Origin of the sequence: Nodosilinea sp. FACHB-141 (assembly GCF_014696135.1) — a bacterium.
GTDB lineage: Bacteria > Cyanobacteriota > Cyanobacteriia > Phormidesmidales > Phormidesmidaceae > Nodosilinea.
The window spans coordinates 1-41,279 of record NZ_JACJPP010000024.1 but is presented as its reverse complement, the minus strand read 5'-3'; the positions used below and the strand labels follow the sequence as shown (position 1 = coordinate 41,279).

At 55.7% G+C, this 41,279-nt stretch carries 35 protein-coding genes and 1 pseudogene; 11 read left to right on the top strand and 25 right to left on the bottom strand.

Annotated features, from left to right (window positions below; translation table 11 throughout):
- The 6 genes from H6F59_RS24260 to H6F59_RS24235 all read left to right on the top strand — a co-directional run.
- Window positions 1-180: hypothetical protein (locus tag H6F59_RS24260; RefSeq protein WP_190706986.1), on the top strand; the 180-nt coding region annotated here is incomplete at its 5' end.
- 131 nt (window positions 181-311) lie between these two features.
- On the top strand, window positions 312-782 hold the full coding sequence (locus tag H6F59_RS24255) for a hypothetical protein (protein ID WP_190706982.1): 471 nt from the start codon (window positions 312-314) through the stop codon (window positions 780-782).
- Between the two features lie 29 nt (window positions 783-811).
- A complete protein-coding gene (locus H6F59_RS24250) occupies window positions 812-1,510 on the top strand; it encodes a hypothetical protein (protein WP_190706979.1) in 699 nt (232 codons plus the stop codon).
- Between the two features lie 53 nt (window positions 1,511-1,563).
- A complete protein-coding gene (locus H6F59_RS24245; protein WP_190706976.1) occupies window positions 1,564-2,997 on the top strand; it encodes a hypothetical protein in 1,434 nt (477 codons plus the stop codon).
- Window positions 2,998-3,160: 163 nt separating this feature from the next.
- Window positions 3,161-3,391 (top strand): hypothetical protein, encoded by a 231-nt coding sequence (locus H6F59_RS24240; protein WP_190706972.1) that lies wholly within the window; start codon window positions 3,161-3,163, stop codon window positions 3,389-3,391.
- 313 nt (window positions 3,392-3,704) lie between these two features.
- Complete coding sequence (locus tag H6F59_RS24235) at window positions 3,705-6,431, top strand: TIR domain-containing protein (RefSeq protein ID WP_190706970.1); 2,727 nt, start codon at window positions 3,705-3,707, stop codon at window positions 6,429-6,431.
- Window positions 6,432-7,028: 597 nt separating this feature from the next.
- Here the strand turns inward: H6F59_RS24235 and H6F59_RS24230 are convergent.
- The 3 genes from H6F59_RS24230 to H6F59_RS24220 form a co-directional block, all read right to left on the bottom strand.
- Window positions 7,029-7,523, bottom strand: a complete 495-nt coding sequence (locus tag H6F59_RS24230; RefSeq protein ID WP_190706967.1) for a DMT family transporter — start codon at window positions 7,521-7,523, stop codon at window positions 7,029-7,031.
- 6 nt (window positions 7,524-7,529) lie between these two features.
- On the bottom strand, window positions 7,530-8,024 hold the full coding sequence (locus H6F59_RS24225) for a DMT family transporter (RefSeq protein ID WP_190706964.1): 495 nt from the start codon (window positions 8,022-8,024) through the stop codon (window positions 7,530-7,532).
- A gap of 73 nt (window positions 8,025-8,097) precedes the next feature.
- The gene (locus tag H6F59_RS24220; protein WP_190706961.1) at window positions 8,098-9,000 is read right to left on the bottom strand and encodes an NAD-dependent epimerase/dehydratase family protein; all 903 of its coding nucleotides are present in this window, start codon (window positions 8,998-9,000) and stop codon (window positions 8,098-8,100) included.
- A gap of 104 nt (window positions 9,001-9,104) precedes the next feature.
- Here H6F59_RS24220 and H6F59_RS24215 point away from each other — a divergent pair, with 104 nt between their 5' ends.
- A complete protein-coding gene (locus tag H6F59_RS24215) occupies window positions 9,105-9,605 on the top strand; it encodes a MarR family winged helix-turn-helix transcriptional regulator (protein ID WP_190706958.1) in 501 nt (166 codons plus the stop codon).
- Window positions 9,606-9,661: 56 nt separating this feature from the next.
- Window positions 9,662-10,207, top strand: a complete 546-nt coding sequence (locus H6F59_RS24210; RefSeq protein WP_190706955.1) for a DUF1349 domain-containing protein — start codon at window positions 9,662-9,664, stop codon at window positions 10,205-10,207.
- A 260-nt stretch (window positions 10,208-10,467) separates the two neighbouring features.
- Here the strand turns inward: H6F59_RS24210 and H6F59_RS27745 are convergent.
- From H6F59_RS27745 to H6F59_RS24180, 6 genes and pseudogenes are all read right to left on the bottom strand, one after another.
- A pseudogene (locus H6F59_RS27745) lies at window positions 10,468-10,718 on the bottom strand (precorrin-8X methylmutase); the annotation flags it as partial.
- Window positions 10,719-10,891: 173 nt separating this feature from the next.
- A complete protein-coding gene (locus H6F59_RS24200; protein WP_190706951.1) occupies window positions 10,892-11,521 on the bottom strand; it encodes an ABC transporter ATP-binding protein in 630 nt (209 codons plus the stop codon).
- Entirely contained in the window at window positions 11,508-12,437 is a 930-nt protein-coding gene (locus H6F59_RS24195) for an ABC transporter ATP-binding protein (protein ID WP_190706947.1), read from the bottom strand. Before H6F59_RS24195 ends, H6F59_RS24200 begins: the two co-directional genes overlap by 14 nt.
- Before the next feature lie 2 nt (window positions 12,438-12,439).
- Window positions 12,440-13,300: an ABC transporter permease gene (locus tag H6F59_RS24190; RefSeq protein ID WP_190706944.1), complete on the bottom strand. Its 861-nt coding sequence runs from the start codon at window positions 13,298-13,300 to the stop codon at window positions 12,440-12,442.
- Window positions 13,297-14,295, bottom strand: a complete 999-nt coding sequence (locus H6F59_RS24185) for an ABC transporter permease (protein ID WP_190706939.1) — start codon at window positions 14,293-14,295, stop codon at window positions 13,297-13,299. The genes H6F59_RS24190 and H6F59_RS24185 overlap by 4 nt, the downstream gene beginning before the upstream one ends.
- The gene (locus H6F59_RS24180; protein WP_190706936.1) at window positions 14,286-15,911 is read right to left on the bottom strand and encodes an ABC transporter substrate-binding protein; all 1,626 of its coding nucleotides are present in this window, start codon (window positions 15,909-15,911) and stop codon (window positions 14,286-14,288) included. The genes H6F59_RS24185 and H6F59_RS24180 overlap by 10 nt, the downstream gene beginning before the upstream one ends.
- 1,871 nt (window positions 15,912-17,782) lie before the next feature.
- Between H6F59_RS24180 and H6F59_RS24175 the strand changes: the two genes are divergently transcribed.
- The 3 genes from H6F59_RS24175 (at window position 17,783) to H6F59_RS24165 (ending at window position 21,673) form a co-directional block, all read left to right on the top strand.
- Window positions 17,783-20,413 (top strand): hypothetical protein, encoded by a 2,631-nt coding sequence (locus H6F59_RS24175; RefSeq protein WP_190706932.1) that lies wholly within the window; start codon window positions 17,783-17,785, stop codon window positions 20,411-20,413.
- A gap of 242 nt (window positions 20,414-20,655) precedes the next feature.
- Window positions 20,656-21,195 (top strand): tyrosine-type recombinase/integrase, encoded by a 540-nt coding sequence (locus tag H6F59_RS24170; RefSeq protein WP_190706929.1) that lies wholly within the window; start codon window positions 20,656-20,658, stop codon window positions 21,193-21,195.
- A 49-nt stretch (window positions 21,196-21,244) separates the two neighbouring features.
- Entirely contained in the window at window positions 21,245-21,673 is a 429-nt protein-coding gene (locus H6F59_RS24165; protein WP_190706926.1) for an EVE domain-containing protein, read from the top strand.
- 115 nt (window positions 21,674-21,788) lie between these two features.
- Here the strand turns inward: H6F59_RS24165 and H6F59_RS24160 are convergent, their stop codons facing one another.
- From H6F59_RS24160 to H6F59_RS24085, 16 genes are all read right to left on the bottom strand, one after another.
- Window positions 21,789-22,226, bottom strand: coding sequence for an EVE domain-containing protein (locus H6F59_RS24160; RefSeq protein ID WP_190706923.1), 438 nt, complete (start codon window positions 22,224-22,226; stop codon window positions 21,789-21,791).
- 149 nt (window positions 22,227-22,375) lie between these two features.
- Window positions 22,376-24,940, bottom strand: coding sequence for a DEAD/DEAH box helicase family protein (locus tag H6F59_RS24155; RefSeq protein WP_190706907.1), 2,565 nt, complete (start codon window positions 24,938-24,940; stop codon window positions 22,376-22,378).
- Window positions 24,933-27,434, bottom strand: coding sequence for a restriction endonuclease (locus tag H6F59_RS24150; RefSeq protein ID WP_190706904.1), 2,502 nt, complete (start codon window positions 27,432-27,434; stop codon window positions 24,933-24,935). Before H6F59_RS24150 ends, H6F59_RS24155 begins: the two co-directional genes overlap by 8 nt.
- 331 nt (window positions 27,435-27,765) lie before the next feature.
- A complete protein-coding gene (locus tag H6F59_RS24145; RefSeq protein WP_190706900.1) occupies window positions 27,766-29,358 on the bottom strand; it encodes an Eco57I restriction-modification methylase domain-containing protein in 1,593 nt (530 codons plus the stop codon).
- On the bottom strand, window positions 29,355-30,014 hold the full coding sequence (locus H6F59_RS24140) for an N-6 DNA methylase (RefSeq protein ID WP_190706992.1): 660 nt from the start codon (window positions 30,012-30,014) through the stop codon (window positions 29,355-29,357). The genes H6F59_RS24145 and H6F59_RS24140 overlap by 4 nt, the downstream gene beginning before the upstream one ends.
- Window positions 30,015-30,231: 217 nt before the next feature.
- Window positions 30,232-30,441: a 3'-5' exonuclease gene (locus H6F59_RS27430; RefSeq protein WP_190706896.1), complete on the bottom strand. Its 210-nt coding sequence runs from the start codon at window positions 30,439-30,441 to the stop codon at window positions 30,232-30,234.
- Window positions 30,441-32,087: a DEAD/DEAH box helicase gene (locus tag H6F59_RS24130; RefSeq protein WP_190706892.1), complete on the bottom strand. Its 1,647-nt coding sequence runs from the start codon at window positions 32,085-32,087 to the stop codon at window positions 30,441-30,443. The genes H6F59_RS27430 and H6F59_RS24130 overlap by 1 nt, the downstream gene beginning before the upstream one ends.
- Window positions 32,088-32,733: 646 nt before the next feature.
- Entirely contained in the window at window positions 32,734-33,042 is a 309-nt protein-coding gene (locus H6F59_RS24125; RefSeq protein WP_190706888.1) for a hypothetical protein, read from the bottom strand.
- Window positions 33,035-33,634, bottom strand: a complete 600-nt coding sequence (locus H6F59_RS24120; RefSeq protein ID WP_190706885.1) for a ParA family protein — start codon at window positions 33,632-33,634, stop codon at window positions 33,035-33,037. Before H6F59_RS24120 ends, H6F59_RS24125 begins: the two co-directional genes overlap by 8 nt.
- A 237-nt stretch (window positions 33,635-33,871) precedes the next feature.
- Entirely contained in the window at window positions 33,872-36,373 is a 2,502-nt protein-coding gene (locus H6F59_RS24115) for a tetratricopeptide repeat protein (RefSeq protein ID WP_242021658.1), read from the bottom strand.
- Window positions 36,301-37,038, bottom strand: a complete 738-nt coding sequence (locus H6F59_RS24110; protein WP_190706882.1) for a toll/interleukin-1 receptor domain-containing protein — start codon at window positions 37,036-37,038, stop codon at window positions 36,301-36,303. The genes H6F59_RS24115 and H6F59_RS24110 overlap by 73 nt, the downstream gene beginning before the upstream one ends.
- A 96-nt stretch (window positions 37,039-37,134) precedes the next feature.
- Window positions 37,135-37,929 carry a hypothetical protein gene (locus tag H6F59_RS24105; RefSeq protein WP_190706879.1) on the bottom strand — a complete coding sequence of 265 codons (795 nt, stop codon included), beginning with the start codon at window positions 37,927-37,929 and terminating at the stop codon, window positions 37,135-37,137.
- Window positions 37,930-37,951: 22 nt separating this feature from the next.
- Complete coding sequence (locus H6F59_RS24100; protein ID WP_190706874.1) at window positions 37,952-39,655, bottom strand: hypothetical protein; 1,704 nt, start codon at window positions 39,653-39,655, stop codon at window positions 37,952-37,954.
- Window positions 39,656-40,005: 350 nt separating this feature from the next.
- Window positions 40,006-40,314 (bottom strand): hypothetical protein, encoded by a 309-nt coding sequence (locus H6F59_RS24095; RefSeq protein ID WP_190706870.1) that lies wholly within the window; start codon window positions 40,312-40,314, stop codon window positions 40,006-40,008.
- Window positions 40,311-40,802 (bottom strand): hypothetical protein, encoded by a 492-nt coding sequence (locus tag H6F59_RS24090; RefSeq protein WP_190706867.1) that lies wholly within the window; start codon window positions 40,800-40,802, stop codon window positions 40,311-40,313. The genes H6F59_RS24095 and H6F59_RS24090 overlap by 4 nt, the downstream gene beginning before the upstream one ends.
- Window positions 40,799-40,966: a ribbon-helix-helix domain-containing protein gene (locus H6F59_RS24085; protein ID WP_190748030.1), complete on the bottom strand. Its 168-nt coding sequence runs from the start codon at window positions 40,964-40,966 to the stop codon at window positions 40,799-40,801. The genes H6F59_RS24090 and H6F59_RS24085 overlap by 4 nt, the downstream gene beginning before the upstream one ends.
- Window positions 40,967-41,279 lie beyond the last annotated feature (313 nt).

The window sequence follows — 41,279 nt, the reverse complement described above, 5'->3', positions numbered from 1 at the left end:
AAGCAGGCCCAAGGTGCGATTGCAGCCAAGGCGCAGGAGTTAGCTCTAGAGCAGCGCCTCTATCGCTTACAAACAGCGCAGATTGACCAGGCACAGACCGACGAAACGACTGCCTTAGCCGATGCCCTGGCGCAGCTACAAAGCCTGGGAAAGCCCACCGAGGCCGATACCGCTGCCTAATTCTGTTTGCCCTAGCTCTCGCTGGGGCTGCGATCGCGCTTTTCGTTGCCCACTAAGAACCCCCAGCCGGTTGGCAGACCAGGGCTGGGGGCTGGCCCGAAAACCATTACGTAAACGGACATACCGACATTATGAAACCGATCCACGGTGTATTCGCCCTGGCCATCATTGGCACCGCGATACCCAGCGTTAGCAACCTTGGCAACTTCGCCTCGAAAGTCACCACCGCCCGTGCCGAGGCCAGTCGTATCGGCGATGACATGACTGAGCTCACCCTGAGCCAGCAGGAGCAGGCACAAAAAAACGAGGTGGCGATCGCCCGCTATCAAGACGGCTGCATCCCAGTGGTGAGTGTCGACCAGCAGCGCTATGTCTCCCTCGTGCTCAACCTTCCAGTCATAGACAGCGCTTCCAATCAACCCATTCCAGTAGGCTCGATTGTCTGCGATGCCCACGGCAACACCGGCGTCATTACCGACGACGACAGCGACACCAGCACTCCAGGCGTCACTCAAAAGATGGCCTTTACCGGCGATAAGTCCCTAGTCGATTGGCGCATGAACCAGTACCAGGGGGCCGCCTACTACATGCCCTCAAACTAAGCCCAGCACACCTTTGGAGGATCGAACCCATGACGACCTATTACGGAAAAAACTGGTCAGCCCGTTCCCAAGATTCAGAGACCAAATCCTCAAAACGCAGTCAAAACTCAGGGGCCAAGACAGCACGACAGCTGCTTTACTGGCTGGCGATCTGCGTGGCCTGCATCGTGGCCGCCGCCAATATGCTGCCCTACTGCAAAGCGGTATCCCTGGCCCTGGTCAACATCTTCGACCTGCAAGGCCTGGTAGGCTTCTTTGGCAACCGCGCCCTGGCCCTCATCTCAATCCCCACTGGGGCCATGCTGTGGGCCTTCATCCAGACGGCAGAAACTTACCCCATTCTGCTGAAGCACGACCGCAAGCTGATGCGTCTGATTGCCCTCGAGGCCGATACCGCGGACCAGCTCCAGGTAAATGAAGACGACGATCCCGCCCTCGTGCGCCTCAAGGAGTGGTACAACCGCTTCCCTCTGCTCAGCATCCGCACCGCCAACCGGGCTAGCCTGGCAGCTTATATCGTCGATACCTGCATTTGCTTAACCGTCTTCCCTCCCGTTGATGGCGGGTTTGGGCAGCTGGTGTTTGTCATCTTCACCGGCCAATGGGGGCTGATCAACTGGGGCTCTGTCGGTCTGATCGTCACCATGCTGTTCTGCTTTGAGCTGATGGTGCGCTTCATCTTGTTTCTGGGTCTGCAATGGCACTACCTGAAACGGGCCCACGGTTAGAACACACGGCAACCGGGGGCAACGATGCCCCCTTACTTTTTGGTGAAACCATCATGAGCAATTTAGTCAAAACCCACCCCCTCTGGATTGATACCGCCGAAGATGCCGCTGAAGGGATGCACAACCCCAAACTCTATATCGGGGGTGGCTTAGCCGGTGGTCTTGTGCTCGGTAGCCTGCTGAATCCCCTCACGGGCCTAGCGGCGCTGGCCTATGGTCTCTACCTGGCCTGGGACGCTAATGAGCGCAACAGCGACCAAATCGAGGCCGTCAGCGATGGGCTAATTGCCCACCTGCTGGATAAAAAGCAGCTGCGAGCGTACCAGGGCGAGGTCGGTGCCGACCAGGTCCAGGCAGAACTAGCCCAGGCGATCGCTCGTGAGCTCAGGCTCTCAGACGAGGCTGAAACATTGGCCAAGTCGCTAGGGTTGCTGGGTAAACCAAAGGCACGGCCACAACTGCCCCCAAAGCCCCTGGAGGCAGCCTCACCTAGCCCCTCATTGGCTAATGCTGCCCCGGTGCCGTTTGTCCCGATCCAACTTGACCCCGACTGCCCTCACTTCCTGCTGCTGGCGGGTAGCCGGGAGGGCAAAAGCAACGCCCTCCGCTGCTTGCTCGACGGCCACGCTCGCGTCAACTACGTGAGCACCAAGGCCACCGACCAGGTGCCGGCCCACTGGGAGGGCTACGTGCTCTGGGGCACGCCTGATGAGAAGGGTAAGCAGCTGCAATGGTTGCTCGCCCAATGGGGGGCGAAGCTGGCTGCCCATGCTGAGGGCACCGATACCGAGCCGGAGTGGTTCGTCTTCGATGAGGCGATTCAAATTCGGACCTATGCCAAGCGCAGCAAGGTGAAAGGCCTAGCTGATGCTCTCGCTGGGCTACAGATTGAGATTGCCACCCAGGGGGCGGCGATCGCGGCCTATGGGGTGCTGCTGGCTCAGACCAAAAACGCAGGGCCGTTGGGTATCGACCTTGACCTGTTGCAGCAAAACTTCAGGATGGTGCTGCCCCTGAAAAGTAGGCGGCGGTTGGCCCTCTCGGTGATTGAAAAGATGGGCGGGCTACGGCTCACCACTGAGCAACGCGAGGAAATTCTCAGCAACCCTAACCGCTACTTGCAGCTGTGGCTGGGTGAGGATGAGGACATCTACCACGATGTCTTACCCGAGTTTCAAGGGAAGTTGAAGCCCCTAATTAAATGCCCCCTTGGGGATGGCACCAGCGCACCGCAGCAGCCTCAGCGGCAACCCCAGGAAACGACCGAACCCAAACCCCTAGGCTTGAGGATTTTGGATTACCTGAAGGGGCACGGCGAGGCCAAGACGGCGAGGGAAATTAGAGGCGCTTGCACTCGCTCAACTGATAGCCCCAGGGCATCGGTTGATGAGGTACGAGACATCTTAGTCCTGATGATTTCCGAGGGCCAAATTACGCGGTATGAGGATGGGAGCACTGAGCGCTACCAGGTAACTGGCACAATCTAGGTGTGGGCGTGGGTGAGCCAAAAATAAGGGTGTGGGTGCCCTCGCCCACGGCTGCCCACACCCACCCACACCGCCCTCGCCCACGCTTGAGCGCCCACGCCGCCCACACCTAACTGTCACACGCTCAGCAGAGCTATTTAGGAATAGCAAATATGTCCTGGCAATGCCCTTACACCCCTCTCGAATTGCACCAGCTCAACCCCACGGTTTTGCCTACGGCGATCGCGTTGTCTTGCCCGATGGCCGGTTAGGCACTGTGTCTAAGGTGGGCTATAAATACGGTCACGTCGATGCTGATACCGGGGCTGATTGGAAAGGCTACCTCACCGAGCTAAGGCCAGCGATACCCGATGAAGTAGGACAGCCCAGGATGCAGCAATTGAGTTTGCTGTAGCGCGATCTTGCAGAGACTCAACAAAAACCCCCACAGGCCAGCGGTGCCGGTGGGGGTTAGTTATTAGGGTGCATCTACGATTCAGGATTCCTGCCCGCTGCTTACCCATGGTGCCCTCGTCAGTGGGGGCGGTAGCAGGGGTAAGCTATTTGGCGTAAATGGAATTTCACATCTGCCCCTGGCGATCGCTGGGGGCTTTGTTTTAATTGCCCTCGGTCGGAAGTCAAGGGATGGGCAACCGGATAGCTGCGCCGGGAGGCAACTACTCAACCTTACGTATATAAAAGGGGTATCTGCCTAATTTTGGTCGCCTATGGCCGCCCTGCCCCGCATCTTCATCTGCTACGCCCGCAGCGACAATGCCAGCGACGACCCTAGCCAACGCTGGCTTGATCGCCTGCTGCAAATGCTAGGGTCGCTGGAGCTCCAAGGGCTGGCTAAAGCTTGGGCTGACAACGACGTAGAACCGGGAGAAGACTGGCACTGCACCATTCAGGCTAGCCTGGAGCAGGCGGTGGCGGCGGTGCTGCTGGTCAGCCCAGCGTTTTTGGCCTCGGAGTACATCCACAATAACGAGCTGCCGGTGCTGCTAAAAAACGCCCAGCAGCGGGGCGTCGTCATTTTGCCGCTGATTGTGCGCCACAGCCTCTACGACGAGATCACTTTTAAGTATCCCGACCCGGTGCAGGGGCCAGAGGAAATCGCCCTGGCCTCGATTCAGGCGGTAAACTCGGTGAGCCGTCCTCTCACAGCCATGCCCCAGACCGAGCAAGATGAAACTTTGCTGAAGCTGGCCCGCCGCCTCAAAGCAATTGTTGAAAACCAACTCGCCCCGCTGCCGCCCCCGCCCGAGCCTCACCAGGGCCTGGGAGCCTTTACTGCCGACACGCAGGAGTTTTTCTTTGGTCGTCAGGCGGAGGTACAGGAGCTGGTAGACAGGCTGGCCGAGGCCGAGCTGCGAGCGGAATGCAGCCGCATTGCCAACCTGCCCGGAGCGAATGCTGTAGACAAAACCCTGCTGACTATCAAGGCGTTGAGCACTAGCCTCAATGCTCTGCAAGGCGAGGTGATCGCCCCAGTGCAAGACGCCCTGCACCGCGCTTTTACCCACCCTTGCGAACGGCTACGGCTGGAGGGTCATTCGCTCTTGGTTCATACGGTGGCCTTTAACCCTACTGGGGACCGTATCGTCTCCGGCGGCGACGACGGCACCCTACGCCTTTGGAACCTCGACGGGCAGCAGATCGGCGGTGCCTTTGAGGGCCATACCAGAGACGTTTTGTCGGTGGCTTTTAGCCCTACTGGAGATCGCATTGTCTCCGCTGGCAGCGACGGCACCCTGCGCCTGTGGGACCTCGACGGACGGCAGATCGGCGGTCCCTTTGAGGGCCACTCTGGCCCAGTTGTGTCGGTGGCCTTTAGCCCTACTGGAAATTGCATTGTCTCCGCCAGTGACGACCGCACCCTGCGCCTTTGGAACCTCGACGGGCAGCAGATCGGCGGTGCCTTTGAGGGCCATACCAGAAACGTTTTGTCGGTGGCCTTTAGCCCCACCGGGAACTACATTGTCTCCGCCAGCCGGGACGGCACCCTGCGCCTGTGGGATCTCGACGGGCGGCAGATCGGCGGCGCCTTTGAGGGCCACTCTGGCCCGGTTTTCTCGGTGGCCTTTAGCCCCACTGGAAATTGCATTATCTCCGCTGGCAGCGACCGCACCCTACGCCTATGGGACCTCGACGGGCGGCAGATCGGCAGTCCCTTTGAAGGCCACTCTGGCCCGGTTTTCTCGGTGGCCTTTAGCCCCACCGGAGATCGCATTGTCTCCGCTAGCCGGGACGGCACCCTGCGCCTATGGGACCTCGACGGGCGGCAGATCGGTGGTCCCTTTGAAGGCCACTCCGACGCGGTTTGGGCAGTGGCCTTTAGCCCCACTAGGGATCGCATTGTCTCCGCTGGTAGCGATGGCACCCTACGCCTGTGGGACCTCGACGGGCGGCAGATCGGCAGTCCCTTTGAAGGTCACTCTGACGCGGTTTTGTCCGTGGCCTTTAGCCCCACTGGGGATCGCATTGTCTCTGCCGGCGGCGATGGCACCCTACGCCTATGGGACCTCGACGGGCGGCAGATCGGTGGTCCCTTTGAAGGCCACTCCGACGCGGTTTGGGCAGTGGCCTTTAGCCCCACTGGAAATTGCATTATCTCCGCTGGCGTCGACCGCACCCTGCGCCTGTGGGACCTCGACGGGCGGCAGATCGGTGGTCCCTTTGAAGGCCACTCCAACATTGTTTTGTCGGTGGCCTTTAGCCCCACTGGGGATCGCATTGTCTCCGCTGGTAGCGATGGTACCCTACGCCTGTGGGACCTTGACGGGCAGCAGATCGGCGGTCCCTTTGAAGGCCACTCCAACTCGGTTTGGGCAGTGGCCTTTAGCCCCACTGGAAACTGCATTGTCTCCGCTGGCACCGACCGCACCCTGCGCCTGTGGGACCTCGACGGACGGCAGATCGGCGGTCCCTTCGAAGGCCACTCCGACGCGGTTTGGGCAGTGGCCTTTAGCCCCACTAGGGATCGCATTGTCTCCGCTGGCACCGACCGCACCCTGCGCCTGTGGGACCTCGACGGGCGGCAGATCGGCGGTCCCTTTGAGGGCCACTCCGACGCGGTTTTCTCGGTGGCCTTTAGCCCCACTGGAGATCGCATTGTCTCCGCCAGCCGCGACCGCACCCTGCACCTGTGGGACCTCGACGGGCAGCAGATCGGCGGCGCCTTTGAAGGCCACTCCGACGCGGTTTTCTCGGTGGCCTTTAGCCCCACTGGAGATCGCATTGTCTCCGCCAGCCGCGACCGCACCCTGCGCCTGTGGCCAGGGGGCAGTTGGACAGACTGGCTGCACACCTGCTGTAGCCGTCTTATACACCATCCCCGCTTTACCCGGTCCACTAGCGACAGCGATCGCCAAGCCTGCCAGGTCTGCCAAGACTACGTGTGGACCAAGGCAGAGCTAGCGGAGTTTCGTCAGGCCCAGGCCCTTGCCCAGTGAGGTCATTCGTAGACCCGCGACCGTTCCCTGTAGCCCAAGGCCAAGTTTGCTTTGGTGAGCCACTACCCCTGGTAAATCTCTCGCTTGAACCGGTTGGGGTGGTTAAGAGTCGTTGCGCTAGGTCATGCTTCAGGTCGTGCAGGCGGTAGGCGCGTTGATTGCCAGTTTGTTTTGCCCTTGGCCCTTGATGTAAATGACACGTTATCTACATCAAGGTGGCTGACAACGTAGACAATATTCCTGCAGACACCTCTAGTCCCCTGGAGAAACAACCTGCACTGCCAAAGGGGCTAGTGAAGAAGTCGTAAGGCTAGATGTGAGGTAAGCCAGAATGGCTAGTTGCGCGCGCAGGCAACTACTCTGCTAATCTGCGACCTAAGCTTGCAAAACTTACTCAATTTCACCACGCGAGCTCGGTGAGCTGGTGAGGCTAGGAGGAGGCTCTATCGGCGATCGCCCCCATCAGCCTAGCTCTACAAGTGCTCCCAAAACTCTCAGCGTTGTTTTCTGCACCCTGATACCGAGAAGTATTCATCCGGTGAAAGGTCGACCGCGTCAGCACCAACCCATGCAAAGGCGCAGAGATAACACTCCCGACTAGCGATCGCACGACGAAACTGAACGGGCATCGGGGGCAGGGCTATTACGGTCGAGCTGGGTCAGAGTGACTGCCCCCAGCAGCAACCCAATCGCCACCACGCGGGCCGCGCTGATAGGGTGGGGTGCCAGGCCAAACCAACCCCACTGATCAATCACCAGCGATAGCACCATTTGGCTGCACACCACCGCCAGGGTAGTGGTCGTCAGCCCCAGTTGCGACACCACCAGCGTATTCACTGTCACATAGATAGCCCCCAGACCGCCCCCACCAAAGGCCCACCACGGCACCTGCCCCAGTCGATCTAACTGTTGCGGGCCAAATACCCACAGCACCAGCAGCAGCGTTAGCGTACTCGATCCCACCATAAAATTGATAGCCGCAGCGGCAATAGGAGAATGCAGGGTTTGCCGCAGTTGGGCATTGGCCGCCGCGCCCACTGACAAAAATCCACCTCCCGACGCTGCACCCAACAGCGCAATTAACATATCCATCGATCATTACCTCGGTTGAGTGAGCAAAAAGAGCGAAACAGTTAACAGCCCTAGGGCAACGCGACGATGGGGCGTCAGACGATGCCGGGGCACACCCAACCAACCATGGTGGTCGGTGATGACGCCCACGATCGCCTGCCCGCCCACCACTAAACCCAAGGTGAGCGTCGTCCCCAGCACCGAAACAAAGTAGGTGCTAGAGGTGATGTACCAGGCCCCCAACACGCCCCCCACCCAGCTCCAGCGGGGAGTTTGGCCCAGGGCTGACCAATCCGGCGGATCAAACCGACCGCTCAACAGCAGGGCCATGAGCACAACGGTGCCCGTCAGGTAGGAGATATCTGCCGCCAGGGGTACTGAGTCGAGCGATCGCGCTAATTGGGCATTCAAGCTAGCTTGAATGGGCAACAGCGCCCCACTCCCCAGGGCTAGCCCCAAAAAGAGACAAATTTGGCAGCGAGAAGCCACCTTTTGCAAATCAGACAAGCGCAGGGAAACCATTGAGAAATTGCCTCGAAAAAACTTCAGTTTGGGTCAAGCCTGAAAGGCATTGTGTCTAGCGTCGGTTTCAGACTTAAGCCGCGATCGCTCCTAATCGATAGGATCCCTGGGTCAATTCAGTCAGTACCGAAGGGGCCACTGGCACCCAATTAAGCAAATGCCTAGCGCGATCGCCTGATACCCGTTGATCGAGCGCTAGGGCATCCGCCAGGTCGCCCCAAGTTTGGTGGGCCTCGTCTAGTGAAAGCCTTTGCAATCGCTCTCCAATGCCAACGGCCTCAGCAGTGGCCAAGGCCACCCGGCCCATGGCTACCGACTCCCCGCTGGCACCAATCAGCACCGTACCCGCTGGAGCCTGCTCCAGCGCGGCAACATACAGCATTGCCAGGTCATCCACATGCACGAACGACCAGGCATTCTGCCCAGCGCCAATCACGGGCACGGCACCCTGGCTTTGTCCAGTCCGGGTGAGCATAGCCAGCAGCCCGCCGCCATGGCCATAGACCAGGGCCGGACGAATCACCAGCGATCGCACTCCCTGTTCCGCCGCAGCTAGCACGAGGTCTTCTACCCCAGGTCGCCAGGCTACCAGCGGGGGCGGATTGAGGGGAAACGTTTCATCGGCAACGGTTGCCCCGGTATTGCCCATCACCCAGATGCCGCTGGTGTAAATGAAAGGCTTTTGGGTACCAGCCAGAGCTGCTAGCAGGGTTTCGACGGCCTGCCGGTCAACTGCGGCCATGGCGGCATCATTAGTGGCAGCGGTGTGAATGACGGCATCCACCTGGGTCGCCGCCTGCCGCAGACTTTCCCCATCGGTCAAGTCGCCCCAATGGGGTCGAATTTCTGATGACTCAAGCCGCTGGACGGTTGCCGCCGACCGAGCCAGAGCAACAACTCGGTGCCCCTTGGCCTGCAAGGCACGGGCAACGGCACTGCCAATGTAGCCGGTGGCGCTGGTGAGTAATACGTTCATGGCTAATCCTTCGGGCATTTGCTTGCTTAAAAACTATCTCGATATCAAGATAGTGAGCATAAAGATGAATGTCAAGAGTCTCGATATCAAGATATAATCACTCCATGAACTTAGACAGAATCGACCACATTCTTGAGCAGTGGCAGCACGAGCTACCCCAGGTAGATGTCTCACCTCTAAGCGTGATTGGCCGGGTGCTGCGCATTGCCCGTCTACTCGAAAAACATCGCGAAGCCCTGCTGGCCGAGTTTGGGCTGAGCGTTTGGTCCTTTGATCTGCTGGCTACCCTACGCCGCCAGGGGCCGCCCTATCAGCTCAAGCCCACGGATTTGTATAGCCTGCTGATGCTATCGTCTGGGGCAATGACCAACCGCATCGACCGCCTAGAGCAGGACGGCCTTGTAGAGCGCCTCAGGGATGCGGGCGATCGCCGCAGCGTGATTGTGCAGCTCACTTCTAAAGGTATTGAGCTAGCCAATGCGGTGATGCCAGTCTTGTTTGCCAAAGAACACGAACTGCTGGCACAATTTGCTACTCCCAACGAGCTAGACCTACTCGTGCCGCTCCTCAGGCAGTTCCTGCTGTCTCTAGAAGAGACGGTCTAGGCTCGCTGCATAACCCCGTCTCTCTTTTTGTCGTTTGAACGCTGTGAGAAAACCCCATGCAATGGCTCAATGAACCGCCCCAGTGGGCACAAACCGACCAGCAAATTACCCTCACTACCGCCCCCAACACTGACTTTTGGCGGATTACCCACTATGGCTTTATTCGCCACAGCGGTCACTTTTTCTACGAAACTATCACCGGAGACTTCGTAGCCGAGGTCACGATTGTGGGACAGTATCGCGACCTCTACGACCAAGCGGGGCTGATGGTGCACATTGACAACAACCACTGGCTGAAAGCGGGTATTGAGTACGTGAACGGAGTGCAAAACCTGAGCGCCGTCGTCACCCATGACTACTCTGACTGGTCGATGGTGGCGCTAACCAAGGCCCCTGAAACGCTGCGGCTGCGGCTAGAACGGCGGGGCGAGGCGATTGAGCTACTCTACAGGGATGAAAACGGTGACTTCAGGCCCTTTCGGTTGACCTACTTCCAAGACGCGCCCGCCCTTCAGATAGGCATCATGGCTGCTTCCCCCGAAGGAGATGGCTTTGAGGTGACCTTTGCCGGTTACGCTATACAGCCGTCTATCGAGGCATAGTGCTAGTCCGTTTTGGCTAATACTAAGGAGGCCGGTTAGTCTAGCCCTTGCATAGCTGTAGTGATGACAGATTGAATAGCTGCCCCGCGCCGTAGAGCAGCATCACAATCTCTCTTGGCAGCTCTTTTGTGAGTAAGGGCGTGGGGCAAGTCAGATTGGCTAATTGCGCGCAGGCAACTACTCAACGTGGAATGTATAGCTTCGGGCTTAGGCGGAAACGAGAGAATGCGGATTTTGCGCGACTGGGACAGGGATTGAAGCTAAGAACGGGTCAGGTAACAGTGACAATCCGGCTTTTCAATGAGCATTTCTACTAGAGAATTTAACGCCACTGATGCTAAAAGCCCACCGCCGAGGCTGCCTTAATTGTGATGTGAGCAACTTTTGTCGCCGCCAGTCGCCGCTTTGCCGCTGAGGCATAGCTAAACCCAATCGGCATGCCAATGACGAGGGCGGGCTCGATTTGCTGCTGCTCAATCAGCTAGCAGGCTGTAAGCCACACTAAGGGGGCGCACACGATGCCTGGGCCGTCGGGCTCAGAGCGTGGTCAAACAAAACATAGTGTTTGCCCTTGGGTTTATCGTGATTCTGCTGATTTCGAATTTTCCAAGCAATTTGACGTTGCCCTTGGGCGTGCTAGGGCACGAAGGCTCGACGGTAATCGTGACGCTGAGCGGGCTGCGGCTACTGAGAAATTAGAGTGCGGTGGTCTTGTGTGGCGGCCAAATCGAGGATGCGGTCGCACAGCCGCCTCATCAGAGGCCAATCGTGGCTGACCACCAAAACCCCGATCTGATGGGAGCGGGTGTAGGCCAGAACGGCCTGCCAGATCAGCGCCTGGGTGTTGGCGTCGAGCATGGCCGTCATTTCGTCGGCGATCAGGTAGCGGGTCTGGGGGTTGAGGGTGCGGGCGATCGCAATTCGCTGCAGCTCACCGCCGCTCAGCTCGTGGGGGTAGCGGCTGAGCCAGCCAGGGTGAATGCCCAGAGCATCGAGCTGATGCATCTGGGGGGGATGGCCTTCGCGCAAAATCTGGTCGATGCGCCAGCGCGGGTTGACCGCCAGCTCCGGATTTTGAAAAACGAGCTGCACTGGGCAGTACCGCCGGGCAGGAAGCGGCTGCTCGTCTACGCTCACCCCGCCTTGGGTGGGCATCAAATAGCCTGCCAACAGCTTAGCTAGGGTTGTTTTGCCAAAGCCAGAAGGGGCCATCAGTCCGACGACTTCGCCCGGTTTCACGGTCAGAGACTGGGACTGCACCACCCAGGGCAGCTGGGGCGCATAGCGAAACCAAAGTCCTTCACCGGTCAGCATGAATGCACCTCACTAAACCACCTCGCACTGCCCGCAGCGCCGGTCGCTCGGGCAGACAGGCCTCTGTCATCCAGGGGCAGCGATCGCTAAACAGGCAGCCCACCGGCAGCGCCTCAGGGCTGGGCTGGTTACCGGGTACCGGCGCAAAATCATTTTGGGGCAGCGATCGCCAGAGCGCCTGGGTGTAGGGGTGACGCAGGTTCCTGGTAGCAAAGTCCTGAGCCGAGGCGATCTCTGCGGTCGTGCCGGCGTAAAACACCGCTACCCGGTCAGCCACCATCAGCGCCGCTTGAATGTCGTGGGTAATGAGAATTACCCCGCGCCCTTCCTGGGCCAACTCCCGCAGGTGATTCAGGGTTTCGACCACCACATCGGGGTGCAGGCCAGGAGTGGGTTCGTCGGCAATCACCAGGTCGGCCTGGCTGACCACCGCCGTAGACACCAGCACCCGCCGCGCCATTCCCCCCGACACCTGAAACGGGTAGCAGCGACCGGTCTGGGGCGGCAAGTCGTAGCGATGAAAGGTTTGCTTCACCGTCGTTCGGGCCGCAGGCTTAGATAGGCCGTTGAGCTGGGCCACCCGCTGCACCTGCTGCCCCACCCGCATCAGCGGATCGAGGTAGCCCACCGACTGAGGAATCAGAGCAATGGCCTTGCCGCGCAGCTGCTGCCACCGTTGGGGCGTCAGCGGCTGACCCTGAAACAGCATTGTGCCGCCGACGGTCGCGTTCTCCGGCAAAATTCCCAAAATGGCGTGGGCCAGCAGGCTCTTACCCGACCCGCTAGCGCCCACCACCGCCACCACTTCCCCGGCTTTGACCTCCAAATCCAGGTCAGTGATCACCGTGAGCTGCTTGCGGCGCAGCCCCTGCTCGTACTGGGTAAACGTAACGCTGAGATTTGAAACTGACAGCATAGCTACCCCTGACTCGTCTTTGGATCGAGCAACGCCCGCAGATTTTCGCCCAGCCAGTCAAAAGCTTTGACCGACAGCAGCAGCAGCAAACCGGGCATCACCCCCAACCACCAGTAGCCGGTAGATAGGTGCCGCATCGACTCCGCCAAAATAATGCCGATGGCAGGCAGGTGCGGCGAAATGCCAATGCCGATAAACGACAGCGCTGCCTCGTGCAAAATGGCGTGGGGAAACAGCAGAATCAACCCCACCAGCAGCTGAGGAATGACGTGGGGCACCATGTGGTGGCGGGCAATCCAGGCGGGAGAGCGACCCAGCCGATGGGAGAGCTGCACATAGTCGGAGCTGTTGACCTGCAACACCTCTGCTCGAATGACGCGGGCCAGACTAGGCCAGTGGGTCAGCGCTACGGCGATGATTACCCCCCGGGTGCCGCCCCCGACCGCAAAGGCAACTAAAATCAGCAGCACCAGGTGGGGCAGGCTAAAGCACACGTCGATAATCCAGCAGATAACGGCATCAACCCAGCCGCCCAACGTGCCTGCCGCTAACCCCAGCAGAGTGGCAATCAGCGCGCTGGCGGTGGCGGCCAGCAGACCCACCCGCAGGCTGAGGGACATGCCGTGGAGCGATCGCGTCAGCATGTCTCGCCCCAACCAGTCGGTGCCAAAGGGATGGGCTAGGGAGGGGGGCTGGTTGCGCTGGGTCAATACCGGGCTAAGTCCAGCATCGCCAATCACCCAGGTGCTGAAGATGATGGCCGCTAAAAAGAAGGCACATAGCCCAATGGTCCAAAGGGTCTGCTGCCGTCGACTGCTCCGCTGTTTGGCAGCGCGAATTTGGGGAGGTGCAAGGGTGGTCATGCGGTCGTCCTGCCGCCAATGCGGATGCGTGGGTCAATCACCTGGTAAGACAGATCGGCCAAGGTATTGCCGGTGTAAACAAACAGGGCGCTAAAGAAAACGATGCCCACCAGCAGCGGCACATCGCTGCGCAACGCTGCCTGCACGGTCGCCTGCCCTAGCCCCGGATAGGCAAACACCTGCTCCACCAGCACCGAGCCGCCAAATAGCTCACTGAGGGAGGCAAATTGCAGGGTTAACGCGGGCAGCAGGATGTTCCTCAGTCCGTGGTGCCGCAAGATACCCCAGAGGCTCTCGCCCTGAGCGCGAGCAAACAGCACATAGTCGCTGTGCAGCACATCGATCAGCTTCTGGCGGGTGTGGAGGGCAATGCTGGCAATGCCAATGATGCTCAGGGCGAGGGCGGGCAGCAGCAGATGGTGCAGATGCTGCCAGAAAGTAACGTTTTGGGCCAGCACCCCCGGCGGAGCTGCACAGCAAATCGGGGTCAGCCGCAGTGACACCGAAAAGAGAATCAGCAGCAGCAGCGCCACCCAAAACGTCGGCGACGACGCCAGAGTGTAAGCATAGAGACGAATGCCCCGGTCAATCCAGGTGCCCTCAAAAGCCCCGGCCAGCACGCCCAGCACTAGCCCCAGCAGACCAGACAGGAGCCATGCGATTGCAAGCAGTTGTAGCGACACCTGAAACCGCTGGCCGATCACCTGCAAAACCGGCTGGTTAAACACCATTGAGGTGCCCCAGTTGCCCTGAATGATTTGCCCAAACCAGTCCCAAAAGCGCACAATCATCGGCTGATCCAGGCCCCAGCGCTGAGCGATCAGCTCTCGCTGGGCGGCACTGACCTGCAGCACGTCGGCCCCAACGTAGGCTTGCACCGGGTCAATGGGTGACAGGCTCATCAGGCCAAAGGTTAGCACCGCTACGGCGACCAGGAGCAGCGCCAGCCGCACTAGCTTGTAGCCGAAAAACAGCAGAATTGGCTTTAGTTGCATGTCCAGGTCCAGCTAGCAATGTTGGCAGTAACGGGCCAGCCGTGGCCGTGGGGCTCAACCTGGGGTTGGCCGATGTCCAGGCACTCGTGGACAAAGTAGGTGTGGTTGAGGTTGACCAGCCAGGCCCAGGCGGCATCGCCCTTGGCCGTGAACCCCTCCTGGCCGTCCCACTGGGCCGCTTGCCAGAATGCGATCGCTTCTGCCTCTGAAGGGGCCCCCATCGCCAGGTCTAGCCTTTGGTCAATGGCCCGGTTGGCGTAGTAGCCCGCGTTGTAAAAATCGCCCTGGGCCGCTTTGCTGTGGTAGAGGTTGTACATCTCCGTCTGGTCGTGGCTGCCCCAACCAAACAGCACCGCGTTGCTGTGCGCTAGGGGAGTAATCTCATCCCAGCTCTTGCCCTCAACATTGACCTGAATACCCACAGGCTTGAGCATTTCCGCAACCGACAACGCCAAAGCCTGGCGAGTACTGTCGCTAGCTGGGTAGAGTAGGGTGAATTCGGCCTTTAAGCCATCTTTCTCAACGACACCATCGCTATTGCTGTCGCTCCAGCCCCCATCTGCCAAAATCTGCTTAGCGCGCTCCGGGTCAGCATCTTTAATATTGGCACTCGGTTCTTCCCAAGCCAGGCCGCTTACTGGGCCGTAGGCAGGCGATCCGTAGCCCTCCAACACCCCGTCTACCAACGCCTGCCGATCCACGGCGTAGTTCACCGCCTGCCGAATTGCCCGATCTGAGGTGACGGCGTTGCCCACGGGTTTACCGTCTGGCGTAGTCTTACTCCCCCCGTCAGGAAAGGGAAACATCAGCCCCCGGTTATCCACGCTGGCAACGTCGTAGAGCTTCATGCCCTCAATGCTCTGCACCGCCAGCGACTGAGGTACGCTGACCACCTGGGCCTGTCCAGCTTGGGCCGCCGCAAAGGCAGCGTCTTCTTCGGTAAATAGAAAAACGAGTCGCCCAATTCCAGGGGCTTCGTCGTAATAGTTGGGGTTAGCTTCGACAATCAGCTGCTGCCCCTCGTCCCACTGGACAAGTTGATAGGGGCCAGAGCCAATGGGGTTGCGAGCATAGTCAGGACCATGGGCGTGCTCCGGCACAATGCCCACGGTGATCAGGCGGTTGACGAAGGTGCTTTGGGGCTGCTTCAGCCGCAGCTCCACCGTGTAGTCGTCAGTGGCGACAGCTTCTTCTAGTACCGTTACATCGGTCAGGCCGCCGCTCTCTGCTGCCTTGTTGAAGGTATAGGCAACATCGGCTGCTGTCAGCGGCTCCCCATCAGAAAACTGAGCGTCTTGGCGAATCGTCACCGTCCAGGTTCTGCCGTCTTCGCTAACGGTGTAGTCGGTCGCCAGGTCATTGACGATTTCAAGGTTTTCATCGCGCTGCAGCAATGTGCTCTGAAACAGGGGTGAACCGTAGCGGCCCCAGCCTAGGGTAGGGTCATACCCTTCCTCGCTCTCTCCTCCAATCGCCAGGACTATCTGCTCTGCAGAAGCATTGGAGGCTGGCGTAGAAGCACTTGACCCAGTTGAGCTTGAGGCACATCCGGTCAGAATTGGCCCCAGTAGGAGCACCCCTATAGACCAGGCGGGCAGTTTGAGACGTAATGCCATAGCTGCACCTATCAGTTAATTGCAAAATGAGTTGTCCCCTATGGCTTAATCAAGCATCCTGAGCAGCAAGAGGGGTTTCACGACTTTTGAGGCTACCACCGCCTGCTCTAATCAACAATCCGGGGGTGAGGGATATAAAGCAGGAGAAAACTTAAGTTTGCAATCTCATTTGCACAAATCTATGTCAAGCATTGACTAAATCGACACATTTGACCAACGCACAGCTTTTCTGAGGACTCGTGAACTATTGAGCAAAAGCTAATAAGGTTTTTGGCGACGGAAACGTCGCCCTATGCTCGTTGGTAAAATTAGAAGCAGTTCGAGCTGAATAGCTGCCCCGCGCCGCAACTACTCCACGGTTGGACCTGCTGCGAAAGACCTCTCTACACAAAGCATTCAAGTCAATAGAGAGGTTTGGCTACGACTTTTAGATAGAACAGCGGAATCAGGCTTTGAGACAACTGGCACAGAGCAGAACGGGCCAAATCTAGTCCATTTTTTAGCTCTACTGGCACAGAGCACATTTTCTCATAGCCTATGCAGTGGGGTATCGAAGTGCACTGGTCTTCCCACTTAGCTGAGCCTCTGCTCAAAAATGCTCGGCAGAGTTCTGCCAGAAAACGGGCATAACCCGGCAGAATCCTGCTGAAACGAGGTCACTTTCGGCAGAGCTCTGCCGAAACGATCGCTGAAAGCCTTGTACATCAATATCTTTGAAGCGCTACAAACAGTATTCAAACAAGATCTTTAAAACAACAAACAGCTGTGTTTTTTCTCAAAGATAAATTTGAGATGGCTCCTTATCGGTTCGACGCCAAGCTACAGCACTGATGAGCACAAGTACAGTCCGCCGCTACCAGATGGAAAGACTAACCAAAATCACTACAAGGCAAAATATTGAGCTCTACCAAGCCCCCGATCAAAATACTAACAACACTGTCAAACTGAGAGGGGCACTTCTGCCTTTTCAACAAGAAGGGGGATGACGGCTAGCCATCATCTCCCTCATTAAACGACCCAAGCAAAACCATTGCTATATAAGGATTTCAGCGATTTTGGCCGTGTTGAGCAAGGGTTTTAGCCCATCACTACCCTCAACAGCCCTTAAACCCTTACAAATCAATTATTTTACCTTGGGAAATATTGCATTACGAGCGTAATAGTATTGCGTCGTCGAACTAGACGCTCATCTAAAAACTAAATAGCTAATCATTTCCTTTATTACCTTATACAGATCATTTAATAGATCTATGCTATCACTCAAATCCAGCTAAACTATCCAATGAAATAATTCTTCAGAATCAAGTTAGAACAAGTAGTTTTGCCTTGCAGGCGTCTCTCTTCATAGCAAAAATTACATTTCTACCACAATCATAAATTTGAACAAGGTTCTACGCCAGCTGTCTAGCCTAATCATTAGCAACTAGAAAAGGTAGTCTGGCCATTAGCGCAATTATTGACCAGTACAAATAAAACTAAAGAAGCAATGGTTGCATCATATTATCGCGATAATTCGGCGATATTATCGCGATAATATCGCCGAATTATCGTCAGAGCATCACGGTATTACTGTGGGAATATCACGGGAGTACCGTGGGAATACAGCGGGAACATAAAAACCAAAAGAAAAGAGATATTTGCACTAAATTTCAGAGCAAATTAGATTGCAAATTAAAGCAACATAAAATATCATCACTATAGTATTTTTGAACTATTCGGCCAATTGATTGAGCAAGTTTGAGGTTCACGCATGCCTATGGCTTGCAACTATAAAGCCGATAGCTCAGTTTTACTAAGCAGGTTTTCATAGCAGGAATGCACATGTATCAACCTGCTATACCACTACGCAATTCTTACCTTTAGGTTTAACCATGCAAGCTAAAACACTTTGCACACGCTACTACAAACATCTTGATGAACAGGATGAAGCATCAGAAATGCACGACTTTCGGAATGCATTATTTCGTTACGCGGTCCCTGGAATGGGCGGACCATGTCCATTAGCCAACAAGCGAACCAAACTATCAAACCAGGATGTTGATGCTGGGTTATCTTTCCTAGCGAATATGAAGGCTGAAGAACTAAACCGCATCCCAGAAGTCTTGTCTCCAATATTTGAATCTAACAATACATCGCAAGCACAACAAGAGCGAGTTCGCCGCAACCTGCGAGGCCTTATTGACTGGGGACGACAACAGGGATCTCTCCCTATACCTGAAAATCTTATTCCTCTAGATCTTTGCAGTGACATCCCTGTTGGGCCTCTTAGTTCTCAGGAGCTGACTTATTCAACTCGGCAAATTGTTGAGATCTACCTGCAGCCACTAGATGAACAAATCCGAAAGTCCGCGCTTTACGCGATCGTCCAATATTTCGTACCTGGTTGTGGCGGACCGGTGCCCCTCCATAATCCTTTGAGGGTAGATGAGATTGAGGCCGGACTAACCTACCTAGAGCAGGTGCCTTTGGAATACCTGCAAGAGGCTTTGACTATTGCCACTCGGGTCTTGCGAATCTATGAGCGATCTGAAGCTCAGGAAACTCGTGTGCGTCGGCTGCTAAGGGCCTTACTAAATTCGGTTCGAGAGCATGGCTATCTGCCGTTTCCTGAACCTGAAGCTAAACCCGAATACCCTAATTCTACTGAGCCTCCAGCACCTACCGGAGAGATGGTCTACCCCAGACACGCAGCTACAACACTGGAGGCCTTTGCTGAGTACACTCTAACCCTCGATGCCAAGCAAGCCTCCTTCTTTAAAAGCATAATTGTCAGGTATATCGTGCCAGCTTTAGGTGGCCCTCACATTTCTGGGCAAAGAGCAACCGCTGAAGATTTCCAACTGGCTTTGGATTTTCTTGAGACTGTAGAAATGAACAATAATCAGCACCTACTACAGATCTTTGCTGATTACTTAGCAAGTATTTCCATCACCGATCGAAGCAAAAAAACATACATATCGAAGGTTAACAGCTGGTTAGAGTGGGCAATAGCAGAAGGTTTCTTTGGATATATTGCTAAAGCAGAAATTACCTTGCGAACCTTTAGAGATCGCCCAGTTGAAAAAAAAGCTAGCCCATCTGGTCTAAAGCTGAGTCAGGAGCAAGCACCAGTTCACCAACTTGGGGCAAAGAGGTTTCCTAATGATTACACCAACGACCGCTTGGCTCAACAAATCCTAGATTACTCTAACCATCGGGCGAACAAGCCAGGGAAAAAAGTTACCCCAGGCGCACTGAAAGGGGAAGTTGAGAAAATACGCCAATATATGGGCTGGCTTCATCGATATGAAGGTGTATCGTTAGAAGATTTATGCTTTGAGGCATTGATTTCTGTATGTCAGCTTAAATTTAGACTTAGGGATTTCGATAATTTTGAAGCATTTCGTTTTGCCGAAGAATCAGGAAAGCAGCAAGCTTATGACACAGCTGATAACGATATTAAACGCATACACAGGTATCTAGACTTTACCGGCGGAAAAGCAGCTTCTCAGCAAAAGCGAGTGAGTGTAGCAATTGCAATGGCCAAGTTTTTATATCGAGATGTTTTGGGCACGGATGAATTTCCGGTACCACAAAACATTCCGATTTTACTACGTCTGCTCAACTTACAAGCACAGCTTAAGGATGAATCTGATAGACAGCCAGCTACTGTCAATTATCACGAGAAATCGGTTCATTGGTCACAAGTTATTTATGCTATGGAGATGCAGCGGTGGCGAGTTGAACAAGACACGATTTACATCCGAAGTTCTGCAGCAAAGTTAGGTTATACCGAAAAGACACGGCCTGAAAGAGCGATGGCTCAAGAGCTACAGCGATTCTTGAGTATCGCCTTCTCTGTTATTTTTCCATCTCGGTCACGCACGTTTTATGAGCTTGAGATTGGGAAAACTTTTAAGGAAGGATACCTATACTCCAATGGCTTTATACCGGCGGATGAATTAAGGGCTAATGGAAAGGCAGACGAGATAAGATTTTATGTCCATCATGGCGTTGATGACTATAAAACTGGATCATCTATGCCGACAGTACTGCTAAACAATGATGGGTTTTGGGTAGAGCTACCTAATCTCCAGTTTGGCAACAAGGATCTCTATGGGTATGTACGTCAATGGTTAGATTGGGGACGTTCAGCACGTGGACCAGTTAATCACAATTACTTTTTCCGAATGGCACGTAGCACACGCCCAGTCCCAGGTCCTAAATCCTGGGCTGAACGTATTAAATGGATGATCGAGTGGTGGACTGGCGTCGATGTACCTCCCGCTAACCTTCGAAAAATGTTTACAGGTCAATTTCCAGAGTATCGAGAATCAGCTGCGCTTCTTCTCCAACACTCTGAGGATCGACATAAGTATGACTATGACTTGCGCACATCAGTTGAAAAGATGGCTCCTGTCGTAGAGGCTAATGTTGACTTTATCAACCAAACCTTAATGAATATCTCTCAGCAGGGAAACAAAGACTTGCCAGAGCCACCGTTAGAGGATGAAGCCGCTTAACTAAGCTTCATCATCCGACGAGCACTCCACACTTCTGCATGCCAGCTGATTGGATCCAATCAGCTGGCATTTGCTATTATCAATAACAGGGGTTACTTCTCAACAAGTTCTGGTACTTTGCTCCGATTTTGTGCCAAACCGCCGAAACCCTCACAACTCCGATAAACTGAACTTGCTAAAATATCAAAAAGAGCAAATCAACATTTTCAAGAGTAGTTTGGATCCAGTTCTGAGGTGAGCCGGTGCCGAAGCAAAATCGCCACGACCAGGCGGAAATTTGGTCGGCGGATCAGTTCGAGCAGGTGATGGGGGAACTCAGCCCTAAAATGCGATCGCTCTTCTCGATCTGCTACTACACCGGCTGCCGGGTGAGCGAGGCGCGACAGCTGCGGGCGGAGGACGTGGTAGGCAATACGCTGGTGCTGCGCAAGGCGACGACGAAGACAAAGCGGACGCGAGCAGTGCCAATTCACCCCAAGTTGAGGGCGGTGCTGGAGGCGGCAGAGTTGCCAAGTCGGGGGTATCTGTTTCCAGGGCGGGATGGGCAAGGGCCGATTACTCGGCAGGCCTGTGATGCGGCGCTGCGTAAGGCGTGCGATCTCTTAGGACTGCGGGGCTACAGCACCCACAGCAACCGGCGCACCTGGGCGACTCGGTTGGATAAGGCGGGGGTCCGGCTGAAAGCGATTCAAGACCTGGGCGGGTGGTCGTCAATGGCGGCGCTCCAGCGGTATCTCGATGTGTCGGAGGAAGAGAAGGTGGATGCGATCGCGCAGTTGTAGAGGCCAGGTGACATACCCTTATCTAGAGACGTTCTGGCGATGTACATCCATGGCTTACTGGCTCTTCCAGGGAAACCCAAAGTATTACCGCATCATTGACGGCATTCGAGACTTTACCCAGATGCCCTGGTTGGTCACCCGGTACGCCAAAGAGATGCAGCCTGGTGATGGGGTACTGATCTGGATATCGGGCAAAGAGGCGGGGTTATATGCGATCGCAGACATAATCGAAGTTCCCAAGCTGATGGCAGATTTGCCGGATATTGGCTACTGGCTGGATAAGTCTCGCTTAGGGGAGAAACCGTTTGCCACCATTCGCTTTACCGATAAGTTGTTGGATCGGCCTCTGCTGCGGAGTGAGCTAAAGCAAGACCCTGTTTTGAGCACCTTGATAGTGATTCGCCAACCCAACTCCACCAATTTCAAGGTTACGACTGAAGAATGGCAGCGGGTTTACGAGCTGAGGCAAGGAGCCTGATTTTTCCAAGACGTTGTAGATCTGGGCAGCTACCCAATACCTCATCCGAATGAGAACCGCTACATATTTGCCTATGTGATTAAGTCTAGCCACCAACATTTATTTTCTAGAATCTCTACGCCGCCGCATCCTCAACGGCCTTGACAATCGCCTCACCATCTTCAGAGATTAACTTCTTTGGAGCGGTACGGAATAATAACCCCCAGTTAGGCGTTTTCATATTGTCAAACATCTTGAGATTTTTACTCAGAGAAAGTGCTGGTATTCCTGATTCAATATCAACGCTGGTAATTACCTGAACCTTGACCCGGCAAGGGAACAGTGCTTGCTTCCAAATATGGGTGAGATCGTCATAAGGTTCATCCATTACCTCCAGCACTGCTATCCATCGAGAGACTCCCGTCATGTAAGCCAAGAGGTAGTCTCCTGGTTTAATTTGCCTAACAGTATTTTGTCTGGTCTCTGGAAAGCCCATCACTGCCCCGCCAGCGTCTAAAAACTCTTGCCAGGTGGTGTGGTTGAAGAGACATAGCCAATATGTACGATCACTCATTCTTCAAGTCCAGTTTTCACGTTCTTTCAGTATTCTTCCTGTGCAAGTAAGAACCCAAATAGCGGATCGCCCCACAACGATTAATGGAGTGGTGTTCTCTCCTTGAAGATATTAAGCCTAATAGACTTAATTATGGGGCAGAAAACTTTTCACTCCCTCTCCACTACGGTGTCGTACAGCCCATAATGGGTTAGATCTCGATGGCTCTCAATACCGGTATACCGGAGTGATGCGTCTTCGTAACGCCGGAACGCAAACACGGCCAGGTTCATGTGCTCGGTGTTGAACACCTTTAGATCCACGAGCAGATGGAAGTCCTTGACCGTAAGGCTGGTGACGGTCAGGAATAAGTCCGGCTCTAGCTTGGTGATCACATCCTGGAGGGTGTTTTCTCGGAAGTCGGTCAGGTACATGAACGCTGGGATGCGGGTGGCGAACTTGATCAGCTTCTCCTGGATTTGCTTGCGCTTAGATTTGTACTCCTTTTCCTCGTCGGTGAGTTCTTTCTTCTCCTTAGCCGTCAAGCCGTCTTCGTTTTCCTTTGCCTTTTTCTTCAGACCCTTCACCTTCTCGCTTTTGTTGATGATCGTCTCGATAATGTTGTCGCCTAGCGCCCGCCAACCCTCAATACGCTCCACGGCGGCCAGGGCCTCGGGGTTGTTCAGAATGCGGCGCAGGGTGTCGTTGTCCACGTTCACCAGCAGAGCGCTCTCCCATTTGCGAGCCAGCAGCGTGGCCGAGGTGCCCGCCATGGCAATATCGAGAATGCCGCCCGCGTCAATTTGGGTCATGTTTGCACCGTCGTAGGCCAGCACGGGAAGGAATGACACGAGGTCTTTAACCGCATTCTCTGGGTTTGGCTCACTAGGCGACAGGCCAATGCCATACTCTGAGAGCTGCCGCAGGGCGCGGGTGGGGGCAAAGTCAAACACGAAACAGGCGGGCTTGAGGATCTCTTCTTCGTTGGGGTTGTCGCCGTTGGGGTTTTTGATTGACCAGGGCGACTGTACGCGAAAGGCGGCTTGGAAGTAGGTCTCCGGTGACTTGAGGTTGCGTAGCATCAGGATAGATGACCACTGTGAAACCGTTACGCCAGTGGTAAGTTTGCCGCACGAAAGGGTAATGGTCTTGGTCTCGAAGCCGCCGCCAATCGCCTTGCGGACGGGCGGCAATGCCTCCAGGCCAATCCCCGCCGAGGTGCCAGCGGCAACGATCGTCCTATAGTCGTGCCAAAAGGTGTTTTGCCGTTCGGCCAGTAGGTTGGCCATGGCGTGGCAGGCGGCGACGTTGGGTAGGAACCAGAAGGAGTGCTGTAAGTAGGGCAGCAGGCGCACATCGGAGTAGGGAAAGGGTGGCCTGCTGCCGGTCTTCAGAGATTCAACTGACTGGGGGGCGTAGCTGCCGCGAATAATTTCGAGCCACTTTTGAACGTCGCTTTTGTGTTTGAACTGGGCAGCGGTGCCGGTGCCAGAGGCCTCGAAGAAGGCGTTGAGGTCGAACTCGTCAAACTCCCCGGCGCTGGCGATCGCCAGCAGCTCATCTGGCATCTGGTAGGTCAGCAGGCGCATCTGGGGCAGCGCACCGTAGGGGTTCCGTTGGTCAGGATAGTTGGCCGCGAACTCTTCCTTGGCCCGCTGTTCGTCTGTGTAGGTCCAGTTGAAGATCTGCTCTTCGATGAACTCGCCTGTGGATAGCGCCCGAAACGGTGTTCCCGACAGGTACAGATAGGCCTTGGTAGTGATGGGTAGAAAGTCTTTCTCCTGCTCCAATGGCTCCTGCAAGTCGGCGATTTTCTCCTTCAATCGCTTGTCATCATCGAGGCGGGCCTCTATCCGAGAGATTGCATCTTCCTCGCCTTCAAACAGCTCCTTCGCGGTTTCCCGCCACGCGCCAAAGTGGTACTCGTCAAACACCACCAGGTCCCATGTCTCTTTGTACAGCCATTTATTTTTGGCTTTGATGTTCCCAGCGTTATCACAGCCCAGGAGGTCTTGGAAAGAGCCGAAATAGACAACGGGATGACGGCGATCAATCTGGGTGGGGTCGCGCCCAAAGGATTTTGAGAGGTACTGCCACCCGTTGAAGTCCACATGGGATTCTAAGTCCGTCTGCCACGCATCCTCAACGGCTGGCTTGAAGGTCACTACAAGCACACGTTTAGCACCCAGCTTTTTAGCCAGCTGGTAGGTGGTGAAGGTTTTGCCGAAACGCATCTTTGCGTTCCAGAGAAAGCGCGGAACAGCGTGCATATCCTCATTCCAAATCGAGTGGAAGTACGCATGCGTCTTGTTCACGGCTTCCGCCTGTTCGCGGCGCATCGGGAAGGTTTCGTGATGCCTGCCCGTAAAACGCAAGCCATTCTGTAGCTCGATTACCGCCGTTTTCACATCTTCGGGTGTGCAGCGCATCCATTCGCGCGATGACCTTATAACAACGTTTTCGAAACCTTTTTCGATTAGGCGCTGGCGCACATCACTGTCTCGGAAAAGTGTGCCATCCACACGTACAGCGAGCTCGTTTAAATGCAGGATGTAGGCCTGCTGCATCTGCCCTTGTGACTGACGGATACGAGCGTTTACGTCATCCTGCGTTGTCTGGCCCACTTTGATCAGACCGACGTACACAGCTGGCGGATCATCTGGTGTCCAGGCATAAATACGCGGCCGGGCTTCAGGTTTGGGTGCGAGGATTTCTTCGATGGTGGGCTTAGGCATCCGTGCTTCCCTTAATGCTCTCGGGGCCAGAACGCGGATCAAGGCCGGTATAACGGAAGGAAGCGACATCGGCGCGCCTGAACTGATGGATTGCAAGTCGCATTGCCTGCTCGTGGAATAGGCCCGCATCTACAAGGGCGGCCATTTCGTCCTTCCGGAGTTCCATTACCATGCGAAAGAGTTCAGCCTCGTCCGTGGCTAAAACATCTTTGAGGTTCTTTTCAATGTCGTCAGATAAGTACATGAATGCGTTAATGCGCTTCGCGATGAAGCTCAGTCGATTCGCAAGGTCTTCTTCTGGCAGATCGTCCTCTTGATCGGTGTTTGAGCCGCCATCTTCACTGTCGTTGCTAGTATTTCCTTCACCCTCCTTAAGTTCCGGTGTTTTGTTAATGACGTTTTCATCTTCATCAGCACTGCGGTCCGATTGCCGCTGCTTTGTAACGCAAATAAGTGCCCGTCGAACCTCCTCACTGAGTAGCTCAAGCTTTGAAGCGTCTGGGTTGATGAACTTCCTAGACTGCATCCAGCGGGTGTCGACAGTGGTAGTTTGAAAAGCGGTATCGATGATCTCGTCCACATCCACTGGCTGCATCCTTGTGCCATCAAAGCCGAGGACCGGCAAGTATTTGCTTAACTCCTTAACGTCGTTGTCGGCGTCCATACCTCTTCCTAACCGCATGCCGTAATCGGCGAAGAGACGAAGAGCCCGTGTCGGTGCGAAGTCTAGCACCAGACAGGCGGGCTTAAGAACTCTCTCTTCGTTAGGATTGGTGCCATCCGGGTTCCACACTGACCATGGGGACTGAACGCGAAACGCAGCCTGGAAGTAACTCTCAGGTGCCTCGAGGTTTTTGAGCATCAAAATGGCTGACCACTGAGGTACTGTGACGCCGGTCAAGAGTTTTCCGCATGTGAGCGTGATTGTCTTCGTATCGTAGCCGCTACAGATAGCTTCTCGGACAGGTGGTAGCGCGTCAGCACCATCACCAGCTTGTTTGCCCGCCACTGGCAATACAGTGAATTGTCCCCAAGAAACGGCATTGTGAGGCTCAGCTAGGAGATTCCGCATCGCAAATACAGACGCGACTGCTGGTAGGAACCAAACTGAGTGGTTCATGTAAGGAAGGACGTTGGTGTCCGCGTACGGGAATGGCTTGGCAGTGCTTACATCCAAAACTTGAACGGCGGCACCTACGTCTTGGCCTCTGAGCCAGTCCAACCAAGCCTGAACTTGGTCCCTATGTGTGAATGATGCTCTCTTGCCGTTGCCCGTAGCTGCAAAGAAGGTGTTGAGATCAAACTCATTGCGCTTGCCTCCGATTGCCACCTCACGAAGTTTCTTAGGTAGCTGATAGACGAGAAGGTTCATCTGTGGCAGCGCACCGTAGGGGTTCCGTTGGTCAGGATAGTTGGCCGCGAACTCTTCCTTGGCTCTCTGCTCGTCGGTATAGGTCCAGTTGAAGATCTGCTCGTCAGAAAACTCATTGCTCGCTATTGCCCGGAATGGCGTGCCGGAGAGGCAAAGGAAGACTTTACCCTTGATGTTGTCTAGCCGTTCAACGAGATCCTTTGAATCATCTTCTTCCGAATCAGCCCCGCGTGCGTTCGCGAGCTCAGTTTCTCCGCCTCCTACCTCGCCCGACAGAAGCTCTTGGGTGGCATCGTTCCACGCGCCGTAGTGATACTCGTCCACGATGACGAGATCCCACACTACGTCGTGTATCCACTGGTTCTGCTCCTTGATTGCGCCATCCACCGTTCGCCCCCGCAAGTCTTGGAGGGACGAGAAACAGACAAGCGGGGTGTCGGTCGCAATGAATGAAGGGTCCTCGGTGGACGCACGAGAAAAGAAGACCCACCCCTCGAAGTCGGTGTGCGTCTCCAGATCGGTCCGCCACGCGTCTTCGACGGCCGGCTTGTAGGTGACGACCAACACCCGCTTCGCATTGCGGCGCATGGCTAGGTGATAAGCAGCAAAGGTTTTTCCGAAGCGCATCTTTGCATTCCACAGGAACCGTGCCTCTCGCCCGTCGGCCAACGCGAAGGTAAGGTAGGCATCGGCCATCTCAATAGCTCGAATCTGTTCGCCTCTGAGACCAAAACTCTTGTCGCGAACCCTGGTGAAGGTCTCCCCTGCGTAGACGCTATTGTAGGCGGATTGGACTTGCTCCAGAGAACACTCAAACCACTCCACCCCTCCGCCCTCTGTCCGGTGCGTAACCCCGGGCATCCGCTTGAGGACCTCATGGACATCAACGTCTCTGAAGGTCCGCCCGTCCGCCGCAACGGCAGGTTCGTCCATCAAGATTTTCACCACATCCGATAGGCCAGCCGTGTTCACCTGCTCCTTCACGCGGCTACGAACCGAACGTTCGGTTTCGCCAACTTTGATACGCCTAGCAAGCTCGCTGAGGCTCAACTGGTAGGCGTAAATGCGTTTCGTTGAGAAGTCAGGCGACGGCAGTTTATCGAGTGGGTTACTTTCTGACACTTGCTTCCTCGTTGTTATAAGGGGTTGGCGAGGTCCATTGGACGGAAAACTTGATCGATGAACGCGATCTCACTAGAAGTGATGCCATATTTCTCGTAAAGAGCCTTATCTGTCCACTTCCTAGTCCATTCTTGGGTCGGGACGAAAGTATAGACCTTGCGCGTAATGTGTTGGGATAGCTTATGCAAAAGAATCAGGAGGCGCGTTAGCCAACAAGATAGGTAGGACAAGACGCTCTTTTAGAAGCCCCTGGTGAGCTTCGTCATCAATAGAGTAGGAGTAAACCCGCAGCCTAGCTTCTGGTTTAGGCGAAAGGATTTCTTCGATGGTCTTAGTCATTACACTCGTCCATTGCCCTGATCATCGTTGCGATGTACTCCTGCTCATCCTTTGTTATTCCGTACTTCATATAGAGCACATCGTCCGTCCAGTCCTGATTCCATTCCTGTTGTGGAACCCACCGATAAACGCCTCTCATTGCGTCTTGACTAATTTTCCGCAGCGACACAAGGAAACGGAAAAATCTTGTCTGTATATAGCCAGCAACAATCTCAGATTCCTTCTTTGATGTCAGGGGTCCAGCAACAATCCATGTTTGAGTGCAAACGGAATTTGGTTCGGCAACACTCGGCTTGCCTAGCACCATGTCAGGTAGAACGTGCCCACCGCTGTTACCTGGCCCGGCTTTCGGTACAAGCACTTTCCACGTGTCGATGAGATGTGTGTTCTTAGCTATGAGCGAGCGCTTCATTGCTCCTGTTCGGCGACCCGCATTTGATCTGGAGTAAATCCTCACCTCGCCATCATCAGGATCACCACGCCTAAAAGCAGTGAAGTTAGAGGCTAGTCCGAATGGAGTATCGCCCGTCAACAATTCCTGAAAGCTAGGCTCATGCATCTTAAGAACCTTTTTGAGAATACTTGTAGAACGGACATCTCGGATAAATATGTCGTACTCATCGAGCTTGCGCTCCGTAGGGCCAACCGCGATATCATCACGAATGAGGGTAACCAAACAATCTCCGTAATACTCACGGCTCCACAAGAAGTAGCAGACTCCACTCTTCAAATCGACGCCAGGGAAAACCTGAGCCGAGTTCGGGTAGTCGACCAATGTTCTGATCTGTCGACAACCAAGAATTTCCTTGCGAAAATCTTCTAATCCACGCCCACCAGCCATCCAGCGCGAAGGAATAACCATGCTGAGGTAGCGCGGCTCCAGCCGCCTCGCCTGCTCCACAAACAAGTGGTAGATGGATGAATCGCTTGTACCACCTGCCCCTCCCTTCATCTGATACGGGGGATTCCCGATAATCACGTCGAATTGCATTTCACCTCCAAACAATTTGGCAACCCGAGCTTTTATGTTATCGGTGTGAATAAACGCATAAGCATAGTTCTCAAGTTCTGCCTTACGATCCCAAATTGCTCTTGGCGCGCCACAGAACTTGCATTTTGTGGCACCCCAACTATGCTCCGTACGCTGGAACCAGATATTGCCCTCATTGCTATTCAAGCTTTTAGCAATGGAATGCTCCCCATTAGCGTGCTTGCTGCAATACACACTTCGCCTTGCCAACAAACTGGTGAGATGGGTGATGCCGATGCCAAATACCTGCTGGGTGACGATGTGATCTACGCGCTCCTGAAGGTCTGGTATCTCTGCCTTGAGCCCCTCCGCTAGGCGGCTGGTTATCTCCCGCAAAAACACTCCCGACTTTGTGCAGGGGTCGAGAAACCGCACCGTTTTATCTGCCCACAAGTTAGCCCCGCCATGGTTCGCCGCCCACGCCTCCGCCACCGTATCTAGCATCCGATTAGCAAACTCCGGCGGCGTAAACACCTCATCGTTTGAGAGGTTAGCAATACACGTCAGCACATCCGGGTTGCGTCCACGCAGCGCGAAGCCAACCTGATCACTCATAGAGAGTCCTCCTTCAGCACGTCACCGTGTTCGGCAGCGACTAGCTCGCTCACCGTCATTGGCGGGTAGGTCTTCATCGGTGTGAAAATCTCATGCTTCCCCAGGTGGGCAAACAACGGGGAATCCACTACATAGCTTGATGATTGGGTAAGGGAGTCGAGCAGGAAGTCGCGCCGCTGAAACTTGCCTTTCCCCAAATAGCCCCACTCGGCAAAGGTAATTTGCTGGTCGTTGTGGGTACGCATCGTCAGGGCATCGCCATGCACCAGGTTCTGAGACAGCACATAGGATGCGGCCCGATAGAGATCGTCTTCCTCATCCAGATCCAGGTATTCGGCAAAAATCTCCAGCACATTGGCACGGCACTCGACAATGTTGTCCGCTAGCAGCTCGATCCCGTAGATGCACATCAGCCCAAGCAATGCATAGTGCCGCCGCTCGAAGTCAGACTTGCTGTACTTAAGCTCCACCGCCGCCAGCTTGCGCCGTATGATCTGCACTAGAAAGTTGCCGCTTCCACAGGCCGGTTCCAAAAAGCGGGAGTCAATACGCTCTGTCTCATGCTTCACCAGGTCAAGCATCGCCTCCACCATCCATGCTGGGGTAAACACCTCCCCATGGTCAGCGACCCTTTGTTTGGACTTGACGTAGTTTATGGATCGATCCATTTCGGGCGCTGCTTCCTTGTAGTCATTGCAGGGTAACGCCTTAATGGAGTGAAATTTCCTGTCTGACATTCCTGGAGGGGGATTAGGTAGAGAAGCTCAGTGTACCCAGCCATTCAACTCCGCCCGCGATCGCACCAGTTATCTTCAACCTTCCTTTACCCCAAGCCCACTGCGATCGCACGGGTCAACAGGTGAGCTTGCTTGTTCACCCCACCTTCCCCAACGCCCCATCCAGGCGCTCAGCAAACACCGACTTGCGATCGCAGCTCAACACCAGCACCTCAATCGCCCTGGTCATAGCCACATAGAGCAACCGGGCCTCATCAGCCTCATCGTTATAGCGGTTTGGCAGATAGCCTAGCCCAGGGATAAACACCACCGGAAACTCTAGCCCCTTGCTGGCGTGCATCGTCATCAGCTTGATACTTTGGGTCGAGGGGTCAAAGTTACGGCTGCTGCTGCTTTGGTTGAGCCAGTCACAGGCATTCCAGCCTGCTGGAGCTGCTGGAATGCCTTCTCTCCCATCCAGTTGTCGCGGTAGATAATCGCCATCTCATTCCAGGGGATGCCTCGCTCCTGCAGCTGCTGGGCTCTCTGGATGATGTGATTTACCTCTTCCTTATAGCTCCGGCACTTTACCAACTCCGGCACCGGCCCCTCGCGCCCGGCGCTGTTGGGCTGCACCAGCGGCGGTATGTCCTCATCAGGGCTGATGGGCTGCATGACTTCTTTGGCGAACTCGTAGGCCAGCATCAGCACCTGGGCGGTGTTGCGGTAGTTGAGCTTGAGGATAGTCGTTCTACCCTGGGCTTTGATACCCACGCTCTTGAAGCTGAATTCACGGTTTGCCCGTTGGCCGTAGAGGTTTTGGGCATCGTCGTAGAGCACCAGCAGGGAATCGGTGAAGGGGTTCACCATTTGTGCGACCAGCTTCAACCACTCCGGTGCAAAGTCGTGGCCCTCATCGACCATCACCGCCCCATACTGGCCAGTGGGAATCTTTCCCGCCTCGACGGCAGCCACCACCGCAGCCTCTAGCCGTTGGATGTACTCAGCGCCTTTGTATTGCCGGTAATCAGGGCGCGGCAGCTGGTGCTGCTTCAGCACTTCGGTACACCAGCCATGAAAATGACGGACGGTAACCAGCTTGGTTAGCCCCTTTTCTGCCATCAGCGATCGCAGTCGGGACGCCAGCGCCACGTTAAAGCACAGCACCAAAACGGTCTGCATGGCTTCGGCCAGGTGTTGACAGCGGTAGGCCAGAATCAGGGTTTTGCCGCTACCAGCGACACCATGAATAACTCGGTGGCCCTCGCCCAGGCTGCGAGCCAGCTGCTCCTGCTGCAAGTCCATGACTTTGAGCACCTGCGGGATAGCGGTCTGTAGGGTGTCGGCAGGTTCCTTGGGGAAGAGAGAGAGTTGTTTGGCGGAGATTCGCATCTCTGGGTATAGGTGCCAGCGGATGCGATCGATCTGCTCGTTGGTGAGGGTGGTGCCAAAGTTGTAGTGGCTCATGGCCCAGATCTGTTCTTGAAAGGCCCCTGGGTCTACAGCCTCGGTCATTTCGTCTTTGCAGATGACCAAGTTGGCATGAATCACCTGGCCCAGCGCCAGTTGTGAGTCGAACTGACGGCGGGTGATGTTGGGCAGCACTACACCATAAGCGTAGGGGCAAATGAGCTTGCCCTGGTAGCGGCCCTCGGGCTGCACTAACTCCGGGTCTTTCTCCAGCAGGGAGCACATAGCCAGGACGTAATCTCGCGCCTGGACAAGGGGACTATCAACAGTTTTGCGCTGACCTGATTGGGTTTCAATTTCAAACTCATCAGGGTTCGCCGCCTTGATGGTGTCTAGCTTCCAGTCTTTGACCTCCAGCACGAAGAGACCCCGTGAGGGGTGCAGGAGGATGAAATCAGGGTGCAGTGCTTTGGGTCCAACGGGTACGTCATACCAGAGCAAGTGGTCATCCTCTAATTTTGCTTCGAGCCGCTGGGCTAGCCGTCGTTCTCCCCCAGTCATGCGAGAGGCGCAGCTGCTGTAGGAGGCGATGAGAGTAGCCATGGCCTAAAACCCTAGGATTGCCCTCAGTGTGCCCTTGGGGCAGAAGGCTGATCGCGAAAGCGCAATGAACTCACAGAATCTTGAGTCAATTGGTTGCGTTGGCCCAAGGCCGGTCTTTGACCATCGCGCCCTAGCCCGCCCCTCGGTGGCTGTGCTAATTTGGCGGGGTGGGGGATCTGTGTGAGTTCCAGACAGATCCCCCACTAAAAGAGCGCCCCGCATGTAGCAGTGGGTTAATCTGCTATATGCGGGGGGGGCTCTCACTATTCACTGGCGATCGCCGTGTCGGTCAGCCCAAGTCTTTGCTCTAAGCAAATTACACCCACACACCCGCTGGCTTCTCAGCGGGCTTTTTATTGCCGCAAAAAAGCGCCCCACCGTGTCTACCAGGCTCGGTGGGGCTCCATCAGGGTGTATCTATGCCTGGCCCGGTATTGGGCAGGATTACGCTCCAACCACCACCCAAGCCTCAGCTAGCTCAAAGGCTGATCGCACGCGGTATTAGCACATGTTAAATCATGCACGTCGCAACCAAAGACGTTAAGGCAAGGTTAAAGATTTCCGTCTAATGGAACAGGATCGGCGATTCGTGTCAACCAGAGTTAACCAGTTTGGGCGATCGCCCTCACCCAAACCACTAATCTGGCTATCTGGTTGTCTGGTCATCTGGCAAGCCAAACTTCTGGGTCAGAGCCTCAACCATTACATCAGTCATGGTGATGTCTTGGATTTTTGCTTGGATGGCCCAGTGCCGCCTTAAGGACTCAGGCACCTTGACGCAGAGGTTCACCTGTTTTTCTTTAACTTGGCTATTCGCATCTGGTTGACCAGTAGTCTGGTTATCTGGTTTGCTGGTTATTTGGCCATCTGGTAAACCAAATGGCTGGTCATCTGGCTTTGTCTGTTTGGCCTGCCGAATCAGTGACCCGTACTTTCCGCCCTGCTGCTCAGCCATTACCTAATACCTCCAAGATTTCTTTGCCCAGTGACTCATAGTCGAGCCAGCCCATGCGATCGCGCCCGGTGAGTGCTGACACTGGCACCCCCGCAAGAGCAGCCTTTTGAAAGCCTGCTGCACGGCGAATCATGGTTTTGAACACCGGCAACCCGTTATCGCTCAGCTCAGCCCTCATAGTCTCGCCCTCCCGACTGGGCTTAGGAGGAACGATGGTAAGTAGCGCCCGGTAAGTAGCGTTTCCCAAGTCGCTAGCCGTTTGCAGCATTGGCTCTAAGGAAACTACATCGGGCACCGTGGGGAGGATCAGTAAATCGGCACCGTCGGCCAATTCCTTAAGGTCAGATGAGTCAGGCCGGGCAGGGGTATCAATCACAATGAAGTCACGGCCCTGCACCACTTTCATAGCTTTGCGCTCGTCTGCCACTAAGAATGGCAGCTGGCCACGATCGCTCCATGCGATCGCAGTACGGTTTGGGTCGCCATCCACCAGCACCACATCACCAAGGCGACTGAAGTAGGTCGCAACGTGGATCGCCGTCATGGATTTGCCGCAGCCCCCTTTATACCCAGTCACAGTGATAATTTTCATCTGGTTATCTGGTTATCTGGTTATCTTGACTGCTGGTTAGGCAGATGACCAGATGTTACTACCTGGTTGACAATTTAGTTCTGCTTTCTAGCAAGGGGTTTTTCATTTGGTTATCTGGTTGTCTTGACTGCTGGTTAGGCAGATGACCAGATAACTAGGCTTCAGCGTTAGGTGGCTCAAGCAGACTCCCCTTTGTGCTAGTGGAAAAGGCTTGGGGTCGGGAGTGGTGGCTCTGACTTAGCGCGGCTGACTGTCCAAGGCCGCTTGTACCATATTAAGCCAGCTTTGGAGAGCCTGAGTAGCGGGGTGGTGGGAGCCTAGGCTGGTGAGGTAAATAGGTTGAGCTTGGAGGAGTAGTGTCTGGGCTTCGCTGTAGCGGCCCTGGTTGTAGCGTAGGGCTCCCAAGTTGAACAAACTACTGGCAACATAGGGATGGGCCTCCCCCAACAGCTGCTTACTCATCGCTAAGGACTCGAGGTAGAGGGGTTCGGCCTCCCCGTACCGTCCCTGGGAACAATAGAGCGCAGCCAGGTTATGGAGACTGGTGGCGACTTCGGGGTGGGCCTCCCCCAACAGCTGCTTCCGCATCGTTAATGCCTTCAGGTAGAGGGATTCGGCCTCCCCGTACCGTCCCTGGGAACGATAGAGCGCAGCCAGGTTATGGAGACTGATGGCGACTTTGGGATGGGCCTCCCCCAACAGCTGCTTACTCATCGCTAAGGACTCGAGGTAGAGGGGTTCGGCCTCCCCGTACCGCCCCTGGGAACCATAGAGCGCGGCCAGGTTATTGAGGCTGGCGGCGACTTCGGGATGGACCTTCCCCAACAGTTGCTTCCGCATCACTAAGGACTCGAGGTAGAGGGGTTCGGCCTCCCCGTACCGCCCCTGGAATTCGTAGAGCCCTGCTAGGTTATTGAGACTGGTGGCGACTTCAGGATGGGCCTCTCCCAACAGCTGCTTACTCATCGCTAAGGACTCAAGGTAGAGGGGTTCGGCCTCCCCGTACCGCCCCTGGAAACGATAGAGCGTAGCCAGGTCATTGAGGCTGATGGCGACTTTGGGATGGGCCTCCCCCAACAGCTGCTTCCGCATCGTTAATGCCTTCAGGTAGAGGGATTCGGCCTCCCCGTACCGCCCCTGGAAACGATAGAGCCCTGCTAGGTTATTGAGACTGGTGGCGACTTCAGGATGGGCCTCTCCCAACAGCTGCTTATACATCGCTAAGGACTCGAGGTAGAGGGGTTCGGCCTCCCCGTACCGCCCCTGGGAACCATAGAGCGCGGCCAGGTTATTGAGGCTATCGGCGATAGCGGGATGGGCCTCCCCCAACAGCTGTTTATACATCGTCAAGGCCTCCAGGTAGAGGGGTTCGGCCTCTCCGTACCGCCCCTGGGAGTTGTAGTAATAGCCAGCGCGAATGAGTAGTAAAGCGGCTGTTTCCGAGGCTAGCCCGTAATCAGCGCTCATATGTGTGGTGGCCTGGGCCTGGGTAATTAGGCGAGCGCACCGCACCCAATTCTCAAATTCAGCATTGGGAAACACCGCCGTTACGGCCTCGACGACCTGCTCTGCCCACTGTCGTTGGAGGTTGTCATCCATGGCCGATCTCAGCACCTCCTGCACCAGGCGATGAATAGTCAATGTTTTGGTCAGCGGGTTGCGGCTAATTAAGGAAAATCTAGCGGCTTCTGCAATGGCTTTGGATAGAGCCAGTTTGCTCTCAGCCAGGGTACTGAGGGGCGCTTCAAACGCTGCAGCCCCTTCACTAAAAATTTCCTCAGGGATGGCATCGGGGGCTAGAAAGGCGCAGGCTCGCACCAATGCGGCAGCGGTGGCACTGGCGGCAACCACTTTCTCAAAGGCCAGGGTAAAGGTTACGGTGACGCTGGGGTGATCTGGGTCCAATTGTCCCCGTTCTTGCAGCAGTTCGGCTTTTTCGGTGCGAAACAGCTCCAGGTATTCGTCTAGGCTAAGCACCTGGTCTTCAATGTAGGCTCCGGCCTGGTCGAGGGCCAGGGGTAGGCCATCCATTTCGGTATTGAGGGTATGGGCTAGGGCCTGGTCATGGTCTGAGGCGTCGACCAGGTCGGCGTCATCGGCAATCGCATTGGCACGGCGCAGCAGCAGTAAGGCTCCTTCATCGGCATCCATGCGGGTGACCTCAACCTTCTTGGCCAGGTCGCCCAGGGCCTGGGCGCGGGTAGTGAGTAGAATATGGCCGTTCGTAGTGGGCAGGTAGAGCCGCAGCTGGCGTAGGTCGTCGGCATTGTCGAGCACCAGCAGCCAGCCGTCGTGGGTAGTCAGCCACTGTTTCATCAGGGTGACGATCGCCTGCTGATCCTCTTGCTGATGCCCAGGGAGTTGTAGTGCCTTGGCCAGGGCCACATATCCGGTGATCAGCTCCGTTTCCTGTTCGGCTCGGACCCAAAACACATGTTCATACTTAACCTGATGGCGGTAGGCATACTCCAGAGCGGTTTGGGTTTTACCAATACCCCCCAGCCCAGAGAGGGCGGCTCGACCTCGGCTGGTGAGAGCCGCATGGATGGCCTGTAGCTGGTCTTCTCTGCCAGTGAAGAAGGGGTTGCGGGGGTAAGGCAGCGGTTGAGCTAGCTCGGGTACCTGGGGTCGCCTCTCCGGTGTGGTACCAGTTGATTCCGAAGAGGCTAGCGAGGGCGGGCGATTTGGTTGTAAATGGCTTCTACTTCGCTTAGGCCAGGGCCAATGCTGGTGGCCCAATCGAGCAGGTCTTTGACGCGGTTGCCCTGGGGGGCCTGGGCCGAAGCCACATTGCCGGGGGGTGGGCTCAGGGCGAATAGGATTTGTTCAAACTGAGGGCTGGGGAGAGAAGCCAGGTTTTGAAACAGGGCAAGGCGTAGGGCTGTGTTGCTAGTGACAGATTGGACGGATTGCTCAGGGATGTTCTGGGGGAAGGTGACTGTGCCTGATGTAATTCGCTCTTGGGGTTGTACGGATTGAGGAAAGCTGGGGCGACTGGTGGGTTTGGCGCGCTCCTGGAGTGCTCCAAGCAGCAAGGTTTCGGCTTCTGCCTCAGACTTGCCCACCAGATCTACATACGCCAGAGGAGCTAACAGGCCAGTGGGCTTGCAAAGGGCAACGCGAACGGGCAGAAGTTTGCGCTCTATACCGGTGGGGTCTTGCTTGAAGGCAGCGGCCCATTCGGGCTGGGTGTAGAGGGCGTTAAGATAGTCTTCTGATAGGACAGCAATGGTGCGATCGCAGTCTTGGGCCGCCCGCTGCATGTCCAAAATAAAGTTGCCCCCAGGGCGAAAGTCCCAGGCTTGGATGACGACCGTTTTGCCATGCTCCTCCAGCACCCAGGCGATCCACTCAGCCCAGGTGGCATCGGCTCTGTTGTAGCTAATGAAAAAGTCTTTGGTCACCGCATCTTCTCCATAGCAGGGCGGAAGTCACAGACCATCGTTAGAGGCCATTACAATCTGAGGCCAACCGTTAACTATCGCAACCCCCTTCATAACTCATGCCATCGGAAAATGCTTGGCAAATTTGATTTGAGTAAGCCGTATCGCTTCGTCGTGGGCCTGCTCGATGTCGTCGAGGTCGAGTAAGCCCACCATTTTCTCGCAGTAGGCGATCGCCTCCAGTCCCACCGATTCCGGCACATAGTTACGGGCAATGCGAGCATCCCCATGTACCGGGTTTGCCCAGGTTTCCTTCATAGTGGCGGCATCCATGCCGAAGAGACCCCGATAGACATAGTTTGTCCAGTAGCCGTAGCGGCTCCGTGGGTCTTTCTCCTGCACCTCCCAGCCCCATTCAGCGCGGGCGGGCTTGCCCGACTCCCGCGACATAATCCAGTTCTGGACTCGCTGGTCATCCTCTCGCGTGTAGGCGCGCTTAAGGACGGTGTACGCCTGAGCGTAGAGGCCCTCAGCCGCGAACCAGGCCAGAAACTCAATCAATCCATCGCGGGCTGGCTTCCGCAGCTTACCGGGATTCTTAGCCCAGTCGAGAGCCAGCGCCGCCCAGTCAGAAGCCTCTAGCAGCAGGTAATCGTTCCCGTCTTCGGCCAAGATTTGGGTCACCCTGAAAGCCTTGCCAGATGGGAGCTCTAGGTACTTTGCCCCTTCGATTTGGGTCACCCTATTCGTGAGGGTCTGCTGGGGCACTCCAATGTGACGATCCATCCCACGAAAGCCCATACCGATAGAGGGTTTATCTGGTCCCAGACCGTTGGGGTCAATGATGATGGCTTTGATCTCCTGGCTCTTGTAGCGCAGGGGGATGATTTGACCGGCGCGAAATTCAGGCATAGCGACACTCTTAAATAAGAACCTATCGGTTAATGGGTGAGGGGTCTTGGGCAGTCACGTCAGCAGGCTCTCCAGCCTCGAGAGAATCAAGCACACGCAGATGATAGAGCAGCAGAAACCGCTCATCCTCTGTCAGTTCAGACCAGCGCTTGTCCTCAAATCGGTCGGCAATGAATTGGCGAATCACCTCCCCAGACCAACCCAGGCTCCTAACCTGGTGTTGAATCTGCTCGTGCAGGTCTAGGTCATAAGCTGCAGGCTCTGCTTCCTGTGGAAAAGCAACCTCATCCCCCCGTACCCCCCTGTCCGGAATAAAAGAGTTTGTATCCGAGCCCAACTCACCGGCGCAAAGCGCCTCACCCTTCATATCTCTCTCTGAGGGGTGTAATTCCTTGATTTTCCAGGGTTCTGACGTTTTGGGTGAGGCTTCAGAAATTGCCTCTTCAGGAGCTAGAAAGCTTGCTGTTAGGGCAATTACACCCTTTTGGTGCTCGGGGTGCCAGAGGCTGAGGTGCTTGTAGAGGGTCTGCTGGCTAACTCTGGCTCTTTGGGCGATCGCCTTGGCCCGGGCAGTAATCTGCTCGGGCAGCTCTCCCGTCTGCTCTAGTTCTCTGTAGGCGGCGCGAATGCGGTGCTGAGCAGATTCGGACTGCCGCTGGTTAAAGGGCACCAGGTTGTTTTTGGGGTGGCTGGTGTCACGGGTAGGGGTGGTTCCTAAGGGCCAGTAGTAGCCCTCCACGGCTCTGACCCAGGCAATGACCTTGCGCTCGATGTCGTGCTGGTGGCGGCAGTACTGCTCGTAGCCAGGGCAATGAAGGGCGATGCGCAGGGTGTAGTCAATCAGGGCTTGGCCTTGGTGACCCTCGAAGACGCGGCCGTAGCAAGCGATGGTTTTGAGCAGGTGGTTGGTCTGCCCGTAAGCGGTCCAGCCTTCAGTGATTTCAAGGTCGAGGTCGCGTCGCCAGCTCTCGACGGGATGACTACGACGCTTGGGCCGTTTGCGGTGGTTGTCGCGGCCAATTTTCATTGCATGGCGCAGGGTGTCCATGTCTTGGTGGCCAGCGGCACCATCCCAGAGCCAGAAGAAGCGGGCTAGGCTGTCGCCGATCGGGTTGAGAGCGTCGTCGAGCAGGCAGGAGCCGCTGCCGGGCTGCAGGGGCAGCCGGTGCCCCATATATTCGATGAAGGCTTGAACGCCGTAGGCTTTGACGTTGGGGAAGATTTCAAGCTGCCCGGCCTGGAGCCGAAACCCCTGGGCTTTGAGGCATTCTTTCAGGGCAACGGCCAGGTTAAAGGTGTTGATCCGCTCAGCAAAGGGGAGGTAGAGGTGCAGACCGCCGCTCCAGCTGGAACGCAGCAGCAGGGTGCGGGTAATGCCAATGGTCTCCAGAGCAGCACGGATCTGGGCCACCCCGTCGGCGGTGCAGTAGTCACCACCAGCGTCGAGGTCGAGCAGGGCGTAGCAGGTGTCGTGGGTGAAGCGGACGCCGATTAGCTGGTTGGCGTCTTGCCAGTGGTTCCACAACACCCGGGGCCGCAGCGGGTAGTCTTTAACAGTTGTCCAAGCGGCTTTAGCAGTGGCATCATCCGGCAGGTCGGCGCGGATGAAGTTCCAGGGGTAGTGGCCAAAGATTTCACACAGCCGCTGGCCCGTGGGGTCAGCGGGAAGTGGTTCGGAACGGGGAGGTCTACGCGACTCCTCGCCCCATCCTATAGATGCGGTCATTTTCGTGCGTCTCTTCCAAAATTTGTGAGCAATGAGTATTGCCCCGAGAGAGCGCCGGTGTTACCATAGCCGCATAAGCAATTTTGCGCGACTCGGGACTGGTCCTCTCGGGTTTTCGCTTTTTAAAGAGCCGGTGGCATTCGCTGCCGGTTCTTTTTGCCTATTAAGGGTCTGGTCAGGACACTTAATACTGATCAACGCGATCGCCAGGGGGTCAACCCAGCGGGGCGTAAATCATTGCCGAATCATAGTACAGGTGTACAAGCCAGGCAAGGCAAACACTAAAAATTGGGCGTCATCGGTGTTTTTGGGTTGATATCGGCCTCCTTACGTGCAACAAAAGACTGTGGTTACCGCTCGTTCTGCGGTAGTTGCCAGGGCTCTAGACCAGCTTCGTGGAGCTGCTGGTCTTGCCGGGCCACCTGTTCGCGCAATGCGTCGGGTTCTGCCTTAAAAATCTGACTCGTGCAACCCTCGCCTAGCAAGGATTTGATGGCCTTCAAGCGCAAAAAATTTGACACGTTCTGTCGCCCTAGACCGACAGCATCATCTGCGCTTGTTTGGCTCCTTCGATAGGAGCCACCGAGCATCTGGAAACCGTCGACCGACAGCGGACCGATCGCAACTGGGGCACGCTTGGCTTTGTCTCCGGTGGTCATCCTGCCACCCGCTGCCACAGCCGGGCAATCTCAGCCAGCATGTTCTGGAGTGTTTCCCGGAACGCCCGGTGCTCCGTCGCGTTGGCCGCCATCGTCTGGTCAAACCGCTGCCGATCGGCTCTGGCATCTTGCAGGAAAGTCTCAAAGCGCTGGTTGTGCTCTGCATTGAGCTGTTCAGAGCGCTGTCGATCAGCCCTGGCCTCAGCCAGGAACACCTCAAAGCGTTGGTCGGCCTCTACCTTGTGTTGCTCGGCCCTCTGCGCCGCTTCCTGCTGCTGTTGGCCCATGTCGGCAATCATGGCCACGGTGTCGGCGATGGATGCCTCCAGTTGGGTCTGGTTCTTCTGATCGCCCTCATCAATGCGCCCGCCCCACGCCTCAATAGCGCGGGCGTTGGATTCGGTGATTTTCTCAGTTCTGGCTAGCCCTTCAATAGTGGTAGCCAAAAGGGCTTCCATGCGGTCAAGGCGATCGCTGCTCTGGGTCATGGCTTGGCCTCGGTAGGGAACGTACCATCCTGCTTCGCGTTTCTAACCGCCTGCTCTAGCAAGAATGCAGCCAGATTAGCGATCGCCCGACCGTCATAGTCGGCCCATTGCTCTAAGTCGTCTGCTAGTCGGTCAGGCAGTGTTACCTGGATTCGCTTACTCATGCCCGCCATGGTACAACCTCTAACGGTTCAGAGTGAATATGACACCCATAATACTCATTTTTGTATTGTTATGCCATCAATTTGTGTTATATCTGTACCAAGTCGTGAGACGGCATAGGCACAGGGCTGGGCCTAGTTGGCCCACTGTTTGCCGTGCCAACCGCGCCAAACCCGTACCTGCAACGGACTAAAGGACTTTTAGCTATGACCGAACTCGTCAGCCTTCATTCGTTCTGCCGAGAGAACGGCAACCTGCCCAAAACTTCCGTACGCCGGTGGCTCAATGACCACGGCTACAGCACCCGCGACGGAC

What these genes read in the sequence shown, in the direction of transcription:
- H6F59_RS24190 (WP_190706944.1), bottom strand. Translation starts at nt 13,300, where the DNA reads ATGACCACCCTTGCACCTCCCCAAATTCGCGCTGCCAAACAGCGGAGC.
- H6F59_RS24160 (WP_190706923.1), bottom strand. Translation starts at nt 22,226, where the DNA reads ATGAGTGATCGTACATATTGGCTATGTCTCTTCAACCACACCACCTGG.
- H6F59_RS24175 (WP_190706932.1), top strand. Translation starts at nt 17,783, where the DNA reads ATGCAAGCTAAAACACTTTGCACACGCTACTACAAACATCTTGATGAA.
- H6F59_RS24100 (WP_190706874.1), bottom strand. Translation starts at nt 39,655, where the DNA reads ATGACCGCATCTATAGGATGGGGCGAGGAGTCGCGTAGACCTCCCCGT.
- H6F59_RS24130 (WP_190706892.1), bottom strand. Translation starts at nt 32,087, where the DNA reads ATGGCTACTCTCATCGCCTCCTACAGCAGCTGCGCCTCTCGCATGACT.
- H6F59_RS24120 (WP_190706885.1), bottom strand. Translation starts at nt 33,634, where the DNA reads ATGAAAATTATCACTGTGACTGGGTATAAAGGGGGCTGCGGCAAATCC.
- H6F59_RS24105 (WP_190706879.1), bottom strand. Translation starts at nt 37,929, where the DNA reads ATGCCTGAATTTCGCGCCGGTCAAATCATCCCCCTGCGCTACAAGAGC.
- H6F59_RS24225 (WP_190706964.1), bottom strand. Translation starts at nt 8,024, where the DNA reads ATGGTTTCCCTGCGCTTGTCTGATTTGCAAAAGGTGGCTTCTCGCTGC.
- H6F59_RS24125 (WP_190706888.1), bottom strand. Translation starts at nt 33,042, where the DNA reads ATGGCTGAGCAGCAGGGCGGAAAGTACGGGTCACTGATTCGGCAGGCC.
- H6F59_RS24195 (WP_190706947.1), bottom strand. Translation starts at nt 12,437, where the DNA reads ATGCTGTCAGTTTCAAATCTCAGCGTTACGTTTACCCAGTACGAGCAG.
- H6F59_RS24255 (WP_190706982.1), top strand. Translation starts at nt 312, where the DNA reads ATGAAACCGATCCACGGTGTATTCGCCCTGGCCATCATTGGCACCGCG.
- H6F59_RS24155 (WP_190706907.1), bottom strand. Translation starts at nt 24,940, where the DNA reads ATGCCTAAGCCCACCATCGAAGAAATCCTCGCACCCAAACCTGAAGCC.
- H6F59_RS24165 (WP_190706926.1), top strand. Translation starts at nt 21,245, where the DNA reads ATGGCTTACTGGCTCTTCCAGGGAAACCCAAAGTATTACCGCATCATT.
- H6F59_RS24085 (WP_190748030.1), bottom strand. Translation starts at nt 40,966, where the DNA reads ATGAGTAAGCGAATCCAGGTAACACTGCCTGACCGACTAGCAGACGAC.
- H6F59_RS24095 (WP_190706870.1), bottom strand. Translation starts at nt 40,314, where the DNA reads ATGACCACCGGAGACAAAGCCAAGCGTGCCCCAGTTGCGATCGGTCCG.
- H6F59_RS24220 (WP_190706961.1), bottom strand. Translation starts at nt 9,000, where the DNA reads ATGAACGTATTACTCACCAGCGCCACCGGCTACATTGGCAGTGCCGTT.
- H6F59_RS24200 (WP_190706951.1), bottom strand. Translation starts at nt 11,521, where the DNA reads ATGCTGACCGGTGAAGGACTTTGGTTTCGCTATGCGCCCCAGCTGCCC.
- H6F59_RS27430 (WP_190706896.1), bottom strand. Translation starts at nt 30,441, where the DNA reads ATGACGATGCACGCCAGCAAGGGGCTAGAGTTTCCGGTGGTGTTTATC.
- H6F59_RS24245 (WP_190706976.1), top strand. Translation starts at nt 1,564, where the DNA reads ATGAGCAATTTAGTCAAAACCCACCCCCTCTGGATTGATACCGCCGAA.
- H6F59_RS24210 (WP_190706955.1), top strand. Translation starts at nt 9,662, where the DNA reads ATGCAATGGCTCAATGAACCGCCCCAGTGGGCACAAACCGACCAGCAA.
- H6F59_RS24235 (WP_190706970.1), top strand. Translation starts at nt 3,705, where the DNA reads ATGGCCGCCCTGCCCCGCATCTTCATCTGCTACGCCCGCAGCGACAAT.
- H6F59_RS24180 (WP_190706936.1), bottom strand. Translation starts at nt 15,911, where the DNA reads ATGGCATTACGTCTCAAACTGCCCGCCTGGTCTATAGGGGTGCTCCTA.
- H6F59_RS24215 (WP_190706958.1), top strand. Translation starts at nt 9,105, where the DNA reads ATGAACTTAGACAGAATCGACCACATTCTTGAGCAGTGGCAGCACGAG.
- H6F59_RS24185 (WP_190706939.1), bottom strand. Translation starts at nt 14,295, where the DNA reads ATGCAACTAAAGCCAATTCTGCTGTTTTTCGGCTACAAGCTAGTGCGG.
- H6F59_RS24240 (WP_190706972.1), top strand. Translation starts at nt 3,161, where the DNA reads ATGCCCTTACACCCCTCTCGAATTGCACCAGCTCAACCCCACGGTTTT.
- H6F59_RS24090 (WP_190706867.1), bottom strand. Translation starts at nt 40,802, where the DNA reads ATGACCCAGAGCAGCGATCGCCTTGACCGCATGGAAGCCCTTTTGGCT.
- H6F59_RS24145 (WP_190706900.1), bottom strand. Translation starts at nt 29,358, where the DNA reads ATGAGTGATCAGGTTGGCTTCGCGCTGCGTGGACGCAACCCGGATGTG.
- H6F59_RS24250 (WP_190706979.1), top strand. Translation starts at nt 812, where the DNA reads ATGACGACCTATTACGGAAAAAACTGGTCAGCCCGTTCCCAAGATTCA.
- H6F59_RS24230 (WP_190706967.1), bottom strand. Translation starts at nt 7,523, where the DNA reads ATGGATATGTTAATTGCGCTGTTGGGTGCAGCGTCGGGAGGTGGATTT.